General features: G+C 60.5%; 45 protein-coding genes and 3 pseudogenes. 23 read left to right on the forward strand and 25 right to left on the reverse strand.

Annotation, left to right across the window (positions count from 1 at the left end):
* Positions 1-188 precede the first annotated feature (188 nt).
* The gene (locus tag AB1E34_RS23720; protein ID WP_372574778.1) at positions 189-641 is read left to right on the forward strand and encodes an Lrp/AsnC family transcriptional regulator; all 453 of its coding nucleotides are present in this window, start codon (positions 189-191) and stop codon (positions 639-641) included.
* 117 nt (positions 642-758) lie between these two features.
* Complete coding sequence (locus tag AB1E34_RS23725) at positions 759-1,349, forward strand: PA14 domain-containing protein (RefSeq protein WP_372574779.1); 591 nt, start codon at positions 759-761, stop codon at positions 1,347-1,349.
* Between the two features lie 57 nt (positions 1,350-1,406).
* Here the strand turns inward: AB1E34_RS23725 and AB1E34_RS23730 are convergent, their stop codons facing one another.
* Positions 1,407-2,369 carry an L-malyl-CoA/beta-methylmalyl-CoA lyase gene (locus tag AB1E34_RS23730; protein ID WP_372574780.1) on the reverse strand — a complete coding sequence of 321 codons (963 nt, stop codon included), beginning with the start codon at positions 2,367-2,369 and terminating at the stop codon, positions 1,407-1,409.
* Positions 2,370-2,665: 296 nt separating this feature from the next.
* On the opposite strand from AB1E34_RS23730, the gene dgcN reads away from it, so the two are divergent.
* The 3 genes from dgcN (at position 2,666) to AB1E34_RS23745 (ending at position 5,571) form a co-directional block, all read left to right on the forward strand.
* Entirely contained in the window at positions 2,666-3,667 is a 1,002-nt protein-coding gene (dgcN, locus tag AB1E34_RS23735; RefSeq protein ID WP_372574781.1) for an N-acetyltransferase DgcN, read from the forward strand.
* Positions 3,668-3,737: 70 nt separating this feature from the next.
* Positions 3,738-4,703, forward strand: coding sequence for an N-acetyl-D-Glu racemase DgcA (gene dgcA, locus AB1E34_RS23740; RefSeq protein WP_372574782.1), 966 nt, complete (start codon positions 3,738-3,740; stop codon positions 4,701-4,703).
* Between the two features lie 7 nt (positions 4,704-4,710).
* Positions 4,711-5,571 (forward strand): D-amino-acid transaminase, encoded by an 861-nt coding sequence (locus AB1E34_RS23745; RefSeq protein WP_372574820.1) that lies wholly within the window; start codon positions 4,711-4,713, stop codon positions 5,569-5,571.
* A gap of 31 nt (positions 5,572-5,602) precedes the next feature.
* Here the strand turns inward: AB1E34_RS23745 and AB1E34_RS23750 are convergent, their stop codons facing one another.
* The 5 genes from AB1E34_RS23750 to AB1E34_RS23770 form a co-directional block, all read right to left on the reverse strand.
* Entirely contained in the window at positions 5,603-7,486 is a 1,884-nt protein-coding gene (locus tag AB1E34_RS23750; RefSeq protein WP_372574783.1) for an SLC13 family permease, read from the reverse strand.
* A 434-nt stretch (positions 7,487-7,920) separates the two neighbouring features.
* The gene (locus AB1E34_RS23755) at positions 7,921-8,574 is read right to left on the reverse strand and encodes an ABC-type transport auxiliary lipoprotein family protein (RefSeq protein ID WP_372574784.1); all 654 of its coding nucleotides are present in this window, start codon (positions 8,572-8,574) and stop codon (positions 7,921-7,923) included.
* Complete coding sequence (locus AB1E34_RS23760) at positions 8,571-9,965, reverse strand: MlaD family protein (protein ID WP_372574785.1); 1,395 nt, start codon at positions 9,963-9,965, stop codon at positions 8,571-8,573. The genes AB1E34_RS23755 and AB1E34_RS23760 overlap by 4 nt, the downstream gene beginning before the upstream one ends.
* Before the next feature lie 7 nt (positions 9,966-9,972).
* Positions 9,973-10,773, reverse strand: a complete 801-nt coding sequence (locus AB1E34_RS23765; RefSeq protein WP_372574821.1) for an ABC transporter ATP-binding protein — start codon at positions 10,771-10,773, stop codon at positions 9,973-9,975.
* A gap of 5 nt (positions 10,774-10,778) precedes the next feature.
* Positions 10,779-11,903, reverse strand: coding sequence for an MlaE family lipid ABC transporter permease subunit (locus AB1E34_RS23770; RefSeq protein ID WP_372574786.1), 1,125 nt, complete (start codon positions 11,901-11,903; stop codon positions 10,779-10,781).
* A 162-nt stretch (positions 11,904-12,065) separates the two neighbouring features.
* Between AB1E34_RS23770 and AB1E34_RS23775 the strand changes: the two genes are divergently transcribed.
* Positions 12,066-13,325 carry an Hsp70 family protein gene (locus AB1E34_RS23775; RefSeq protein ID WP_372574787.1) on the forward strand — a complete coding sequence of 420 codons (1,260 nt, stop codon included), beginning with the start codon at positions 12,066-12,068 and terminating at the stop codon, positions 13,323-13,325.
* Here the strand turns inward: AB1E34_RS23775 and AB1E34_RS23780 are convergent.
* On the reverse strand, positions 13,264-13,749 hold the full coding sequence (locus AB1E34_RS23780) for an Lrp/AsnC ligand binding domain-containing protein (RefSeq protein ID WP_372574788.1): 486 nt from the start codon (positions 13,747-13,749) through the stop codon (positions 13,264-13,266). The two genes, AB1E34_RS23775 and AB1E34_RS23780, sit on opposite strands and share 62 nt — an antisense overlap.
* A 192-nt stretch (positions 13,750-13,941) precedes the next feature.
* Here AB1E34_RS23780 and AB1E34_RS23785 point away from each other — a divergent pair, with 192 nt between their 5' ends.
* Positions 13,942-14,379 (forward strand): universal stress protein, encoded by a 438-nt coding sequence (locus AB1E34_RS23785; RefSeq protein WP_372574789.1) that lies wholly within the window; start codon positions 13,942-13,944, stop codon positions 14,377-14,379.
* An 11-nt stretch (positions 14,380-14,390) separates the two neighbouring features.
* Positions 14,391-15,941 (forward strand): alanine/glycine:cation symporter family protein, encoded by a 1,551-nt coding sequence (locus AB1E34_RS23790; protein WP_372574790.1) that lies wholly within the window; start codon positions 14,391-14,393, stop codon positions 15,939-15,941.
* 1,130 nt (positions 15,942-17,071) lie between these two features.
* Here AB1E34_RS23790 and AB1E34_RS23795 read toward each other — a convergent pair.
* The 7 genes from AB1E34_RS23795 to AB1E34_RS23825 all read right to left on the reverse strand — a co-directional run bounded on the left by AB1E34_RS23795 (position 17,072) and on the right by AB1E34_RS23825 (position 25,476).
* Positions 17,072-20,416, reverse strand: a complete 3,345-nt coding sequence (locus tag AB1E34_RS23795; RefSeq protein WP_372574791.1) for an error-prone DNA polymerase — start codon at positions 20,414-20,416, stop codon at positions 17,072-17,074.
* A complete protein-coding gene (locus AB1E34_RS23800; protein WP_372574792.1) occupies positions 20,413-21,891 on the reverse strand; it encodes a Y-family DNA polymerase in 1,479 nt (492 codons plus the stop codon). The genes AB1E34_RS23795 and AB1E34_RS23800 overlap by 4 nt, the downstream gene beginning before the upstream one ends.
* Positions 21,806-22,387 carry an ImuA family protein gene (locus AB1E34_RS23805; RefSeq protein ID WP_372574793.1) on the reverse strand — a complete coding sequence of 194 codons (582 nt, stop codon included), beginning with the start codon at positions 22,385-22,387 and terminating at the stop codon, positions 21,806-21,808. The genes AB1E34_RS23800 and AB1E34_RS23805 overlap by 86 nt, the downstream gene beginning before the upstream one ends.
* 72 nt (positions 22,388-22,459) lie before the next feature.
* Entirely contained in the window at positions 22,460-22,702 is a 243-nt protein-coding gene (locus AB1E34_RS23810; RefSeq protein ID WP_372574794.1) for a hypothetical protein, read from the reverse strand.
* A 201-nt stretch (positions 22,703-22,903) separates the two neighbouring features.
* Positions 22,904-24,286 (reverse strand): MATE family efflux transporter, encoded by a 1,383-nt coding sequence (locus AB1E34_RS23815; RefSeq protein WP_372574795.1) that lies wholly within the window; start codon positions 24,284-24,286, stop codon positions 22,904-22,906.
* Between the two features lie 12 nt (positions 24,287-24,298).
* Complete coding sequence (locus AB1E34_RS23820) at positions 24,299-24,886, reverse strand: helix-turn-helix domain-containing protein (RefSeq protein WP_372574796.1); 588 nt, start codon at positions 24,884-24,886, stop codon at positions 24,299-24,301.
* A gap of 11 nt (positions 24,887-24,897) precedes the next feature.
* Positions 24,898-25,476, reverse strand: coding sequence for a carboxymuconolactone decarboxylase family protein (locus AB1E34_RS23825; RefSeq protein WP_372574797.1), 579 nt, complete (start codon positions 25,474-25,476; stop codon positions 24,898-24,900).
* 272 nt (positions 25,477-25,748) lie between these two features.
* Here AB1E34_RS23825 and AB1E34_RS23830 point away from each other — a divergent pair, with 272 nt between their 5' ends.
* Genes AB1E34_RS23830 through AB1E34_RS23845 form a run of 4 tightly spaced genes read left to right on the forward strand, consistent with a single transcriptional unit; the run spans position 25,749 to position 29,148 of the window.
* On the forward strand, positions 25,749-26,495 hold the full coding sequence (locus AB1E34_RS23830; protein ID WP_372574798.1) for an amino acid ABC transporter ATP-binding protein: 747 nt from the start codon (positions 25,749-25,751) through the stop codon (positions 26,493-26,495).
* Between the two features lie 40 nt (positions 26,496-26,535).
* Positions 26,536-27,339 carry an amino acid ABC transporter permease gene (locus tag AB1E34_RS23835; RefSeq protein WP_372574799.1) on the forward strand — a complete coding sequence of 268 codons (804 nt, stop codon included), beginning with the start codon at positions 26,536-26,538 and terminating at the stop codon, positions 27,337-27,339.
* A 36-nt stretch (positions 27,340-27,375) separates the two neighbouring features.
* Positions 27,376-28,209 (forward strand): transporter substrate-binding domain-containing protein, encoded by an 834-nt coding sequence (locus AB1E34_RS23840; protein WP_372574800.1) that lies wholly within the window; start codon positions 27,376-27,378, stop codon positions 28,207-28,209.
* Positions 28,210-28,266: 57 nt separating this feature from the next.
* Entirely contained in the window at positions 28,267-29,148 is an 882-nt protein-coding gene (locus AB1E34_RS23845; RefSeq protein ID WP_372574801.1) for an amino acid ABC transporter permease, read from the forward strand.
* Positions 29,149-29,151: 3 nt separating this feature from the next.
* On the opposite strand, the gene AB1E34_RS23850 is transcribed toward AB1E34_RS23845, so the two are convergent.
* From AB1E34_RS23850 to AB1E34_RS23860, 3 genes are all read right to left on the reverse strand, one after another.
* Positions 29,152-29,469 carry a non-heme iron oxygenase ferredoxin subunit gene (locus AB1E34_RS23850; RefSeq protein WP_372574802.1) on the reverse strand — a complete coding sequence of 106 codons (318 nt, stop codon included), beginning with the start codon at positions 29,467-29,469 and terminating at the stop codon, positions 29,152-29,154.
* Between the two features lie 3 nt (positions 29,470-29,472).
* Complete coding sequence (locus AB1E34_RS23855) at positions 29,473-30,417, reverse strand: fatty acid desaturase family protein (RefSeq protein WP_372574803.1); 945 nt, start codon at positions 30,415-30,417, stop codon at positions 29,473-29,475.
* Between the two features lie 152 nt (positions 30,418-30,569).
* Positions 30,570-31,655 (reverse strand): hypothetical protein, encoded by a 1,086-nt coding sequence (locus tag AB1E34_RS23860; RefSeq protein WP_372574804.1) that lies wholly within the window; start codon positions 31,653-31,655, stop codon positions 30,570-30,572.
* A 94-nt stretch (positions 31,656-31,749) separates the two neighbouring features.
* Here AB1E34_RS23860 and AB1E34_RS23865 point away from each other — a divergent pair, with 94 nt between their 5' ends.
* The 6 genes from AB1E34_RS23865 (at position 31,750) to AB1E34_RS23890 (ending at position 38,873) form a co-directional block, all read left to right on the forward strand.
* Positions 31,750-32,679, forward strand: a complete 930-nt coding sequence (locus AB1E34_RS23865) for a LysR substrate-binding domain-containing protein (protein ID WP_372574805.1) — start codon at positions 31,750-31,752, stop codon at positions 32,677-32,679.
* A 97-nt stretch (positions 32,680-32,776) separates the two neighbouring features.
* The gene (locus tag AB1E34_RS23870; protein WP_372574806.1) at positions 32,777-33,826 is read left to right on the forward strand and encodes an aromatic ring-hydroxylating dioxygenase subunit alpha; all 1,050 of its coding nucleotides are present in this window, start codon (positions 32,777-32,779) and stop codon (positions 33,824-33,826) included.
* 187 nt (positions 33,827-34,013) lie between these two features.
* Positions 34,014-35,246 (forward strand): FAD-dependent oxidoreductase, encoded by a 1,233-nt coding sequence (locus AB1E34_RS23875; protein ID WP_372574807.1) that lies wholly within the window; start codon positions 34,014-34,016, stop codon positions 35,244-35,246.
* 13 nt (positions 35,247-35,259) lie between these two features.
* On the forward strand, positions 35,260-35,517 hold the full coding sequence (locus AB1E34_RS23880) for a sarcosine oxidase subunit delta (RefSeq protein WP_372574808.1): 258 nt from the start codon (positions 35,260-35,262) through the stop codon (positions 35,515-35,517).
* A complete protein-coding gene (locus AB1E34_RS23885; RefSeq protein ID WP_372574809.1) occupies positions 35,504-38,374 on the forward strand; it encodes a 2Fe-2S iron-sulfur cluster-binding protein in 2,871 nt (956 codons plus the stop codon). Before AB1E34_RS23880 ends, AB1E34_RS23885 begins: the two co-directional genes overlap by 14 nt.
* Position 38,375: 1 nt before the next feature.
* Positions 38,376-38,873 (forward strand): sarcosine oxidase subunit gamma, encoded by a 498-nt coding sequence (locus AB1E34_RS23890; protein ID WP_372574810.1) that lies wholly within the window; start codon positions 38,376-38,378, stop codon positions 38,871-38,873.
* Positions 38,874-38,951: 78 nt separating this feature from the next.
* Here AB1E34_RS23890 and AB1E34_RS23895 read toward each other — a convergent pair whose 3' ends face one another.
* The 5 genes and pseudogenes from AB1E34_RS23895 to AB1E34_RS23915 all read right to left on the reverse strand — a co-directional run bounded on the left by AB1E34_RS23895 (position 38,952) and on the right by AB1E34_RS23915 (position 41,861).
* Positions 38,952-39,530, reverse strand: coding sequence for a helix-turn-helix domain-containing protein (locus AB1E34_RS23895; RefSeq protein ID WP_372574811.1), 579 nt, complete (start codon positions 39,528-39,530; stop codon positions 38,952-38,954).
* A gap of 230 nt (positions 39,531-39,760) precedes the next feature.
* Positions 39,761-40,021, reverse strand: coding sequence for a hypothetical protein (locus tag AB1E34_RS23900; protein ID WP_372574812.1), 261 nt, complete (start codon positions 40,019-40,021; stop codon positions 39,761-39,763).
* A 432-nt stretch (positions 40,022-40,453) separates the two neighbouring features.
* The gene (locus AB1E34_RS23905; protein WP_372574813.1) at positions 40,454-40,651 is read right to left on the reverse strand and encodes a hypothetical protein; all 198 of its coding nucleotides are present in this window, start codon (positions 40,649-40,651) and stop codon (positions 40,454-40,456) included.
* Positions 40,652-41,198: 547 nt separating this feature from the next.
* Positions 41,199-41,297: pseudogene (locus AB1E34_RS23910) on the reverse strand (IS5/IS1182 family transposase); the annotation flags it as partial.
* Between the two features lie 366 nt (positions 41,298-41,663).
* Positions 41,664-41,861, reverse strand: a complete 198-nt coding sequence (locus AB1E34_RS23915; protein ID WP_372574814.1) for a hypothetical protein — start codon at positions 41,859-41,861, stop codon at positions 41,664-41,666.
* Between the two features lie 251 nt (positions 41,862-42,112).
* Between AB1E34_RS23915 and AB1E34_RS23920 the strand changes: the two genes are divergently transcribed.
* Both AB1E34_RS23920 and tnpA read left to right on the forward strand, forming a co-directional pair.
* The gene (locus AB1E34_RS23920; protein ID WP_372574815.1) at positions 42,113-43,030 is read left to right on the forward strand and encodes a class I SAM-dependent methyltransferase; all 918 of its coding nucleotides are present in this window, start codon (positions 42,113-42,115) and stop codon (positions 43,028-43,030) included.
* A 367-nt stretch (positions 43,031-43,397) separates the two neighbouring features.
* Positions 43,398-43,814, forward strand: coding sequence for an IS200/IS605 family transposase (gene tnpA / locus AB1E34_RS23925; RefSeq protein WP_372572594.1), 417 nt, complete (start codon positions 43,398-43,400; stop codon positions 43,812-43,814).
* 55 nt (positions 43,815-43,869) lie between these two features.
* Here the strand turns inward: tnpA and AB1E34_RS23930 are convergent, their stop codons facing one another.
* A complete protein-coding gene (locus tag AB1E34_RS23930; RefSeq protein ID WP_372574816.1) occupies positions 43,870-45,726 on the reverse strand; it encodes an SLC13 family permease in 1,857 nt (618 codons plus the stop codon).
* 214 nt (positions 45,727-45,940) lie between these two features.
* On the opposite strand from AB1E34_RS23930, the gene AB1E34_RS23935 reads away from it, so the two are divergent.
* From AB1E34_RS23935 to AB1E34_RS23945, 3 genes are all read left to right on the forward strand, one after another.
* Positions 45,941-46,171 (forward strand): hypothetical protein, encoded by a 231-nt coding sequence (locus AB1E34_RS23935; protein ID WP_372574817.1) that lies wholly within the window; start codon positions 45,941-45,943, stop codon positions 46,169-46,171.
* 229 nt (positions 46,172-46,400) lie between these two features.
* Entirely contained in the window at positions 46,401-46,586 is a 186-nt protein-coding gene (locus tag AB1E34_RS23940) for a hypothetical protein (protein WP_372574818.1), read from the forward strand.
* 18 nt (positions 46,587-46,604) lie between these two features.
* Positions 46,605-47,111, forward strand: a complete 507-nt coding sequence (locus AB1E34_RS23945; protein ID WP_372574819.1) for a hypothetical protein — start codon at positions 46,605-46,607, stop codon at positions 47,109-47,111.
* Positions 47,112-47,133: 22 nt separating this feature from the next.
* Here the strand turns inward: AB1E34_RS23945 and AB1E34_RS26155 are convergent.
* A pseudogene (locus AB1E34_RS26155) lies at positions 47,134-47,307 on the reverse strand (ParB N-terminal domain-containing protein); the annotation flags it as partial.
* A 255-nt stretch (positions 47,308-47,562) separates the two neighbouring features.
* Positions 47,563-47,673, reverse strand: a pseudogene (locus AB1E34_RS23955) (IS481 family transposase); the annotation flags it as partial.
* Positions 47,674-47,815 lie beyond the last annotated feature (142 nt).

Genomic DNA, 47,815 nt, shown 5'->3' on the forward strand with positions numbered 1-47,815 from the left:
GCTCTTTGGAAAGTAAGGCTGAAGCCGCGCCATCTGCTCATCGGTCAGCCAGAATAGATTGCTCATGTTATACCCCTGAAACTCACGGGCATGAATCACGCAGGCGGGATGACGGCAACAAAATTAATAGGTCCAGAACCTAGTTTGAAATTGCAAAGATTGGGCCTGATGTCCTATGTCTGCAATCTATGACGCAGATAGACGAGATAAACCGCAGGATATTGCGAGAGTTGCAGCGGAATGGCCGAATCTCGAACCTGGAGCTGGCCGATCGCGTGGGCCTCAGCCCCTCGGCCTGCCTGCGCCGGGTGCAGGAGCTTGAGCGGCGTGGCATCATCACCGGCTATCGCGCAGTGCTGGACCCGGTGGCGCTGGGCCATGGCTTTGTGGCCTATATCGGCGTCGGGTTGGGCGAGCATACAAAGGCGGCGCAGGAAGGCTTCGAGCGTGCCATAGCCGATGCGCCCGAGGTGGTCGAATGCCACAACATCACCGGCACGATCGAATACCTGCTGCGGGTCGAATGCGCCGACCTTCCCAGCTACAAGAGCTTCCACACCGATGTGCTGGGTACGCTGCCCCACGTGACCGCAATCACCTCCTATGTGGTGATGGGATCGCCCAAAGATGAACGGGCGTAAGGGGAAAAGTCGAGCGCCCAAGACTTGCCGGGGGTGATCTTCCTGCCTAGGCTCGCCGTAATTCTGTCGTGAAACCCGGCGCAGACCGGGGCGGCACTGACCTTCAGGGAGACTATCATGACGTTCTTATCTCGGGCATGCGCCGTTCTGGCTTGTGTGTTTGTGGCCTCTGCCGCAGGGGCGGATGCCAAGAAATTGCAGCCTGCCAATCCGCAACCCTCCGGGCTGAAAACCGGCCTTGCAGTCGCTTATGCCTGGGCGGGAGATATACCGGCCAAGATCGACTATCTGGGTCAGGCAAAGGACCTTCTGAAGAAGGGTGCCAAATCGGGCAAACCCCTGCGCGGGCTGGATTATCGCGATACCGACGAGGGCGATCCGGTGCTGACCTTCGATCAGGCTTTCAACGTGGCTGCCGCAGTGAGGGGTTATATCCGCTTTGACGAACCGGGAACCTATGAGGTCGAAACCTGGTCCAATGACGGGATCGAAGCCTTTGTCGGGGGGCAGAAGGTGGGGATCATCACCGGTCGTCAGACCTGTTCGCCGAACCAGCGCACCACCGTCGAAGTGCCGCAGGCGGGCTGGTATGATCTGAACATGGTCTACTTCCAAAAGTGGTCGACATCCTGCCTGATGATGAAATGGGGCAAGGAAGGTGATGAAGATCTGAAATGGGTTCCCAACGATGTGTTCGGGTACAAATAGCGGCCTGCGGGGTCGGGCACGCAATGGGGCACCACGCGGGTGCCCCTTCTTGTTTGATCAGCCGTTTGCCGCGATCAGCTCGGCCTGGGCCACGATCACCTCGGCTTGTTTGATCGACGCGATGTCGACCAGACGGCCTTTGTAGACGGTGGCACCCTCGCCGTTAGCCTTGGCCTGTTCCATCGCGGCGAGGATTTCGCGGGCTTCGGTGACCGCCTCGTCCGATGGCGTAAAGACCTGATTGGCCAGCGCGATCTGCTTGGGGTGGATCGCCCATTTGCCCACCATGCCCAGCGTGGCCGAGCGTTTGGCCTGCGCGATATAGCCCTCGTCATCCGAGAAATCGCCGAACGGGCCGTCCACAGGCAGCACGCCATGGGTGCGGCAGGCGGCGACGATGGCGGCCTGCGCCCAGTGCCAGGGGTCGGACCAGTGTTTCTCGCCCTCGCGCAGCATGTAGTAATTCTCCTGCGTGCCGCCGATGCCGGTGGTTTGCATACCCATCGAGGCGGCGAAATCCGCCGCACCAAGGCTCATTGCTTGCAGGCGGGGAGAGGACGCGGCGATGGCCTCGACATGGGCGATACCGGCAGAGGATTCGATGATCACCTCGAACGAGATCGGCTTGGTGCGGCCCTTGGCGCGTTCGATGGCGGTGACCAGCGCATCCACCGCATAGACATCCTCGGCGCAGCCCACCTTGGGGATCATGATCTGATCCAGCCGGTCGCCCGCCTGTTCCAGCAGATCGACCACGTCGCGATACCAATAGGGCGTGTCGAGCCCGTTGATCCGCACGGACATGTATTTGCTGCCCCAATCGACGCTGTTCAGCGCTTCGATCACGTTGGCGCGGGCGACGTCCTTGTCGCTGGGTGCCACCGAATCCTCTAGATCGAGGTTGATGACATCCGCCGCCGAGGCCGCCATCTTGGGGAACAGCTTGATGTTCGACCCGGGGCCGAACAACTGGCAGCGGTTGGGGCGTGCCGGGGCGGCGGGTTGAATGCGAAAGCTCATTGGTCGCCTCGTGTTGGTAAGGAAATTGCGATTTTGTCAGGTTGGGGGATATTAAATTGCGGGGATGCCTGCAAGCGCTATTGTGCGGGCGCAGCAATGGCGGCGCAGCATCTTTGGTGACGGGCAGCAATGATCGTAGAGTTGTCGCAAACCGGGCGCATGGTTGGGAGTATTTCCGTCAAAATCCAGATATGATGGAAGAATCTTGCGCCATGTGGGGGGATTTTGGGCGCAAAAACGAAACGCTTGCGGCTCTGCGCCCGTAATCTGCGCCGGAATCAGAGGAGTGAACCGCAATGATCGAGACGCCGTATCTTTTGTTCCTTGGGGATGCGCCCGACCAACTGGCCGCCAAGGTGGCGATCGGGATCCGTGACTGGCGGCCCGAGAATGCTGTGGGCCAGATCCGTCTGCCCGGCTGCGGTGCCGATCTGGGCCTGACCGATATGACGTTGGCCGAGGCGAAAGAGGCCGGGGCCAAGACGCTGGTCATCGGTGTTGCCAACCGCGGCGGTTACATCAGTGACGCGTGGAAAGAGGTTCTGATCGCGGCGCTTGAGATGGGCTATGACCTGGCCTCAGGCTTGCACAACCTGTTGCGGGATGAAGGCGATCTGGTTGCCGCCGCGCAGACCCATGGCGGCACGCTGCATGATGTGCGGGTGCCGACGGTTGGCTATCCCATCGCCAACGGCAAGAAACGCTCCGGCAAGCGCTGTCTGGCCGTGGGTACTGATTGTTCGGCGGGCAAGATGTACACCGCGATGTCGATGGATGCCGAGATGCGCAAGCGCGGGCAGAAATCCACCTTCCGCGCCACCGGTCAGACCGGCATCCTGATTACCGGTCAGGGCGTGCCTCTGGACGCGGTCATTGCCGATTTCATGGCGGGTGCCGTTGAATATCTGACCCCCGAAAACGACGAGGATCACTGGGATCATATCGAGGGGCAGGGCTCGCTCTACCATGTCTCTTACTCCGGTGTGACCATGGCGCTGATCCATGGTGGTCAGCCCGATGCGCTGATCCTGTGCCATGAGCCCACCCGCACCCATATGCGCGGGCTGCCTGAATATTCCCTGCCGACGCTGGCGCAGCTGCGTGATGCAGCGCTGCCCATGGCGCGGATCGCCAACCCGGCCTGTCAGGTGGTTGGTGTCTCGATCAACACCCAGCATCTGAGCGAGGATGAGGCGCGCGCCTATATCGCGGAGGTCGAGGCAGAGATCGGCATCCCCGCCACCGATCCTTACCGCTTTGGTGCGGGCAAGCTGGTGGATGCGCTGGCCGAGCTGTGATTTAAGCAGCGTGCCGGGGGTGGGGTGATCCGCTCCCGGCGGTTTTTGAACAAGAAGAAGAGGTGGGCGCGTGCAGATAGAGGTCTCTCGCGATGTGTTCCGGCTGGCGCAGGCTTTCACTATTTCGCGCGGGTCGCGGACCGAGGCGAAGGTGCTGACGGTGCGGATCAGCGACGGGGCGCATCAGGGCTGGGGCGAATGCGTGCCTTATGCGCGATATGACGAGACGCTGGACTCGGTTGAGGCTGAGATAGCTGGTCTGCCACAGGCGTTCACCCGCGACGATCTGATGGACCTGCTGCCCGCAGGTGCGGCCCGCAATGCGGTGGATTGCGCGCTTTGGGATCTGGAGGCCAAGCAGGCGGGCAAGAGGGTCTGGGAGCTGGCAGGCCTGCCTGCGCCGGGGCCAGAGATCACCGCCTATACCCTGTCACTGGACACGCCTGATGCGATGCGGGATCAGGCTGCGCAGAACGCCCATCGCCCACTCTTGAAAATCAAACTGGGCACCCCCGATGACATGCCTCGCCTGGAAGCGGTGCGCGCCGGTGCGCCCGAGGCCAGGATCATTATCGACGCCAATGAAGGCTGGTCGGCGCAAGTCTATGCCGATCTGGCCCCGCATCTGGTTCGCCTTGGCGTGGCACTGGTCGAACAGCCTTTGCCCGCCGGAGAGGATGACGCGCTGCTGGGCATGGAGCGTCCCGTCCCCGTCTGCGCCGATGAAAGCTGCCATGATCGCGCCAGCCTGCCCAAGCTGAAGGGCAAGTATGACGTTGCCAATATCAAGCTGGACAAGGCCGGCGGTCTGACCGAGGCGCTGAAATTGCGCGCGGCGGCGGTGGCTGAGGGCTATGACGTGATGGTCGGTTGCATGGTCGGCTCGTCGCTGGCGATGGCCCCTGCGACCCTGTTGGCGCAGGGTGCGATGGTAACGGACCTTGACGGCCCGCTTCTTCTGGCCGAAGACCGCGACAACGCTTTGACATTTGACGACAGGGGGGTGCATCCGCCGGATGCGGCTCTCTGGGGATAGGAGACAGATCATGCGCACTGTTTACGTGAATGGCGAGTATTTGCCCGAGGATGAGGCCAAGATCTCGATCTTCGACCGCGGCTTCCTGATGGCGGATGCGGTCTATGAGGTGACCAGCGTGCTGGACGGCAAGCTGATCGATTTCGAGGGCCACGCGGTGCGGCTGGAACGCTCGTTGCGGGAACTGGACATGGCCGCGCCCTGCAGCAAGGACGAATTGCTCGCCATCCACCGCAAGCTGGTCGAGGAGAACGGGATCGTCGAAGGTCTGGTCTATCTTCAGGTCACGCGCGGCTCGGACGGGGATCGTGATTTCGTGTTCCCGGACCCCGACACCACGCCGGGCATCGTGCTGTTTACCCAGAACAAGCCGGGTCTGGCCAATAGCCCCGCATCCCAAAAGGGGGCCAAGGTGATCTCGATCGACGATATCCGCTGGGGGCGTCGCGACATCAAGACCACGCAGTTACTCTACCCGTCGATGGGCAAGATGATGGCCAAGAAGGCAGGTGCCGATGATGCCTGGATGGTCGAGGACGGCTATGTGACCGAAGGCACCTCGAACAATGCCTATTTCATCAAGAACGGCACCATCGTGACCCGCCCGCTGAGCACTGACATCCTGCACGGCATCACCCGCAAGGCGGTGCTGCGGTTGGCGGAAGAGGCGCAGATGAAGATCGAAGAGCGGCTCTTCACCATCGACGAGGCGAAAGAGGCCGACGAGGCCTTTACCACTTCGGCCAGCGCTTTTGTGATGCCGGTGATCGAGATCGACGGCGTGCAATTGGGCGACGGCACACCCGGCCCCATCGCCAAGCGCCTGCGCGAGATCTATCTGGACGAAAGCCGCAAGACGGCGATCTGAGCGGTTGGCCGGGCTTGCGCGCCCGGCCCCCTCAGAAGATCAGGTTGAGCATCAAGAGCGAGACGATCCAGAAGAGCAGCGTCATGATGCCGCCGCTCTTGACGAAATCCATCACCTTGTAACCCGCGGGCCCCATGATCAGCGCATTGACCTGATGGGTGGGGATTATGAACGAGTTCGAGGTCGATATCGCCACGGTCAGGGCAAACACCGCCGGATTCGCGCCAGCCGCGGCAGCGATGGAGACCGCTAGCGGCACCAGCAGCACGGTCGCGCCCACATTGGACATGACCAGCGAGAAAACCGTCGCCAGCAGTGCCACACCGGCTTGCAGCGCCCAGATCGGCCAGCCATCCAGCACCAGCAGGATCTGCTGCGCGATCCATGCGGCGGTGCCGGTGTTCTGCACCGCATGGCCCAGCGGGATCAGGCTGGCGAGCAGAAAGACCGTGTTCCAGCCCACCGCGCGATAGGCCTCGTCGATGCTCAGCACGCGGCTGAGCATCATGCCGACCGCGCCGACCAGCAAGCAGAGCGACAGGCGCACATCGGTGAACAGAATCAGCGAGAGCGAGATCGCGAAGAAGAACAGCGCCCAGCCCACTTTATGGGGGCGCAGCTCGTCCTGCGGGAAATCGGCGGTCACCACCACGAAATCGGGATCGCGTTTCAGCCGCATCAGGTTGTCCCAACGGGTATGACCGACCAGCATGTCACCCGCCTGAAACGGGACCAGCCCGATCTGGGTCGGCACGTGGTCTTCGGTTTTGACGTGGCTCAACGTGTCTTCGCCCCGATGGATCGCCAGCAGGCTCAGCCCATAGGTTTTGCGCAGCAGCAGGTCACGGGGGCTTTTGCCGATCAGCTTGGAATCGGGCGGGATGACCAGTTCGGCAACCCCCGCATTGGTTTGGGCGAACTCCTCGGAGAAGATGTCCAGCTCAGGGCGCACGGTCAGGCCGAACCGCTCGGCAAAGCGCCTGACATCACCGCCCTGTCCGATCACCGCCAAGCGGCACGGGGCTGCGATCTCGGCGGTGAGGATCTGCACCATCGAGGATTTGCCGCGATAGAAAGTTGATATGATGTAGATGCTGTTTTCATTGTTGATATCGGCCAGAATCTGGCCGACCAGCGGGCTGTCCTTGGGCACTTCCACCTCGAACACGCTCGCATCCAGCCCATAGACCCGCTGCAGGTATTCCGAAGTGCCCTGGGCCGAGGCCACTTCGCTGTCCTCGGCCGCGCCAGGCAGCACCCAGCGGCCCAACAGCAGGAAATAGAGGATGCCGGTCAGGATCAGCACCGCCCCGATCGGGGTGACCGAGAACAGGCCGAAAGGCTGCATCTTTTGGCCCTCGGGCAGGCTGGCATTGGCGCTCTGGATCAGGTCATTCAGCAGGATCAGCGGCGAGGACCCGACCATCGTCATGGTGCCGCCCAGAATGGCGCAGAACCCCATCGGCATCAGCAACCGGCTGAGCGGAATGCCCGAGCGGACCGAGATGCGGCTGACCACCGGCAGGAACAGGGCCGCCGCCCCGACATTCTGCAGAAAGCTGGAAATGAAGCCGACTGTTCCGGAAACGATGGGCAGGATGCGCGCCTCGGTCGTGCCGCCGAGCTTCAAAATCTTGGCGGCGACCTTGTTCATGATCCCGGTCCGGTCCAGCCCGGCGCCCACGATCATGACCGCGATGATCGAGATCACCGCGTTGGAGGCAAACCCATCAAACAGCTGGGCCGGATCGGCCAGATTGTCGAGCCCGGGCAGGTAGCTGAAGATGCCCAGCAGAACCAGCACCAGGATGGCGGCAAGGTCGATGCGGATGATTTCGGAAACAAAGAGAAAGACCGTAAACGCGAGCATCGCCGCAACGACGCCCATCTCGAATGTAAAAGCTAATGGTTCCAAATCTGTACTCTCCGCGACGCGTGGAATGGTCTGTGTGAATGGCGCGGGCGAAATCTCCCGCGCAGCGGAGCGTCATCGGAGGCGGTGGCTGCGGTCGCCTGCTTCGGGCCGGGCTCGACCCTGCGGTCTTGTGTTCTGCGCGTCTGGCATTGCTGTCCCTTGGGTTTTCCATTTGTGCACAAAAACCCGGCAGTTGGAAAGAAAAACGCCCGCCGGGTCGGAATCGGCGGTCTGGTGTAATCGGTTGGGTGGGTTTAGGCCCGTCGTCAGTAACGCGGGCTTTGGGAGCACAAGAGGTTTTCAGTTCGACATGACAGCCACGGGCGTCGCGCGCATTCTGAAAGCCGCGCCGCCCAGGTTCGCAATCAGGGGCCCGGGCTAACATAAGGGCTGTCAGTTCAGTCGGGTCCCTTCATTTGATGGCGCGCAAACTGCTAGAATGAACTTGGGTTGTTGCGGGCATAGGAGTGGATGGTTCGGATGCTCCATTCCACCGAATCCTTCATCGCGTTCCCAAGCGCCTGATCAAAGGCGGTGACCAGCGTCAGCGGGTCGTCATCTGCCGAGATCGCGACCTCTTCGAAGGATCGTGAGGCGATGATGTTATCCTCGACCGCATCGACAAGCTTGATATTGAGGCGCACCACCACACGCAGCGTATCGTCACCCGGTTCGTCCGACACCTGAAAGGCCTGAAACTCACGCAGGTCGGTTATGACGTTGTAGTCGGACCGAAGGCCGACCGCAGACCGACCCACGGCGGCAACCTTGCCGGTGTTTTCGTAACTTTCGATCATCAGCGCCTGGATGATCAGCGGCGCCCGGTCGACCCAGCGCGAGCGCGGCAGGTATTGCACCTCGAAAACGTTGGGTTGCACGGCGATGCGGTCGGTGTTCACCGCCGCCGTGGCGGTGGGTTCCTCGACCACGATCTGCTGGCTCAGCCGCGGCAGGTTCTTGCTGAAGGTGCTTTTGGGCGTCAGCGCATAAAGGTTATTGGGCTTGGTGGCCTGGCTCAGACCGGTCAGGCCCGCGCAGCCGCTCAGGGCGGTAACAAGCAAAAGGGCGAGGGCAAAGGGCCGTGTCATCGACGATACTCCGAGCCTTGGGTTCCGAAAAAGAAGCGGGCGGGGTCGCTTTCGAGCTTGTCGCTCAGACGTTCAAGATTGACCACCAACCGGCGCGCCTCTTCGATGAAGCGCTGGAATTGGGGCAGGCCGACCCGCAAAAAGGCCGAGACCTGCACGCGGTTCTCCTGAATGATGCCGTCAATCGTGGCCATCAGGTTCGAGGCCGATTTCGACGCGCTCAGCACCTCCTGCGAGATCTGGTCGACATTCTTGGTCACTGTCTGCACGGTGGTGCTGATCTCGCCCACCGCCTTGCGGACATCGCTGACCACCACATCGACATCCTCGTCGATTACCTTGTTGACCTTGGTAAAGGTCTGATCGGCGGTATCAAGCGTGGTTTTGGCGGCATCCATCGCGCCGGAGATATCCGACAGCGTCTTGTTGGCGTTCTCGATGGTGACCGTGGCCGCCGACAGCGCCACGCTACCTTCGCTGGAAAGCACGTCGATCCGGTCGGCCACGCGTGAAACATCAAGGCCGACGGTTTCGATCACGGTATTGGCGTTTTTCACCACGCCGCGCACATCCTCGACCAGCCCGGGCAGGTCGTTTTTGACGGTGTCGTTGATGGTTGCGATGGTTTCGCGCGCCTCGCTGACCATCGCCTTGCCATCTTCTTTGATGATCGTGTCTATGTTGTCCGAGGTATCCTTGATCGAGTCGAGCGTGCCTTGTGCGGTTTTCAGGGTGCTCTCGGCGGTATCGGACAACTCCCCGAGCCGTCCCGAAAACTTCGAGATATCACCTGCCGTCTTGCGGATATCGCCCGACAGCCCCTCGACATCCGACAACACATCGTTGAGCCGCCCCGAAGCGCTTTCGAGATTGGCCAGCGTCTTGGTGACCGCCTCGCGATTTGGCTGATCGACCAGCTTTTTGATTTCTTCCAGCAGGTCGATGGCATTGTCCATCAGCTCTGGCGCGCCCTGAAAGATGCTTTGTAACGCGCTGCGCTTGCTTGTGATCACACCGTCTTGCTCAAGCGCTTTCGCGGTGGCCGACCCACCACGCAGATCGATATAGCTGACCCCGGTGACACCTTGTGATTCAAGTGTCGCGGTGGTGTCGGTCTTGACCGGCGTGTCGGCATCTACCTGGATCTTGACCCGGACCTTGGAGGGGTCATCCTCGTCCAGGCTCAGCGCGGTGACCTGTCCCACCGGCAAGCCGTTGTAGCGCACGTCGCCCGCAGTGCTCAGCCCCGAGACATCGTCAAAGAGGATGTCGTAATAGTCGTATTGCTTGTCCACATTCACCTTGGCCAGCCACAGCACGAAGATGAATGCGCCCAGAATACCGGCCAGTGTGAAGGCCCCGATCAGCAGATAGTTCGCTTTGGTTTCCATCGAACGCCTATCTTTCCTTGGTCTTGTGCTGCGCCGCGCGGGCACGTGGACCTGTGAAATATTCCTGCACCCAGGGGTGATCGACCTCTGGCATTATCTCGATCGGGCCTTCGGCATAGACGCGCTTTTCCGCCAGAACCGCAACCCTGTCGCAGATCGCGTATAGACTGTCGAGGTCATGGGTCACCATGAAGACGGTCAGCCCCAGCGCATGCTGCAACTCGCCGATCAGCTCGTCATAAGCCGCCGCACCGATCGGGTCGAGCCCGGCGGTGGGCTCGTCCAGAAACACGATCTCGGGGTCAAGCGCCAGCGCGCGGGCCAGGGCCGCACGTTTGCGCATGCCGCCCGAAAGCTCGGAGGGCATCTTGCCACAGGCCAGCGGCTGCAGGCCCACAAGGCTGATCTTGAGCTGCCCCAGCGCGCTCATCAGGTGTTCGCTGAGCTTCAGGTGCTCACGCATCGGCGCTTCGACATTCTGCAGCACCGTCAGCGAGGAAAACAGCGCGCCGTCCTGAAACGCCACGCCCCAGCGCTTTTCGACGCTCTGACGGTCTTCGTCCGTGCCGTTCACCACGTCGACGCCCAGCACCTTGATGCTGCCTGCGGCCGGGGCGTTGAGGCCCACGATGGTACGCAGCAACACAGATTTGCCGGTGCCCGAGCCGCCGACAATGCCCAGCACCTCGCCACGCCAGACATCGAGGTTCAGGTTCTCATGCACCACCTGGCTGCCGAACTGATTGCGCAAGCCACGGACCTCGATCACTGCTTCGCGGGCAGCGGTGGTGGTCTGGGGCGCTTGCATCTGCATCACACCCCCAACTCGGAAAAGAAGATCGAGAACATTGCGTCGATGGCAATCACCATGAAGATCGACTGCACCACCGAGGCGGTGGTGTGTTGCCCGACGCTTTCAGCCGATCCGCGCACCTGCATGGCCTGCCAGCACGCCACCACGCCGATCATCAGGGCAAAGAACGGCGCCTTGATCATTCCGATCAGCAGGTTCCAGACATCGGTGGTTTCTTTGAGCCGGGTGATGAACATGCCCGGCGTCACGCCCAGATCGATCCAGCTCATCAACGCGCCGCCAAACAGCCCGGCCATGTTGGCGATGAACCCCAGGATCGGCATCATGATGATCAGCGCTAGCACACGGGGAACCACCAGCGCCTCGATCGGGTTCAACCCGATGGTGCGCATGGCGTCGATTTCCTCCTGCACTTTCATCGAGCCGACCGACGCGGTGAAGGCCGAGCCCGAGCGGCCCGCCACGATGATCGCCGTCAGCAGGATGCCGAGTTCGCGCAGGACCGAGATGGCGATCAGTTCGACCACGAATACCTCGGCCCCGAATTGTTTCAACTGTGCCGCGCCCTGAAAGGCCAGCACCACACCGATCAGAAAGCCCATGAGCGCAACGATTGGTACGGCCTTGAGGCCTGCGCTTTCCATCTGGCTGAACAGCGCCGCCCGGCGCAGGCGCCAGGGCTGAAGCAGGGTCAGGACAAGGGCGGCAAGGGTCTCGCCAAAGAATGTCAGTGCCGACAGGAAGCTGCGCCAGCCTGAAACGGTGTATTTCCCCAGCGCGATCAGCAGCGGCGCGACGCCGCGTTCGCGCGTTTCATCTTCCAGCCGTTCGGGCAGGTGCTGCGTGACCGTTTCCAGCAACGCGGCATGTGCAGGTTTTGCACCGGTGATGCGTACGGTTGCGCCGCCTGCTTCAAGGCGGTGCTGCATATTTGCGATCAGCCACGCGCCACCGGTATCGAAACTTTCAACGCCGGCTAGGTCCAGTTCGACATCGGACATGCCCGACGGAATGCGCTCGAACGCAGCCTGCACGTCGCCCACATACCGGGTAAGCAGCTCACCCAGAATCCTGATCATTGCACTGTTTGACGACTGCTCGATCGTCAGTGACGGTTCTGCCATGGCCAAGTCATAACGGCGGACGTGCCCCGCGCAAAGAGGCCGTCGCGCAATGCGGGAAAAAACGTGTTCTTTGCGTCTCTTGGAAAGGGTGCTCGCGAGGGGCCGGTTGCACCCGATTTCGAACTTGGATAGTGGGGGCGTCTTTTTTGATCGGAGGGCGCAATGCAGACGGATATTCTGGCAATCGATTTCGGCACCTCCAACTCTGCCGCTGCCATCGTGACAGAGCAGGGCGTGAGGCGGATACCAGTGGAGCAGGGGGGCGAGACCTTGCCCACCGCCGTATTCTTTCCGGCCGATGAAAGCCCGATGCAGATCGGCGCACGGGCGGCGGAGGCGCTGATCGCGGGTGAAGAGGGGCGCTATATGCGGGCGCTGAAAAGCGTGCTGGGCCTGCCCCTGCTGCAGGAAAAGCGCCTGATAGCTGGGCGGCGGCGGACGCTGTCGGGGATCATCACCGAATTCCTGAGCGAAATGCGCCAGCGTTGCGAAGCGGCGACTGGCTTGCAGTTCCGCCATGCGTTGTCGGGACGGCCCGTACATTTCCACACGGGCGATCCGGCGCTGGATGCGCAGGCCGAGACGGATCTGCGCGCCTGCTATCTGGCGGCGGGCTTTGAGGAGGTCGCCTTTCTGGCCGAACCCGAGGCGGCGGCCCTTGCCAGCCATGGGATGGGAGATGCGGAAGAGATCGGGCTGGTGGTCGATATCGGCGGCGGTACCTCGGACTTTTCGGTGTTCCGCAGCACGGCTGCGGGGCCTGAGATACTCGCCAGCAATGGTATCCGGCTGGGCGGCACCGATTTCGACCATGCAGTCTCGATGGCCCATGCCATGCCGCAGCTTGGTCTGGGCGGGCAATTGCGGCGGCAGATGGGAGCGGGCCTGCTGCCTGTGCCGCGCGCGCCTTATGTCGATCTGGCCACATGGGCGAAAATCCCGTTTCTCTATACGGGCGAGACCCGGCGCGCGGTGGCCGGTATGGTCCGGCTGGCCGTGGACCCGACGCGGATGGAGCGGTTCGCGACCGTGCTTGAGATGGAACTGGGCCATGAACTGGCCTTTGCGGTGGAGCGTGGCAAGATCGCGGCCAATTCCGGTGCGGGCAATGGTCGGATCGAGATGGGGTTCATCGAACCGGGGCTTGCGGCACCGCTCACGCGCGACGCGCTTGATGCCGCTCTGGCCGAGAATCGCTCGCTTCTGCGCGCGGCCATGTCCGAGACACTGGCATATGCCGGTGTCATGCCGGACCGGATCGGGCGGGTCATCCTGGTGGGCGGATCCAGCCTGATGCAGTTTGTGGCCGATGAGATCGCAGCGCTCTGCCCGCGGGCGGAGTTGCTTTACTCTGACGCGTTCACGGCGGTGGTCGATGGTCTTGCGCTGGCCGCACATCGGGATGCCGGACGGTTTCCATGACGGCAAAGGAATTGGTCTGGTGGATGCCGGGCAGCCGATTGATCCGATCACCCAGAACATCGCGGAAATGTGCAATATCGCGGGTGCGCACGGTCAACAGATAGTCAAAGGACCCCGCCACCATCAGGCAGGTCTCGATCTCGGGGATATCCCGGACCGCGCGGTTGAAATCCTCCAGCGAGGTATCAGCGGTGGCGGCGAGCGAGACCTGCACCACGGTCAGATGCCCCAACCCCAGCCGATCCTTGTCCAGCACCGCGCGGTAGCCGTTGATATAGCCACCGCGTTCAAGGCGTTTGACACGCTCTGAACAGGGCGTATTGGTCAGATTCACGCGTGCGGCCAGTTCGACAATGGGCAGGCGGCCATTCGCCTCCAGCTCGGCCAGAATGCGCTGGTCGATGCGGTCCAAATCTCTGCTCATCAGGGATATTTCCTCTGAAATACACGCTTGATGAGAATTTTTGCTGAATTTTCCCTAAGAATAAACCCTATTCCTAGTGATTATTCCTGATACTGCGCGCGGGCTGATCTTAAAGTGACACCTTGTCGCAGCGGCCTTTTTGGGGCCTGATGGCCAAACCAAAGAAAACAAAAAACTAAACGGAGGACAGAAATGACCGTCAAAATAGTCATTGGACTGGACGGGACGGAAACCGGAGATCGCGCGATTGCCTTTGCCAAGGATCAGGCCACCCGGCTGGATGCTTGTGAATTGCTCTGCGCCTATGTGATCGAGTGGTCTCCTTTCACGTTCCAGACACCCGAGGAAAACGCAACGCGACACAAGCGGCGCGAAGAGGAAATCGCAACTGCGACCGACCGTGTGGTGGATCCCGCTGTAAATGCATTGAAAGAGGCCGGTTTCAACGCCAGCGGAGTTGTGCGCCATGGTGACGTGGCCGAAACGCTCAACAAGATCGCAGTGGATAGCGGTGCAGTTCAGATCGTTGTCGCCCGTGCGTCGGGCCATGGCTTTACCAACCGTGTATTCGGCAGTTCGACCCAAAATCTGGTCATGCATGCCGACGTACCGGTCACGGTCGTGAAGTAGGAGGGACAGGAATGAGAACGATTAAAACACTGGGACTGGCCGGTGCAACTGCCCTTCTCGCCAATCCGGCGATTGCGCAGGAAGCTGCGGGGCTGGATGACAGGATCAATCAGGCCTTTGCCGATTTTACCGGACCTTTCGTAAGCTTTATCTTTGCGCCGTTTCCCGGCACCGGATTCCCCTGGATTGTGGGTTGGCTGGTTGTCGCGGCGACGGTTTTCACGCTGTATTTTGCCTTTGTGCAGCTGCGGTTCTTCAGCCATGCGATCAGCTTGGTCAAAGGTGACTATTCCGACCCCAACGATGCGGGTGAGGTCAGCCACTTCCAGGCGCTTGCGACTGCGCTTTCGGGCACGGTCGGTCTGGGGAATATCGCCGGTGTGGCGGTTGCCGTCGGAATCGGCGGGCCGGGCGCGACCTTCTGGATGATCGTTGCCGGCCTGCTGGGCATGGCGTCGAAATTCACGGAATGTACCCTGGGTGTGAAATACCGCAACGAATACGAAGACGGCACCGTGTCCGGTGGCCCGATGTATTACATGTCCAAGGGCTTTGACGAGCTTGGCTTGCCGGGCGGCAAGATCCTGGCGGTGCTGTTCTCGATCTTCTGTATCCTTGGCGCGCTGGGTGGGGGCAACATGTTCCAGGCCAACCAGGCGCATCAGCAGATCGCGGGTATCACCGGCGACTATCCCGGCTGGATCACAGGGATCGTTTTTGCGATCATCGTGTTTCTCGTCATCGTCGGCGGTCTGAAATCCATCGCGCGGGTGACCGAAAAGGTCGTGCCGTTCATGGGTGTCATGTATGTGGCTGCTGCATTGGTGATCATCATCATGAACGCGGATCAGATCGGTTGGGCCTTTGGCCAAATCTTCGCGGGTGCCTTCACCGGTCTCGGCGTGGCTGGCGGTATGGTCGGCGCGCTGATCCAGGGCTTCCGCCGTGCGGCGTTCTCGAACGAAGCGGGCGTGGGGTCGGCGGCGATCGCACACTCGGCGGTTCGTACCAAAGAGCCGATCACCGAAGGCTTTGTGTCGCTGCTTGAGCCGTTCATCGATACGGTCGTGATCTGTACCATGACCGCGCTGGTGATCATCATCACCCAGCAACTGATCGTTGATCCGGAAACCGGCAACTACATGCTGAACGAAGCGGGCAATGCGATTGCCACCGTCGATGGAAATTCGGGCGTTAGCCTGACCTCGGCCGCCTTTGGCAGCGCGTTTAGCTGGTTCCCCTATCTGCTGGCGATCGCGGTGGTTCTGTTCGCCTTCTCGACCATGATCAGCTGGTCCTATTACGGGCTCAAGGCCTGGACCTATCTGTTCGGCGAAGGCCACACCAAGGAGCTGATCTTCAAGGTCATCTTCTGCATCTTCGTTGTTATCGGTGCGGCGGCCAATCTCGGCCCGGTCATCGACTTCTCGGATGCGGCGATCTTTGCGATGGCGGTTGTGAACGTCTTTGCGCTCTACTTCCTGATGAAGAAGGTGCGGGAAGAGCTTGAATCCTATTCCTCGCGTCTCAAGAGCGGCGAGATTCGCAAGTTCGAACACTGATAAAACGGAACCGGGGCGCGCTATGTGCCCCGGTTCACCCCTGCTTCCTTGTTGAATGTCAGATAACTTTGACCATCGCGTCAAAAACTGACTCAACCGGCCTCGGCTGAACTCTCCGACTTCCACCACCCAACGTCAGGTAGCTTTGGCCTAACAACGCGCCACCGGATCTGAGACAAGCGGACGCTTATGCCACGCTTAGCGAATTCGAGCAAAGGGCCCCCAATGTGACGAATGCCGCATTTTTTACGAAGGTCAGCGAACGGCGGGTAACGTGCCACTTATTATCGCAAGGATGTAAATGCTGGTTGCGGGACAAGTGGTACCTGTTTTTAACGTAGCGCATCTTCAGAGGGGTTCTCGGGGTATGAAGCTTCCAAATCTTATTTTATTGCTGGCTGCGCTGCTTATCGTAGGCTGTGGAAGTTCGGGCAAGCGGAACACTGTGGAAACTGGCGGGCAGACGATAAACTATGGGCCAGTTGCAGGCTCAAGCAGTTTGGCCCCTGACGGGTTTACCCCACTATTATTTACGTTCAGTCAGAGCGAAAGACTTCGACTGAACGGGGCCACTGAGGCCGACTTCCAAAGGGAAGCTGATCTGCGCGGAATAAGCGTGCAAACAGCAAAGTTGGTTTTTGGAAATGACCCCTATTTTGGCCCTGATGGTCGTATGCGATCATGTATAATATTAGCCATCGAAAAAGGCCTGTGCAAAGGTCCAAGGACACTGCCAATCAGTGAGCGAGTAAGGCTCGTGCAGCAGATCGTGAACCAAGACCCTAATTGTAGTTGGAGAGGTTTTGATCCCGTTTTCAATCGCCAGATGTCTATTGGGGCTGGTGCACCCAGCTATACTTTGTGGATCGCTGCAGCCTGCTAAACCACAACGGGGCAAACTCAGTTCCGACTGAATACGGACCCGCTTAAGCCGACATTCATCACGTAGAATTGGATGGTAACCTCGTCCGCACTGTGTAGATCGGCAGCGACATCTTGAACGCCCGGTCTGGGTCAGGAATGCTTGACGTTTGGATCAGCATTGCGTGACGCGGCCCATTGAGCGGATTCAGAAAAATCGCCGAATTGAGTCAAAGATGCGCAACGTTCCACACTCCTTCCGATATATCTCAGTGAAAATCCCGGCTGGGGAACAGCCGCTTGGCCTGTTCGCGCGGATGCATGGCGCGGGGGGGCTGGCGCTGCGGGCGGGGGGCGTCGTCGGCTTGTGGCTGGGTGATGCCGATGGCCTCATCCATCGGGTGGCCCAGTTCGGTCAGGCGATGGGACATGTCCTGGATGTCCTGCGCGATCAGATGCACCACGATACCTTCGCGTTGCAGGTAGCCGGTGACGCGCAGAAGTCGTCCGCCCATCACGACGCGCCGGAACCTCTCATAGACCTTGGGCCAGACCACCACATTGCTGACCCCGGTTTCATCCTCCAGCGTCAGAAAGATCACGCCCGAGGCGGTGCCGGGGCGCTGGCGGGTGATGACCAGGCCACAGACATGGGTGCGTTGCAGCGGCGCGGTGGCCAGTTGGTCATGCGGTGTCAGGCCGGGCATTGAGGGGCGCAGCAGCTCCATCGGATGGGCGCGCAGGGTCAGCCGCATCGAGACGTAATCCTCCACCACCTCCTCGCCCAGATGCATGCTGGGCAGATCGATCTGCGGCTCGCGAATGCTTTCGCCGTCGATGGGGTCATTGAAGAGCGGCAGTGGCTGCTGCCCCCTTATCGCCTTCACCTGCCAGAGCGCGTCGCGGCGGGTCAGCCCCATATCGGTGAAGGCATCCGCCTCGGCCAGCCGTTCCAGCACGGCCGGTCTGATACCAGCGCGCAGCCAGAGGCTTTCGGGGTCGCGATAGCCATTGCCGCGCGCGCCGGTGATCCACTCCGCATCCTCTTCCTTGAACCCCTTGATCTGGCGGAACCCCAGCCGCAGCGCCAGCGCCCCGTCGGCGCGGCGTTCCAGCGTATTGTCCCAGGTTGAGGCATTGACGCAGATGGGCCGCACCTCGACGCTGTGTTCGCGCGCGTCGCGCACGATCTGGGCCGGAGCGTAAAACCCCATCGGCTGCGAATTGAGCAGCGCGCAGGCAAACACCGCCGGATGGTGGCATTTCAGCCAGGCCGAGACATAGACCAGCATGGCGAAGGCGGCGGCATGGCTTTCGGGGAAACCGTAATCGGCGAAGCCCTCGATCTGGCTGAAACACCGTTTGGCGAACTCCAACTCGTAGCCGTTGTTCAGCATGCCCCCGATGAAGCGATCTCGAAACGCGCCGATGGTGCCCATACGTCGGAACGAGGCGAGCGAGCGGCGCAGGCGGTCGGCCTCTTCCGGGGTGAACCCGGCGGCGACCACGGCGATCTGCATGGCGTGTTCCTGAAACAGGGGCACGCCGAGCGTCTTTTCCATGACCTTGTCCAGCTTGGGACACATCGACGCGGGTTCTTCCAACCCCTGCCGCCGCCGGATGTAAGGCTGCACCATGCCACCCTGAATGGGGCCGGGGCGGACGATGGCGACCTCGATCACCAGATCATAGAACTCACGGGGGCGCATTCGGGGAAGGAAGTTCATCTGCGCCCGGCTTTCCACCTGAAACACCCCCACCGCATCCGCCTTGCAGAGCATGTCATAGGTGGCGGTGTCGCCCTGTTTGATGGTGTCAATGGTCAGGTCTTCCCGCTCATGTTCGCGCATCAGGTCGAACGCCTTGCGGATACAGCTGAGCATGCCCAGCCCCAGCACATCGACCTTGAGGATGTTCAGCGCATCGATATCGTCCTTGTCCCATTCGATGACCGTGCGGTCCTCCATCGCCGCGTTTTCGATGGGGCACAGCTCGTCAAGCCGCCCCTTGGTGATCACGAACCCGCCCACATGCTGGGAAAGATGCCGGGGAAAGCCGATGATCTCGCCGATCAGGCGGATGGTTTGCGCCAGCCGCCGGTCATCCGGGTCGAGGCCCAGTTCCCTGATCCGCTCGGGATCGGCCCCGCCATTGGACATGCCCCAGATCTGGCCCGAGAGGCTGGCGGTGACGTCCTGGCTGAGCCCCATCACCTTGCCCACCTCGCGGATCGCGGCGCGCGAGCGGAAATGGATCACCGTGGCGCAGAGCCCGGCGCGGTGACGGCCGTATTTGTCGTAAATCCATTGGATCACCTCCTCGCGGCGTTCATGTTCGAAATCCACGTCGATATCCGGTGGTTCACCCCGGTGTTTGGAGACGAAGCGTTCGAACACCATGGCGATCAGGTCGGGGTTCACATCGGTGATGCCCAGCAGATAGCACAGCACCGAATTCGCCGCTGACCCGCGGCCCTGGCACAGAATGCCGATGGAGCGTGCATATTGAACGATGTCGTGCACAGTCAGGAAATAAGCCGGATAGCCAAGCTCGGCGACCAGTTTCAGTTCCTTTTCCATGAGGTCATGCACCCGTTCGGGGGCGCCGTTCGGATAGCGACGGTGCAGCCCTTCGCGGGTCAGCCGTTCCAACCGGGTTTGCGGGGTTTCGCCATCGCTGATCTCGTCGGGATATTCATAGCTGAGCTCGCTCAGGTCAAAGCTGCATTTGGCCGCAATATCCAGCGTCCGGCGCAGGGCGGCGGGGTGATGGCGGAAGAGGCGGGCCATATCAGCCGCGCCTTTCAGGCGGCGCTCGGCATTGGGCTGGGCGCGGGTGCCGATCTGGTCGATGGTGACATGCTCGCGCATGCAGGTCAGCACATCGGCCAACTGCCTGCGGCTGCCCCGGTGCATCAGTACATCGCCAACCGCCACCATCGGGGTGGCGCAGCGTTGCGCCAGTGTGGCGCAGGTGTCAAACCACGCCTGATCAGAGCCGTCATAGCGTGGTGCCGCACCCAGAAAGACATGGCCGGGAAAGCGGCGCTGAACCTGCCGGATCGCGCCGATATTGGGGTTCAGCGGGCCTTGCGGCAGGGCGATCAGGATCATGCCTTGCCCGGCCTCCAGCAGGTCGCGCAGATCGAGATGGCACTCGCCTTTCTCGGCGCGGCGCTTGCCCAGCGTCAGCAGCCGGGTCAGCCGCTGATAGGCGGTGCGGTCGCGGGGCAGGGCGAGCCAATGGGCGGGGCTGTCGCGCAGCACCAGACGGCAGCCCGTGATCAGCTTGGGCAGATGCGTTGTTTCGGGTCGGGGAATGTCGCTCGGGGTGCCGATTTCCTGCCGTGAGCAGCTATCGGTGCGGTGTTGCGAATGTATCCGGATCTTCTCATCGATCCCACGCTTCAGTTCTTTCAATGCCCGGAACGCCCGCACCACGCCCGCCAGTGAATTGCGGTCGGTGATGGCGATGGCGCTCAGGCCCAGTTCAGTGGCGCGAGTCACCATTTCCTCGGGGTGCGAGGCCCCGGTGAGGAAGGTGAAATTGCTGGTCACGCAGAGCTCGGCATAGGTCGGTGCGGGTGGCAGGATCTGGGGCTCGGACGTGGTCATGCGAACTCTCCCTGCACGAACCAGCCGGGGTTTTGCGGCGTGTGGAACAGCCACAGCCTGCGGCCCTGCCGGGTTTCCACCTGCCAGTAATCGCGCAGGCCCGACCGCCAGTTCTCATCACTCAGCCACCATTCCGGTGCGATACGTTCCGGTCCGGTTGCGCGTCCGGTGGTCAGCGACATGCGCCGCCAGCGAAACTGGCGCGGCGGATGCGGCCCGGTGCCCGCGATGGGCTCGGGCGGAAAGAGGGTGAGAGGGCGGGGGCGCGGTGCGCTCCACCCGCTGTCCGGTTGGGAATAGGCGGCAGGCGCGATCAGGAAGCTGCGTTCGGGGATATGGCTGTCGGCGGGCAGGAAACGCTGCACATTCTCCAGCCCGATCCGTGTGCCGATCCGGGTGATGAGGTCATCCAGTTTGTCCTGCCGCCCGACCGAGACATGGCTGACCTGCTGAACCGGCAGTGGTTCGACCTGCGTGGCCTCAAGCCGCAACTGGTCGATGCCGAACCCTGCATCCACCGCGTCCACGCCGCGTTGAAACAGCGGCAGGATACGGTGCGGGTCGCGCAGGGGGCGGGCCAGCCGCAACTCCACCTGCTGGCTGTCCTGATCGACCCGGCGCAGGGTCAGGGTCAGCACCCGCGCGCCGGCCTCCTGCGCTTTCAGCTTGGTACAAAGCTGGTCCAGCAGGCGCGCGGCGCCCGCCATCACATCCGATGTCAGGCCAATGGGTTCGGGCAGGGTCATGCGGGTGCCGTAATGGGGCGGATCGGCGAGCGGAGAGATATCCTCGGGCTGGGTCCCCAGCGCCTGATCCAGCCGCATCATCAGCCCCGCCCCGAACCGGCGCGCCAGCGGGGCGCGGGGGGCATGGGACAGATCGGCAATGGTGCGCAGGCCCAGCCGTTGCAAGGCGACGGAGATGTCCTCCTCCAGCCGCAGTGCTACCACCGGGAGTTTGCCGATGGCCGCCAGCATATCGCCCGCAGCAGCCACGCCGCCGCCATGACGGGCCAGCGCCCAGGCGGCCCCGCGGGTATCCCCCATGCCGACCCGAACCGCGATCCCGGCTCGTGCGAAGCGCTGGCGGATATCGTCGAGCAGGGCCACCTCGCCGCCCAACAGATGCGTGGCCCCGGTGACGTCCAGCACCAGCCCGTCGCGCCCCTCCAGCCCGACCCAGGGGCAATAGCGCGTGGCCCAGCGGCGCAGGGCGATCAAAAACCGCTCATCGGCCTGCGGATGGGCGGGCTGGCTGATCAGGTCAGGGCAGAAGGCGCGGGCGTCCGCATAAGACATGCCCCGGTTCAGGCCCTGATCCTCGGCCGCGCGGTTCAGGCAATAGAGACGGTTGGCATTGCTCTGGATCAGGGTCAGGGCAAAGGGCCCTTCAGTCGGGCGCGCCCGCAGAACCCGGTCGCTTGCCAACCGGGGGAACCACAGCGATACGACGCGCCGAGTGATCCCATCGAACATCCCAGACCCCCAATGTTCCTGATTTGTTCTTAATAAGCTCCCAATGGTGGTGAGTCGAGTCTTCCGGGTGAAATTGAGGGGCGCAGGACCATCGCGTTTCAGCCGCGTTGCTGCCCATGCCTTCGGGGATCAGTGCCAGCGCGGTGGCCTTGCCGTCGCGTGCGGCCAGTTGCAGTCGTCGCCCGGCAGTCAGGTCGAGCGGCTTGCTCAGCTCGGTCACCACCAGCGACACTGCGCCCGAGCGCAGCGCCTCTTCGGTCACCGCCAGAGCGTCGGTCTGGTCCCTGGCCGAGGCAATCAGCAGATGGGCCGGGTCAAGGATCGGGTGAAACCCCGACGGGGTCAGCTGCGCCGCCTGCCAGGCTTCGCGCACCCAGATCACCGGCCCGCCCAGCCGCGCGGCCAGAACGAGCGCGAAAAACACCGCCCCCGCACCGCAGACCTCATGGGTGCGGTGTTTTTTGGGCGGGTAATACGGGATCGCAGCGTCAGTCATCAGCGTTGAGTATAGGCAATCGGGGCAGAGATGCGAGAGCGTCTCTACCACGGATGCCATGTTCACACAGGGTCAGTGGGTCACTTTCGGCGCGACCGGCTCAAGCGCTATTTCGGGATTAGCCGCTTGCGCCCAGTCTTCCGCTTTCCAGCCCTTGTCCCACATGAACATGAAGGGGCGTTCGGTCAGGATGCAGTAGGGGTTGTCGTCCAGCGTCAATCCCTTCAGGCGGGCATCCTGCCCGGCTTTCACGATATCCAGCAGGTCATGCGTCCGCTTCTGCACGGCGTCCGCAACTTTGTTATTCCACAACATCCATTGGTCCTTTCACGGGTTGGGTCCTCTTCACGGGAGACTGAGGTCATCAGGTCGCGAACCCTCGCTCAGCCCTGTCCCGTGAAGAACAATCCGCAGGTAAGCAGTGGAAAAGGCCCATCAAGAGCGTGGCCGGAACGCGGTACGCTTTGGCCGGTTTTCGAACAAGGTGACCCTAACAGAGCGCATCCCGGCGGGGGTTCAGGCCCGGCGCAGCGGGCTCCACAGGCCACCGATCTCGCGTCGGGCCACATGCGTCGTCATCAGCAAGGCAATCATCCATCCGGTGACAACGGCGGCAGCGGTTCCGAACCAGACGCCGATTTCGTCAAACCCCCAGACGCCGATAAACAACCAGACAAAAAATGCCACCCCAAAGGCCTGTCGATAGAGGCTGATCCAGACTGTCCAGATGGGCCTTTTAAGTGCCTGTAGCAAAGAGTTGATCGAGAACAGCATCATGTAGACCGGCAGGATCACACTATCGACGCGCAGATAACTCAGCCCGACGCGGATGACCTCGGGGTCGTCGGTGAACAGCCCCAGCAGGGACCGGCCGAATATCCAAAGCGCGGGCCCCGCGATGGCAGTCATTACGAATCCCACCTTCCAGCAATAGAACACCGCCATACGGACTCGGTCGTAATCCCGCGCGCCGAAATTCTGCGAGGCGATCGGCAACAGCGCCCCGGTGACGCCCAGAACGGGCAGCAGCAGGATCTGTTCCAGCCGGATGGCGATCCCGAACCCGGCAATGGCGTGCTCGCCGAACAGCTTCAGCGCGAACTGCATGACGAACCCCGACAGCAGCATCACCATGAAGGAAACGGCGATGGGCAGGGTCTGCACCGAAATCTCGGCGAAAGCGGTCAGGCGCGGGACAAGGTTTGCCAGCCTGAGCCGCCGCATGCGCCGCCGCCTGAGAACCTGCCGGATCATGAACAGCATCACTCCGGTCTGGCTCAATACAGTCGATACCGCCAGCCCGTCGAAACCGATACCCGGGATCAGGCCGGGAATGCCATAGATCAGCAGTGGATTGAGGCCGATATTGGCAAAGAAAGCGACCATGAGCGCGCGCTGCATCGACACCGCGTCGCCATGCGCCTGCAGGATGCCATTGCACCCGAAAGCCAGCAGGAATCCCGGTAGCGCCAGCAAAAGCCAGTGAAAATAGCGCAGCCCCGCATCGCGATATTCGCCCGGTTCCGAGACCAGCCGGATCAGTGCCGGTCCGTACCAGAGCCCTGCCAGCGCCAGCAGCCCGGCCGCCACCAGCCCATAGCTCAGGCCCTGCGCCGCCAATCGCCGGGCCTTGCGGGTCTCTCCGGCGCCGAGCGCGTTGCCGACAAGCGCGCTCATTGCGGCGCCCAGGCCGATGCCGACCGAGATGGCCAGGAAGAAGGCCTGAAACCCCAGCGCCAGCCCGGCCTGGGCACTGGTCGACAACAGCCCGGCAAAGAACATGTCCACGATGTTGTAGAGCGTGTTGAACACCATCCCGATCGCACCGGGTATGGCCAGGGCACGAAAATGCCCCGAGATCGGCCCTCGCGTCAGGTCAAGCTCGACAGGAGCGGCCATGTCAGCGGCCCATCACGGGCGTTCGGCCTGGACGGTCAGGAAGACAAACTCGGGCGTCAGCACCTCGACGAAGCCATGGTTCAACTCGGCATCGACGCTGATGCTGTCGCCTGCGATCAGCGTGAACCGCGCCTCGCCGTAGCGATAGATCGCCTCGCCTTCAAGCGCCTGCACAAAGACCACCCCGTGGCCCACATAAGTGGGGGGCTGCCCCCCCTCACGCAGGAGCGTCACGCGGCGGGCCTGAAACCGGAGGTCCTTGCGGGCATGCATCGCCAGATTGACATATTCGTGGCTATGTCCCCCGGCGATCCGGGTCGATTTCAACCCCTCGCCATGGCGCACCAGCGTGTAGTCGGTGTGATCGGTGCGGGCTTTGCGGAACAGCGAGACAATGGGAACCTCGAGCGCTTCGGCCAGCGCGGCCAGCGTGTCGATCGACGGCGAGACCAGCCCGTTTTCGATGCGACTGACCATGGCGGCGGAAATCCCCGACAGTTCGGCCAGTCGGCGCGCCGATTGCTTGCGGGTCAGGCGCAATTCCTTCAGCGAGGCGCCGATGGCACGGTCGATCTGTCTTCCCGGTGCGTCGCCTTGCATGATCTGTCCTGTCACTCGCTGCCATAATAGCCGACAACATCGCCCTGGGTGGTCACGCCCAGCCCATTCAACAACCGGTTGGCATAGTTGAAATACCCCACGATCTGGTTGATTTCGAGGATCTCTCCATCCTGCCAGCCAGCGGATTTCAGCGCGGTCACATCCGCCTCTTCCATGCTCCCGGGCGACTGGGTCAGTTTCTCGGCATAGGTCAGTGCGGCAAGCTCTGCCCCGTCAAAAGCGTCGCTAGGGCTGCGCGCCTGCAGCGCCGCCTCTATCCGGTCGGCGCGGCCATTGTCGCCGATCAGATGCCGGGCGTTTGCCCAGTGGTTGGCATAGGAGTAGGGGCAGTCATTCAGCGTCGAGACATAAGAGCTGATCACCTCTTGCAGCCACATCGGCACGGTATTGGCGGGGTCGTGCAGACAGGCCCGGTAGAGAACCACATGGCCCTTCATCGTGTTGGGCCGCAGTGAATGGACCCGCATCACATTGTCCACCGTCCCGTGCGGCGTGCGCGCAAGATCCAGCATGGCCCTCAACTGGTCGTCGGCCTCTTCGTCTTGTATCATCCTGATCCAGGCAGACATTTGCGGCTCCTCCCTTGGGTTCAGCACAAATCTTGGGCAACGTCACACGGGTCGCTGAGTTTTTTATTGACGAGTATTGCATATTAAGCAACCATATTGATTAGAGCGCAACTATTTGGGGGTTCTGAGGCCTTGCCCGATTGCTCCACCCGTTCGCATCGCCAGCCCGGGGTCCGCCATGCGACCGGTCCCTGTCTGCTTGGGGACTGCGCGACAGGCGCTCTGGATCACTGGCAGGAGACTACGTTTTCCCCGAAGATGACAGGCCCGGCATGACCCGGCCCGCCCCGATGATCGAAGTCAGCAATCTGGACAAGTTCTATGGCACGTTTCAAGCGCTGAAGAATATCGATCTGACCGTTCATCAGGGCGAGAAAGTGGTGATCTGCGGCCCCTCGGGCTCGGGCAAATCCACGTTGATCCGCTGCTTCAACGGGCTGGAATGGCACAATTCCGGGCGTCTGGTGATCGACGGGATCGAGGTCTATGAGGGCGCCAAGGATATCCGAGAGCTGCGTCAGGAAGTGGGCATGGTGTTCCAGCAGTTCAATCTGTTCCCGCATCTGACCGTTCTGGAAAACCTGATGATCGGCCCGATGAAAGTGCGCAAGATTCCAAAGGCACAGGCCGAAGAGACCGCGCGCAGCTATCTCGACCGGGTGCATATTCCCGAACAGGCCGACAAATACCCGGCCCAGCTGTCCGGCGGCCAGCAGCAGCGCGTGGCGATCGCGCGCTCGCTCTGCATGGAAACCCGGATCATGTTGTTTGACGAGCCGACCTCGGCGCTTGATCCCGAGATGATCAACGAGGTGCTGGACGTGATGGTCGAACTGGCCGAGACCGGCATGACCATGGTCGTCGTTACTCACGAGATGGGATTCGCCCGCAAGGTGGCCGACACGATGGTCTTCATGGAGGCGGGCCAGATCGTCGAAATCTCGCCGCCCGAGCAGTTCTTCATCCAACCCTCCAGCGAGCGCTGCCGCCTGTTCCTGGATCAGATCCTGGCCCATTGACGTGAGCGATCTGGGCATATCTCGGTCCCGGGGGCAGGAGTTGCCCAAACCTCCATTTCGCAAGCGGTTTTTCGGATCGATTCCGGTCTCAGTCACCATCTACGCGATCATCGTCGGGCTGATCGCCTATGGCGCTTATACCGGGGCGCAGGGGATGGGATATAACTGGCAATGGTACCGGGTGCCACAATTCCTCTATCGCAACACGGAGGTCGGGTTCGAATGGGGCGAGATTCCCATCGGGCTGGTGGCAACGATCAAACTGTCCGTCACCGCCTTTCTACTGGCCACGGCGATCGGCCTGCTGGTGGCGTTGCTGCGCTTGTCCGGTCTGGTGATCGGCTCTGCGGTTGCGGTCGGATATCTGGAACTGATCCGTAACATCCCGCTGCTGGTGCTGCTGTATCTGTTCTATTACGTGCTGGGGCCGATCTTTGGCTTTGATCGCTATTTCGCCAGCATCCTGACGCTCGCGGTGTTCCATTCGGCGCTGATCTCGGAAATCCTGCGCGCCGGGATCAACGCCATCCCGGCGGGCCAGTGGGAGGCCGCAAAGTCGATCGGGATGAGCCCCTATCAGACCTATCTCTATATCATCTTGCCGCAATCGGTGCGGTTCATGCTGCCGCCGATGACGGGTGAGGTTGTGCATCTGATCAAATCCTCGGCCATTGTCAGCGTGATCGCGGTGGCCGAACTGACTACGTTCGGACGCAACATCATTTCCGATACCTACATGAGTTTCGAAATCTGGTTCACCATCGCGCTGGTCTATCTGGTGGTGACCCTGATCCTGTCGATCGGCGTTTCCCATCTGGAGAAGAAATATGCCGTCGACCAATAAATCTGAAAAATTGACCGGACAACAAGGAGAACCAAGATGAAGCTTACTCGCAGAATGCTCGGGGCCGCATTGGGCGCTGTTGTGGCAACTGGAATGGCATCCTCGGCCTGGGCGCAGAGCGCGACACAGGGCCTGTCCAGCGAAAGCGCGATTGAAACCATCAAGCAGGATGGGGTGATCCGGATCGGTCTGTCGCTGTTCGTGCCCTGGTCGATGCGTGACAAGAACGGCGATCTGATCGGGTTCGAACTGGATGTCGGGCGCAAACTGGCCGAGGATATGGGCGTCGAGGTCGAGTTCGTGCCAACCGCCTGGGACGGGATCATTCCGGCGCTGGTCTCGGGCAATTTTGATGTGATCATCTCGGGCATGTCGGTGACCGCGCAGCGCAATCTGACCATCAATTTCACCGACCCCTATGCCTATTCCGGTCTCGCCATCCTGGCCAACAAGTCGATGACCGAAGGTATGACGCTGGAGGATTTCAACAGCCCCGATGTCACCTTCGCCGCCCGTCGCGGGGCAACGCCCGCAGCGGTGATCGCGCAGAACTTTCCCGAAGCCACGCTGTTGCTGTTTGACGAGGACGGTGCCTCGACCCAGGAGGTACTGAACGGCAATGCCCATGCCTCGATGGCGGCGCAGCCGACGCCGAACCGCGAGGCGGGCCGCAACCCCGAGACGCTGATCGTTCCGTTCGAAAACCTCTATGACCCGCGCGGCGAAGCCTTTGGCGTGCGCAAGGGGGACCCGGATGCGATGAACTTCTTTAACAACTGGATCGCCCAGCAATGGCGTTCGGGCTGGCTGGAACAGCGTCACGCCTACTGGTTCGGCACCGAAGAGTGGGCCGATCAGGTCGCCCAGTAACCGAAATCACCCGGGGGCGGCTATGCGGCCCCCGGACCCTGATGCGGAGCTTGCCCGGTGCAATCCTTCCTGAAGAAGCTCAGATGGCCCGACTATGTGATCGTGGCGGTTCTGATGGCGTTTTTCGGGTATATCTGGCTCTCGATTGAGGGCACGCTCAACTATAAATGGCGATGGGAGCTGATCCCCGGCTACATCGTCGGCTGGCACACGGGTCGCGAGGAGTATTTCGCCAACCTGCTGTTGCAGGGTTTGGTCGCGACGATCCGTATCAGCATCTATTCCGGTATATTGGCGCTGATTATGGGCACCATTCTGGGTGTCGCACGCTGTTCCGCCAACCTGACCATTCGGATGCTGGCGCGAACCTATCTTGAGTTTCTGCGTAACGTGCCGCCGGTGGTTGTGGTCTTCATCTTCTTTTTCTTCCTGTCGCAACAACTGATCGACGCGCTGAACCTTGAGCGCTGGGCGCGCGGGATCGCGCGGCAGGAGGACAACCAGATCTGGACCTTCTTCTTTGGCGAGATGCGGCGGTTCCCGTCGCTGGTGTCGGGTGTGATCGTTCTGGCCCTGTTCGAAAGCGCCTTTGTGGGCGAGATCGTGCGGGCGGGTATCCAGTCGATCCCCAAGGGCCAGCACGAGGCGGCGCGCTCCATCGGGATGAGCCATCTGCAGGAGCTGCGCTATGTGGTGCTGCCACAGGCGATGAAGAAGGTGGTGCCGCCGCTGGCCAACCAATTCATCTCGTTGATCAAGGACAGCTCGATCCTGTCGCTGATCTCGGTGCAGGAACTGACCTACAAGACGGTCGAGCTTGTGGCCTCGTCCCGGATGATCTTCGAGGCATGGATCACCACGGCGGCGTTCTATTTCATCGTCTGCTTTGGTCTCAGCCGCATCTTTGCGCGGCTGGAGAAGAAGTCGGAAAAGCACTGACCGTCACATCCTGATCTGCACCATGCCGTTTTCCACCCGCGCCTCGAATATCCGCATCGCCCTGGTGGCCGGGGCCGAGACCGGCGTGCCATCGCGCACATCGAACGCGCCCTGATGCAGCGGGCATTCGATCACATGCCCATCGAAATAACCGTCGCACAGGTCTGCGCCCCCATGATTGCAGAGCGCCTGCGAGGCATAGATCCCGCTGGGCGTATCATAGAGCGCGATGATGCGTGATCCGATCTCGACCCGCGTGACCCAGTTCTTTTCAAGCCGGGTGACCTCGATCACGTCCCGCCAGGGTTTTTTCGTCGCCATGGCTTAGTGCTCGGGGTTCTGACGCAGGATCTGTCGCAGGATGTCGCGATGAGCAGCAAGATAGCCGCCGGGTTCGACAAAGATGTGATCCTTGAGTTTGTCATGCAGGCGCGGCAATGCGTGAAACGGGACCGAGGCGACATAGTGATGCTCGGCGTGGTAGTTCATGTTCCAGCACAGAAACCGCATAGGGGCCGAGACCAGATTGGTGCGGGTGTTTTCGGACATTTGGGCGACGTTGGGGCGCCCCACATGTTCGGTCATCCGTACGAACCGCATCACCGGCTCGCCCAGAAACAGCGGGATGATCCAGTACCAGATCAGGCCCCACCAGCCGGTCAGCGCCATGGCCAAAAACAGCGCCGCATAGATCGCCAGCATCCGTCGCGCATCGCGATAGACTGCCTTGTATTCGACCTTGGGGATGAAGCGCAGCTCTGCCGCGCTGAGGTTTCCGCAAGCATGACGGAATAGCTCGGTGAACTTGCCACGCCAATAGGGCAGGGCCGAAAGGTACAGCAGGTACTGACCGATCGTCCGGGGCAGGGGGATCAGTTCGGGGTCTTCGCCGGTGAGCTGGGTGTAGGTGTGGTGGTCGCAATGCTCGTAGCGGAAAAACCGATGCGGCAGGACGATGATCAGCCCGCAAATCTGCCCGACCAGATCATTGAGCCAGCGGGTCCGGAACACGGTGTAATGCACGCATTCATGCTGTAGCGAGAAGTGATGCACCAGAACGACGCCCTGCGCGAACATGGCGGGCCAGATCAGCCAGGAGTTCCAGGCCAGTGTGATCAGGGTGGTGGTGATACCCAGCAGCAGCAGCCAAAGCGCCAGATGACGCAGCCCCGGCCCGTTTGAACGCTGCATGAATCCCTTGAGCTCTTCGCGTGTCAATTTCCCTTCGGCCAGGGCCTGGGTCAGCGGCGTGACGATTGCGTTGGACATGTGAGTTCCACGATTTGCCGGTGCGGGGGCGGACCCTCGACGCATGGACCGGCACCGGAGACGGGAGTGCTCCGCACCATAGGACCACCTCGAACCGGCCCTATTAACAAGAGATTATCCCGGCGCGGCGCGATTCGATCAAGCCCGGCGGCTCAGATCGCCACGCGCAGGCCGATATCGGGATCGGGATCGGCAAAGAGAGCCGCCGCGCAGGAATGCCGGGCCAGAATCGACGGTCCCTCGGGCAGGCGTTCGGCATGGAACACGCCAGCATCCCAATAAGTCACTCCGTCGATCACTATGGTGGGGTCGATCACGTTCCAGCTGATCTCGCCGGGCGCATAGGCGCCGCAGGTGTGAAAGTGCAGCAGGCGCGGATTACCGAAGGCCGCCCCACCCCAACGCTCGAAATTCTCGCGCATGTCCCAGGGGTATCCGCATCCGGGATGGATGCCTGCATGCCAGGAATGCACGTAATCACGGTCGATGCCGAACTGCCCGGCTACCCGGTCATATTGGGCCTCGGCCCGTGCTGCGTTGGCGGGATCGCCTGTAAACTGCGTCAGACGCCCCTGTTCCATATGGGCAAAGACCGGGCGGTCAAATTCGATCGTGTAATTGTCATAATATTTTGAGCCGGTGCCGGTCAGGAACCCGACCGCCACGCGCCCCGAAAAGCTGTGTGCAGGCACCGGGGTGAAGACCGACATTGGAAACCGCAGTATTGAAGTGTCGCCCGAGGGGGTAAGATCCATCACCGGGCGGCCACGCACATCAGTGCCGAGCGGGCAGGTGATCCGAACCTCTTCTGCGGCGTCCAGCACCGCGTTGATCCCGGATTTGATCTCCATGAAGGCATCGTGGTGGCCATTGGAAAACCCCGACCCGAACAGCTCGCGCGTCAGGGCAAAGCTGACGATGATCTTCTTGCCCTGCGGCATGTCCGAGAACCGCAGCTGATCGCCAAGCCGGGCCAGGAACAGAATGATGTCGGCCGCCTCGAACCGTGCCAGAAGGTCGGTGGGCAGATGCGGATTATCTGGGTTGAAGCCGACATCCACCGCATCGACCGACAGGCCCAGCGACCGGGCGGTGCGGTTGACGATTTCAACGCTGTCTGCATCAAAATAGCCGAACTCGGGCGGTTCATAGGCAATCAGCAGCCGGTCACCGGCCCGCGCGTGGGCACAGTTCACCAGCAGATTGCACGCACCCCGTTCGGGCGTCATCTCCGACATCAACCACTCCTTGTATGAAGTGTTTGTAAAATACTGCCCGGTACGGGCTCTGATCCATTTGAAAGTGATAATGGCAAGCATTAGGGTGACTAATATGATCCTGAACCTCCCCTATTCTGCCCTGCGCGCCTTTGAGGCCGTTGTGCGTCATGCGGGGTTTTCCTCGGCCGCGGCAGAGCTGGGGGTCAGCCAGAGCGCGGTCAGCCAGCATGTACGTACTCTGGAAGAGTGGCTTGGCCGCGATTTGCTGGTGCGTGGCGCGCGGCAGTCGCGCCCGACCCGCGAGGGTGAGCAACTGGCGCTTGCCATATCCGAGGGGCTTGGACGGATCTCGGATGTCTGCACGCAGCTGCGCGACAAGACCCGCACCGACCGTACGATCGTGATCTCCTGCCTGCCCGGCTTTGCCTTCACCTGGTTGTTTCCGCGGCTCATTCACTTCGATCTGGCGCATCCCGACCTGTCGATCTCGATCGCGACCGATACCGGCCAGCAGCCGTTTTCCGGCGCCGATGCGGATATCGGCATTCGTTATGGGCTGGGCGAGTTTCCCGGCTATCAGGTTGACCTGCTGATGGCCGAACGGCTGTTTCCGGTCTGCGCCCCAAGCCTGTTGCCAGAGTTGCGCGGGATCGACGACCTGACCCGCCACAGTTTGCTGGTGGACGAAAACCTGCATCACGGCGCTGCCAGTCCCACTTGGGAGTTCTGGGCAAAGCAATGCGGCCTGACCCTGCCATCGCCCTTGCGTACGCGGCGGTTGGGGCAGTCGAACATGGTGGTGCAGGCCGCCATCGAAGGGTTGGGTGTCGCACTTGGACGCGAACCTCTGGTCATCGACGCGCTGAGCGATGGGCGGCTGGTCCGGCCTTTTGCGCAGTTGACGCAATCGCCGCTGTCCTACTGGCTGGTGCGGCGGCATGAAAGCAAGGACAGCCAGAAGGTGGGCGAGTTTCTGAGCTGGATTCGCTCTGAGGCCGATGCGCAGCCCGATATTCCGCCACCTGCGGGTCGGTTGGATTAGTGTTCCTTATATGTGTCATTACCAATCGGGCATGGCGCAAGGGGCTGGGGCTGCGCCATACTGTCCCCAGCCATCTGATCGGACGGAGAGCGCTTTCATGTTTCTGAGAAACTGCTGGTATGTCGCGGCCTGGAGCGCGGATATCAGTCGCGCACTGCGCGCCGAAACCTTTCTGGGTGAGAATATCGTGCTCTATCGGCAGCAAGACGGCAGCCCGGTTGCGCTGGAAAATGCCTGCCCGCACCGCAAATTGCCGCTGTCGGAGGGCAACTTGAAGGGGGACAACGTGGAATGCGGCTATCACGGGCTGACATTCGACTGTTCCGGAACCTGCATCGACAGCCCCACCCAGCGTGGCATGACCCCGCGCCGGGCGGTGGTCAAATCCTACCCGGTGGTAGACCGCTATCGCCTGTTGTGGATCTGGATGGGCGATCCGGCGCTGGCCGATCCCGACAAGATATTCCCGGTCGAGAATTATGACGATGCCAGTTGGGGCCTGACTGATGGCGGGGTGATGGATATCGACTGCCACTACCTGTGGGTCTGCGACAACCTGCTTGATCCCAGCCACGTGGCCTGGGTCCATGTCACCTCGTTTGCCGGGGCCGGGACTGATGAGGAACCGCTGAATGTAGAAAAGACCAATCGCGGTGTCATCGTCTCGCGCTGGATCGAGAACAAGCCGCCCTCACCTTATTACGCCAAGCTGGTGGCGTTTGAGGGCGATTGCGACCGTTTGCAGCATTACGAAATGTGCCTGCCCGCGATCGCGCTGAACAAGTCGATCTATACCCCCGTGGGCACGGGCGGCTATGACAAGGCGCCGGTTGAGGAGACATTCATCAATATCTCCTACAATTTCATGACCCCGATCGATGCGGACCGGACCCGGTATTTCTGGTTTCAGCACCGCAATTCTGATCCCGACAATGCGGATGTGTCGACTTTCATGAATGACGGCGCGCGGATGGCGTTTCTGGAGGACAAGGATGTGCTGGAAAAGGTGCATCTGGGCATGAAACACGCCAAAACGCCCCATATCGACCTGGGGCTGGATGCGGGGGCCAAGCAGTTCCGCCGGGTGCTGGACCGCGCCATCAAGGCCGAAGCCAGTGATCCCGACAACGTCCTGAAGCAGGCCTGAGCGAAGCAGCGCGTGACCCTGCCGCTTGGCACCAAACACTCGAAAAGTCATCAAAAACCCGCCTCTGAGGACAGGCCCGCGGGCACCAAGCCGCTTGGATGTTGCAGCAGGTGCTTCAGCACTCAAATCCGTTGACGCAATGTGACCTGTGGTCAATATTATTACCAATATGCAAAAATATTCCCTCTTGTCACTTGCGCGTAATGCGCTTTCGGGACATCGGAACTGGCCCTTGGCCTGGCGCAGCCCACCCTTGAAGGATCGCTATGACGTGGTGGTGATCGGGGCGGGGGGGCACGGGCTGGCGACGGCCTATTATCTGGCAAAGGAGTTCGGCGTTACCGATATCGCCGTGCTGGAGCGTGGCTGGCTGGGTGGTGGCAACATCGCGCGCAATACGGTGACTATCCGGTCGAACTACATGCGGGACGCCTCAATCCCGTTTTATGTCAAATCCGTCGCCATGTACGAAGGGCTCACCCGTGAGCTGAACTTCAACATGATGCATTCCAAGCGCACCATGGTGGATGTGGTCCAGACCTGGCCCAAGCTGCGCGAGTTGCGGCGGCGGCAACTGGTGATGGATATCTACGGCTCCACCTATGAACAGATTACGACCGCAGAGCTGCGCCGCCGTATTCCGGCGCTGACGGGGGGCGGGCCGGAGGCGCGCCTGCCGGTGATCTGCGGCATGGTCCATACCGATGCGGGCGTGAACCGCCATGATGCGGTGGCCTGGGGCTATGCCCGCGCGGCGGATGCGATGGGGGTCGAGATCCACCAGCAGACTGCGGTGTACTGCCTGCTGCGCGGTGCGCAAGGCGCGATCAAAGGGGTCGCGACCAGCCGTGGAACGGTGTGCGCCAACAAGGTGGTTGTGGCGGTCTCGGGCCATACCACGACGCTGACCGAAACGGCGGGCTTGCGGCTGCCGTTGCGCACGATGAACCTGACGGCGTTTGTGTCCGAGCCGGTGCAGCCGCTGGTCGACGTGATCGTGAACTGCCCCGACAGCGGGTTCTATTTCAGTCAGTCCGACAAGGGCGAAATGGTGATCGGCGGCGCGCCGGACATGGGGCAGAGCTTTCGCCGCGACATCAAGCAGCATGTGTTCGAGGATACGGTCAGCGCGATGCTGTCGCTGTTCCCGCGCTTCAAGAAGCTCAAGCTATTGCGGCAATGGGGCGGGCATCTGGATATCGCCCATGACGCCTCGCCGATCATGGATCAGACTGAAGTTCCGGGTCTGTTCGTCACCGCCGGGTGGTGGGGCGGCTACAAGGCGATCCCGGCCGGCGGTCTGACCCTGGCGCATCTGGTGGCCAAGGGAGAGCCGCACCCGCTGATGGCCTCCTTTACCCTTGACCGGTTCCGGCATCTGGATTTCGTGATGGAAGCCGGCACCACCACGGCGCGGTAGAAGGGACCCGACCATGTTGCTCATTCCCTGTCCGTTCTGCGGCACGCGCAACGAAAGCGAGTTCATCTATGGTGGCCCGGCGCGCGCGGCTCGACCCGACCCCAATGCGGTCAGTGATGCGGAATGGGTGGACTATCTGACCGTGGCGCCAAACCCGCTGGGGCCGGTGCAGGAACACTGGTGGCACGCGCGCGGTTGCGGCGAATGGCTCACGATCTGGCGCGACACGCGAACCCATGGCATCGTGGAGGCACCCGATGGGACTGAGTAGCCGCCTGACCACCGGCGGCCGTATCAACCGCGACCGGCCGCTGCGGTTCCGTTTCAATGGCAAGGATTACCAGGGTTTTGACGGCGATACGCTGGCCTCGGCCCTGATGGCTAACGGCGTGCGCGTCACCGCCCGCAGTTTCAAGTATCACCGCCCGCGCGGCATCGTCGGGCACGGCCCCGAGGAGCCGGCGACGCTGGTGCAGCTGGAGGGTGAGGATGCCTCGAGCAATTGCCCTGCCACCACGGTGCTGCTGCGCGAGGGGCTGAGCGCGCGCTCGGTCAATTGCTGGCCGTCGCCCGGTTTCGATCTGGGTGGCGTGGCGCAGGTGCTGGCCCGGTTCCTGCCTGCCGGGTTTTATTACAAGACGTTCAAATGGCCCGGCTGGCACCTGTTCGAGCCGTCGATCCGCAAGGCGGCCGGTCTGGCTCCGGCCCCGGCGCAGCCGCCGTCGTCGGGCCATTTCGAGGCGCGCCATGCCCATGCAGATGTATTGATCGCAGGCGCAGGCCCCGCCGGGCTGCAGGCCGCGCTTGACGCTGGGCGCGCGGGCAAGCGCGTATTCCTGGCCGATGAGGGGAGCGAAGCCGGGGGCAGCCTGCTGAACCGCAACCTGACCATCGGGGGACGACCGGCACTGGACTGGGTGGGTGACGCGGTGGCCGAGCTGCGCGGGATGGAGAGCGTCACACATCTGCAAAACGCCACTGTCTGGGCCTATCGCGAGCATAACCTGCTGATGGTGAATGAGCGCTCCCCCGAACAGGGCAACATTCTGGAGCGCAGCTGGCGGGTGCGCGCGGGCGAGGTGGTGATTGCCACCGGGGCCACCGAACGCGCCATGGTGTTTGGCGGCAATGACCGGCCCGGCGTGATGCTGGCCGCCTCGGTACAGGCTTATGTCAATCGCTGGGGGGTCGCCCCCGGCAAACGGGTGGCGCTGTTTACCAACAATAACAGCGCCTATGCGGTGGCGGCTGATCTGGCGGCGGCGGGGATCATCGTGACGGCCATCCTCGACAGCCGCAAACATGTCCCACAAGCGGCGCTGGATCTGGTCCCCGACCTGCAAGTGCATCCCGCGACAGTGGCGGCGGGCATCTTTGGTCACAAGCGGGTGCGTGCGGTACTGGCCGCGCCGCCGTCAGGCGACATACCCAAATGGATCAGATGCGATGTGCTTGCCCATTCCGGCGGCTGGAATCCGACGGTGCATCTGTGGTCGCAGTCCCGCAGTTCGCTGCGCTATGACGAGGGTTTGGCCGCGTTCCTGCCAGACGGGGCCGTGCAGAATTGCCGTGCCGTGGGAGCTGCGGCGGGCCAGATGACGCTGGACCGGATCGTCGCGGGTGGTGCGGATCTGCCTTATGCGATTGAACCGCTCTGGCGCGTGGATGTGCCGGTGCAGCGCGGCAGGGCGTTTCTGGATATTCAGAACGATGTCTCGGTCAGCGACGTGCATCTGGCCCTGCGCGAGGGCTACTCCAATATCGAACATGTCAAACGCTACACCACCGGTGGCATGGGGTTGGATCAGGGAAAGACAAGCAATATCAACATTATCGGCACAGTTGCGATGCAGCAGGGCGAGCCCATTGAGCAGATCGGCACAACCACTTTCCGGTCGCCCTATACACCGGTGTCATTTGGCGCAATTGCAGGGCTGCGAGAGGACAGCGTTCTGTTTCCTTATCGACACACGCCGGTGACGCAATGGAACAAGGACAATGGCGCGGTGATGTACGAGGCGGGTGCCCGCTGGCAGCGCCCGGGCTACTTCCCCAAGCCCGGCGAGAGCCTGCAGGAGGCGGTGAACCGTGAATGCCGTGCTGTGCGCGAGGCTGTTGGCGTCTATGACGGCTCGCCCCTTGGCACATTTGAGTTGAAGGGTCGGGATGTGCCGCGCTTCCTCGACTTCATCTACTCCAACGTCATGTCCAGCCTGAAACCCGGCGATGGGCGCTATGGGCTGATGCTGACGGATGACGGGTTGATCCTGGATGACGGGGTGGTGTTTCGGCTGGACGATCACCGCTGGCTGCTCTCGACCTCGACCGGGCATGCGGATGCGGTGAACCAGCATATGGAAAAGCTGTTGCAGACTGAATTTGCCGAATGGCAGGTGATGATCACCACCGTCACCAGCCAATGGAACAACGCCACTATCTGCGGGCCCCATGCGCGCGACGTGATGCAGGCGCTGGGCACCGATATCGATCTGTCGCCACAGTCTTTTCCCTTCATGTCCATTCGCGACGGTATGGTCGCCGGGTTTCCGGCGCGTGTCGCACGGGTCAGCTTTACCGGAGAGCTGTCCTATGAGGTCAACGTTGCCCCGCGCCATTTGAGGACCCTCTGGGATAAGGTGATGGAAGCCGGTGCGCCCTTCGGCATCCTGCCTGTGGGCTCGGAATCGAGCCACGTGCTGCGGGTCGAGAAGGGGTTTTTGTCGATGGGTCATGAAGTGGACGGCACCGTCGATGCCTATGATCTGGGGATGGGATGGGTCATGTCGAAGACAAAGCCTGATTATCTGGGCAAACGCTCGGTGATGCTGCGCCGCGCGGGTCGGGCCACCCGGCGCGAATTGGTGGGCATCCTGCCGCAGGACCCCAACCGGCAAATCCCTGAAGGCGCGCCGCTGACACCCGCTGGCCGCAAAGAGGCAACTGAGGGGCTGGTCACGGCCTGCGTCTGGAGCGTTGTGAACCAGTGCTGGGTCGGTTTGGCCTTGCTGGACAACGGCCACGCAAGGCAAGGCGAAACCGCCTATGTCCGGCTACAGGATGAGGTGATCCCGGTCCTTGTCACGAAACCGGTCTTTCATGACCCCGACGGCACACGGTTGAGGTCCTGACATGCGCTATGATGTGACCCTCCAGCGCTGTGGCCTGAACGCTGTTTTCGATCTCAAAGGCGCGGCAGATGCACTGCGCAATTGGGTCGGTGGCACGTTGCCCCCTTTCCCGGAATATCCCAACACCCGTACAGCCAGGGGAGGGGTGGAGCTCTACCATATCGGGCGCGATCACTGGTTCGCCCGTGCGCCGCTGGCGCAGGAAGAGGTGTTGGAGGCGCAGCTACAGCCCGCTTCTTGTCCGGCAGAGATCAGCATCGTGCGCGTCTCGGACACGCTGAGCTTCTTTCGCGTCACTGGGCCGGACGCGTCCCAGGTGATGGCCATCGCCTGTCCGCTGGACCTGCATGAGAGCGTGTTCGGCGCGGATGCGGTCACCTATTCCGAACTGTTCGGCCTCAAGGCCTTGGTGCTGCGCTGCGCGGGCGGGTTCGAATGTGCTGTCGAGCAGAGCTTTGGCGATATGGTCGAAGATTATCTGACCCGGTCTTGCCGATAGAAATCGATCCGATGCATCCCGTTCAAGCGCCTATGTACGAGCATTGGGCCGACCCCGAAGGGCGATATGGGGAAGCGATCATTGCGGGCGCGTCGATACCGTGATGATCTCGATCATGTCGCTCAGAATCTCGCGGAAACCATGCTGCAGCTTGGCATCGAAACTCAGCGTGTCACCTGCCGACATGGCGAAGTCTTCGGTGCCACAGCGATAGGTCGCGTCTCCGGCTATCATGTAGATAAAGACATGCCCTTCGTGCTGATAACGCGGCAGATTTTCCGAGTCCTCGCGAAAGATGCAAATGCGCGCGGACTGAAAGCTGCCGCCGGGTCCACCATGCTTGCCAAGCAGCATATAATCATGCGCATGGCCTTGCGTGATACGCCGGGACCGCAACCCTTCCCCGGCCTTGACGTGATGCACATCGGCCGTGTGCTCGGAATGGGTAAACAACGCCATCAGCGAAACATCCAATGCATCCGCCAGCGATTGCAGCGTACCAAGCGAGGGCGAGACGTGACCGTTTTCGATCCGGCTGATCATCGCGGTCGAAAGCTGCGCCTGTCCGGCCAGATCAGCGAGCGTCAGGTCGCGCTCCAGACGTAGCCGCTGAAGCGTCTGGCCGACCTCGCTTTCGGTATCCGTCTTTTTAGCCAATGCCTGTGTTGCCGATCATGAAGCCATGGACGTTTGTGTAGCAGGAAGGCGTTGCGGCCCTGCGGGTTCAATCAGTGCCAGTATCGAAAAAATCGTCAAGGGCCATCTCAAAACACTGCCCGGATCGGTCCCGGTCAAATCTGGATTCGCGGATTGCACGGGCGCGGATGGCGTCGGAGCGTGCCTGAACCTAAGACCGGATCAGCGTCGGCGGCAAGATGTGCAAGCCCTTATCCGTGGGCGTTGCCGTTTGAGGCCATGGACAGGCAGATATGCAGGTCCAGTGCCAGTTCGTCGTCGCGCACGAGCCTCTCTACCGTTTCTGAGAGCCATTCGGCCACGTCCCGTGGAATGGGGGATGCTGAAAGCAAATGCACCGCGTCGGCACATCTGGCTTGAGTGTCCAGCGCATTAAGGGACTTGGATAAGATCTGTGGAAAAGGTGTCTGCATGAATGCCTTGGTTCTCTCTCTCGTGTCCTTGTTGGCCACATGTATTTCGCTTGGTCAATATCGTTCCAGTATTCTGGCCGGTTTCTGCAAATCCCCGCCAATAAGGTGTTCAATCATGCCAAATAATGGTCATTGTCGCAACCAAAGGTCGCAGCGGGACCTTCCGCGGGTGCCGAGGCAAGTTCATATAGCAGAAATCAGAGCGGTTGCGGCCCCAACGAACCCCGAGGCGGCTACCCCGCTCGCAAAAAACAAGCAAATGGCTTCCAGAGCGCTGAGTTTCATGGTGACCTTCCCGAGCAGTTCCACAATGGTTAACGAGCTAGCAGGAACACCGGGGCGGGCGCAGTGAACAATTTCACATAAGCCAAGCATTCACAGAAGGCAGATGTGCCCCGTTTCGCGTGCGAGGCCGCGCGACAATCTTAAAGTGGAGTGCTCATTTTATCCTTGGCGCGCAAAATACTTCCGCTATCCGCCGATATAAACGCCACTTTTGGGCCGGTAAAAGATCTTCTGGTTATGCAAACGACCCAGTAGATCGTGGATCTTGCGTTCTGTTTCCTCTCGCCCTTCTGAGGGCAAAGCCTCAGGAAGGCTGCGCAACGACCTTTCGATCAGGTCCATGTCTTCCACCGTCAACTCGAACATATCGTTGTATTGGGGCATTCTGAACTCCTTGGATGGCCTTAAGTCTTGATACCAGACTTCCGACGCATCTCAAAAATTGGGTGTCGGGTCGCGCTGACGAGAGCCTATTGTGCTCGAAGCTGAGGCAGGCACAGAAAACCGGTCATCTGTCAAAACGTCGGAGAAACCAGGAGGCGAGGAAAATTTCGTGGCAGATCGTCGCGAAATCGGGCCTGCTAAGAGGCCTGCGACCCGGTCCAAGTCACCGAACAGGACAAGGGCGTAACGCTGGTTTGGTTCGCATCACTGGAGCGCGTAACACTTCTCGGAGTCTCCGCCGGGTCTGGGGCCACTCATGCACTTATAGAAGGCTTCGCGCTTGGCCTTCTGTTGTGCGTCCCAATCGGCCTGTGACACACCCGGGGGCGCGGTGCCAAATCCATTCGGTCCGGTATCACAGGCTGCCAGCAACGTTGCGCCGCAAATCAGCAAACCTAGTCTGAAGAACTGCCTCATGCTTCTTGCTTCCTCATTTAATGCCACTCCTTGCCCCGCAGCAGCTAGGCCGTGGTATTAAGATTATCGCCGGATCAAACCAGATCATCAGTGATCCGCGCTGCTTAAACGCCTCGTTGTACGCCGACCAGTTTGTACTCGTGTACTTCGTGGGTACCCAACGGCTCATACCCTCCAGCGATTATGCTGTATTCACACAGTTAATCCCTTACCCGATTTGCGCAAAAAAGCCTTGCGCGCAGGAAGGACCGAATCAGCAGGGCCTGATCCACTAGAACAGATATGCCACCATGTCTGCCTAGGGTCCGCTCGAAGAATTTCTATTACTTTTAGCGTAACTTATCCATGCAAAACAGCGATCAGTTAGCAGCACAATCGACTGGCAAGCGTGTTTCGAGTTATGGTCGCTTCGGGATTGCGAGGATTGCGCTGCCACTTGCCTTGGCTCACTCAATGAGCTTCAGTTTGGCAAACGCTCAAAACGAAACAAGCAGTTTCAACACAGGCGTACTGACCTTGAATTGCTGGCGAATCTTCAATCAAGGTCCGCGACATTGTTTCTTGGTGGCGCGCTGACAAACAAACGAGAACCGAACGACGACTCTTGGTCCTTGAGCCAGCCCTGGGTAGCCTTTGACGCGAATTCCGGACCTTTGCCGCTTCGAACGACCTCGGGCTTTCCGTGGCGCAGGAATAGCCTGTAGAGGATTTCCAGCACATCTTCAGAACCCATGCGGGACTGGGCTTCCACTGCAAGTGTCTGGCGGGTGAGCGGGTAGGGCGGAGCCTGTGGAGCCAGAACGCCGATTGTGCACCCCGCCACAACCGCTGCTGGCGGTCGAAATCAAAGACTCCCGCCGCAGCGAGAGTGGAGTGGTATGGGATTTCCCAGCAAAACCGCACGCCCCCAAAAAAACGGCAAATGAGCCTTTCGCACGTATCTAATTGCGGGTATCGGTGAGGCACCTACCCACGGAGGACCGCGTGCCGGATATTAGCCCTAAGGTTGCTGAGTTTTTGAATACCCATTGGAACCCAGGCATGGGCGCTATCGATGGGCACGACTTGCGCTTCATTCATTCGATCCTCTGTGAGACCGAGCCAAAGGCGGTGGTTGAAATCGGATGCGCCAGCGGGGTTTCAACCTCGCTTCTTGCGATGATGCTCCCCGACGCAAAGGTGCACAGCTTCGACAAGGGTGAACGGTTTTATGCGGATAAGACCAAGGAAGTTGGATATCTCGCAAAGGCGCTGTCTCCGGAGGGCCGGGCGGCGATAGAAATATCTTCCGGCTGCACCAGCCTGAACGTTCAAGACCACTACGAGCCAAATAGCATAGACTTCTGCTTTATTGATGCGGCTCACAAACACCCGTGGCCAGCCATTGACACATTGGCCGTGCTCCCTCTGATGAAGCCCGGAAGCTACATCGTCCATCATGACTTGAACATGTTCCGTGGGAAGGGCATGCAGTACGCGACCGGTCCCAAAGCTATTTTCGAACTAACCCCTGGAAACCTAAGGTCAACCTTCGCCTCGCGCGTTGATAAGTCTGAGACGGTCGGGCTGAAGACGAGGCATATCACCAACAACATATTTGCCATTCGAGTGCCAAAGCATAAGGCGCGCCTCGCCGAGCGGATTAGCGAAGCATTTCTGCTCAATTGGGACCCGATGCGCGCTGGGAAGCTGGTGCCAGACGAACATGCAGATGAGTTTCAGAAGTTCCTTGATCGCACTCACAATCCAATTGTTGGAAGCAACTTTAGGCTGGGCAGAGCGCGCATGGATATTTTTGCGCGCCCCGCGCGGCAGAAGAACAAGGTCGTAGCAAAGCAGCCCTCAGCAAATGGCGTGATAGCTAAGGCGATGCGGATTGTTGGGCTAAGATCATCAACCTGACACAAGCTCAACCACTCAACTTGCACCTTCTTTCCCGCTTACGGTATCGTGAGGCGGAGTGCGCAAATGCCCTAACTAAGGGCAAGACGGCCAAAAAAGCATCTCCAATGCAGCAGGGGTTGGGGCCGAAACTGAGTTTTTCGCGGACTGCCGAGAAACCCCGCCATGAAGATTTGTTCCCGGTCATTACGTGCGCAAGGGTCGGCCCTCATACATGAGAGTTGGCCCGGTTTAGTATCCACGCTCTGGAGCAAACCCTCCGACTTCCAGTCGGACCCGCTTCAGCGTAAAGAATCGTGTAATGATCTTACCCTCTGGAAAATGAGCCGCAGCCGGGTCGAAGGCTCATTTTCCAGAGGGTAAGATCATGCAATATGACAGCGGCAAGCACTGCGTTTTCTATCATCGCTATCATATCGTCTGGTCGACGAAGTATCGCTACAAGGTGTTGACCGGGGCGTTGCGCTTGCGGGTGCGCGACATCCTTCGGCAGGTCTGTCGGGAGAACGAGGTCGACATCTTGCGCGGTGTGCTGTCGAGTGACCACGTCCACATGTTCGTGTCCGCGCCGCCGAAGATTGCCATTTCCGATCTGGTGCGCAAGATGAAGGGCCGTTCGTCCCACAAGGTGCAACGGGAATTCCCCGCGATCCGCAAGCGCTATTGGGGACGCCGGTTCTGGGGGCGAGGGTATTTCTCAACGACCAACGGCGCCATCACCGAAGACGTCGTGTTGCAATACCTCGAAAACCACATCGCCGATCCTACCGACGTCAGTCGGTAGTCGTTCAGTTGCCTGAGCGACAGTCAGCGAGCGAAGTTGTAGGCGAGGTCGCGGGTCAAAAAACAACGCCCATCACAACCAGTGAAACGATCAGGAACAGGATCGTCATGACCCCGCCACTCTTTACAAAGTCAATCACTTTATAGCCCGCTGGTCCCATGATCAGTGCGTTCACCTGATGGGTTGGAATGAGAAAGGAATTTGATGTGGAGATCGCCACCGTCAGCGCAAAGATCGCCGGGTCGCCTCCGGCGGCGAAGGCGATCGAGACCGCCAGGGGCACGAGCAATACCGTGGCGCCGACATTGGACATGATCAGCGTGAAGATGGTCGCAAGAACCGCAACGCCAGCCTGAAGCGACCAGATTGGCCAGCCCTCCAGAAGGGAGAGGATTTGCTGGGCAATCCACGCGGCAGTGCCTGTAGATTGTACGGCCTGTCCCAGCGGGATCAGGCTGGCAAGGAGAAATACGGTGCTCCAACTGACGGCATTGTAAGCATCGTCGATATCCAGAACCTTCGTCAGAATCATCCCCACCGCCCCGGTCAACAGGCACAGGGAAAGGCGCAGGTCGGAAAACAGGATCAGCCCAAGTGCGACCAAGAAGAAAAGAAGCGCCCAGATCACCTTTTTGGGGCGCAGTTCTTCCTGCGGGAAATCAGTGGTCACCACGACAAAATTGCGGTCGCGCGTCAGCCGCGTGAGAGCTTCCCAGGTGCTGTGGATGACCAGCGTATCGCCGGCGTGAAAGGGCACCTCGCCGACCGGCGTGGGCGCGTGGTCTTCGGTTTCCACATAGCTCATGGTTTCTTCATCGCGGTGGATCGCGAGTAGGCTGGCCCCATAGGTTTTGCGAAAGACCAGATCATGGGCGCATTTTCCGATCACCGCTGACCCCGGCGGGATGACCATTTCGGCGACCCCTGATTTTGTCGGTGCATAGTCTTCGGCAAAGACATCTAGGTCATTATGCAGGATGAAGCCGCCTTCGTTCACCATTTGATGGATGACCTTTTGGCGGCCGAGGATCGCAAGGCGGCAGGGTGCCGTGATCTCGGTCTGAATGACGGGCGCAAACCAGCGCTGCCCGTGATAGGCGCTGCCGATCACGTAGACATGATAGCGCTGCATCAGATCATCAAAGGTCTCGCCGACGCAGGGATGCCCGGCAGGGATCGTGACCTCGAAGATATCGGTCTTCAGACCGTAGATGTTCTTAAGATAATCCTTCAACGATTGCGCGCTGGTTCCGTCGCCGGTCTTGTTGCCCTTTGGCAGAACCCAACGGCCCAGGAAGGTGAAATAGAGAATACCTGTCGCGACCAGACATATGCCGATGGGCGTGACGGAGAACAACCCGAAGGGGGCCATTTGCTGATCCGCCGGTAACGACTGGTTTGCACTGTTCAACAGATCGTTCAGCAGGATCAGCGGCGACGAACCCACCATCGTCATGGTGCCGCCGAGAATGGCGCAAAACCCCATCGGCATCAGCAATCGGCTCAACGGCAGTTCAGTGCGCACCGAAATCCGGCTGACCACCGGCAGAAACAATGCGGCGGCCCCGACATTTTGCATGAATGACGATATGATCCCGACCGTGCCGGAAACGATGGGGATGATTCTGGTTTCAGTCTTGCCGCCCCGCCTGAGGATCAAAGCCGCCACGTTGCTCATCAGTCCGGTTTTGTCCAGGCCGGCCCCGATGATCATGACGGCAATGATCGAAACGACAGCGTTCGAGGCAAGACCATCAAATAGCTGGCTGACATCGGCAAGTGAGCCGAGGCCCGGCAACTGGCTGAGAAGGCCCAGCAGCACCATGACCATGATCGCCGCAAAATCAATGCGGACGATCTCCGAGACAAACAGGAAGACGGTAAGTGCCAGCAGGCCGAGCACCACTGACATTTCCAATGTAAGACTGATCGGTTCCAATTCGCGCGCCCTTTTGCCTCTTTGTTACTATTCGCAGGCGGCTTGGCGCAACAAAATGTCGAACCGTCTGCTTTCGGTATCGGGGCCGAACCGGTGATGACTGTTCGAGATGAACGATTGTTGAATTTTCGCTTGGAGCGCAACCGTGCCCTGTGATACCCGGGCCTCTTTTTTGAAGGAGGTTCATATGTCCGACTATGCCGCCCACGAGGCCCTGCAAACTGCATACGTCCTGATGGACAGCTACGGTTCTTACGTTGGTGAACATCCGTGCGTCGAAGCGAACCCGGATATCGCTGCCAAGGTGGAGAAGGTGATGGTGGCCATGATGGACGTGTATCAGTCCATTGGCCGAGTACATTTGGTCGAGGACCAGGAAGTCGGATTTGGCGAACCGGTCGGGAAGGAAGTGCTGTAGTAACCTGAATGCATTGAGTTGCACTCGTGAGGCCGCGCGGACTGGCAGACAACCCGCCGGGGGGACGGGCGATAATCTATGAAAAGGGGGCACGCAGCCTCGCCACATGTTTTCGAATGCTCTAGAGGACCACTACCCTCGACTAGGAGCAAGGTTGCGCTAATGGTTCGGATGGCTACGACCAAGGGCATACTGTCCACAACGGGCATGAACATGCCATACTGCCAACATGACCCCAGAGGACGAGATAAAGCAGGCGCTGGACAGCATCAGTTCAGAGGCAAAGGCTTGTTCGCGCGGCCCAAACGTATCGGCCTTTGTTGCTGGCGCGGTTGAACTGGAGGGCAAAGAACTGGCCGAGTTCGTGCGTGTCGTCGCTCAGTTGGCATGTGACGAAGGTAGGCGGTTGAGGTAGCAAGTGCGAGGATCAGTCATGCACGTAGGTTGGCGCTGGGTTTTCTGGGCAGTCGTCTTGCTTTGTGGTGCTTCCTACTGGGCAACAGGTCCCAAAGCCGATCAAGTTGTTGCCTACAGTGCACATTGCCGAAACGGAAATATTATCGCACCGATGGTGCTTCACCGAAATACTGGAATGACGAAGGAACAACTAAGACAAAGCATTGACGATTGTGATGCCGCTGCCGGTCGCAAAACTCTATACTCAGTCAACGCATTGGCGGGAACTGTTACATTCAGGGTCGACAACCAACCCTTCTTAGCTCAGCGAGCAGATTGCACAATTTTAGATGCAAACAACTGGGATTGCGAAGACTCAGAGGACACTGCACCGGTCGGTTTTCTTGGCGGGTTCCCGTCCAAGTTTTCTGAGACGGCCAATTCGCGAAACTTCTTTGTAAATCGCTGGCAGTTCATCATTCTCAGATGGATAGGCCCTTCAAGCTTGGGTTTTCTGAAGCCTGAACAGCAAGTGCAGATGTAGCAGGGTGCGGAAGCTGAATGTCTCAGTGCAGCCTTGCGCGGACAAGAACGCCTTCGACCATTTCTTCACCCAGCGCTCGAATTGCCTCAAGCCGATGCAGCCCCTCGATCAACACAAACCTTTCGCCATCAGCACGCAACTGTATCGGTGTAGTTTGACTGTTTTCCATGATGTCACATGCAATCGCTTCGACCTTCTCAGGATCTAGAGCGTTTCAGTATGTACTTGATTCATGAGGGATCGCCGCTGAGATGTACAGGGTGGGGCAACACTCGCATGTGTCTCGGTAATTACGGTTGTTACGGTCATATCGTCCGCTATATCCATCCCATTGACCAAGGATACTTAAGGGTAGGGGCACTATTGGCCGCACTTGAGCAAACGCTGACAATCGGTCCCGTACCGGTTACGCACGGTGCGGGTGCCTTTCTGATTAGCAGGATTAGCGGGATTAGGTGTTCAGTCCCATGCTGCGATGGGTTGGATTGACGTTGAAGCGATCAGGTTCGTTTGTCCAGATTTTGCAGATGTATTCGAACGGCGTTAGGCCTTGCAGGGTCTGACCTGAGCCCCAAGTTTCCTCCATCTGTCTGAGAGTCCTTGGGGTTTGGTTTGATGACCTTAGGCGGCCAGTTTGTCCATCATTGTTTTCTCAGCAAATTCTCTCGGCGTCAGATTTCCGAGCGCCGAATGTGGTCTGTTGG

This window comes from Ruegeria jejuensis (genome assembly GCF_041537905.1).
Taxonomy (GTDB): Bacteria; Pseudomonadota; Alphaproteobacteria; order Rhodobacterales; family Rhodobacteraceae; genus Ruegeria_C.

Excerpts from the sequence above, each read along its gene's own strand:
- AB1E34_RS23720 (WP_372574778.1), top strand. The coding sequence starts at position 189 with ATGACGCAGATAGACGAGATAAACCGCAGGATATTGCGAGAGTTGCAG.
- AB1E34_RS23725 (WP_372574779.1), top strand. The coding sequence starts at position 759 with ATGACGTTCTTATCTCGGGCATGCGCCGTTCTGGCTTGTGTGTTTGTG.
- AB1E34_RS23730 (WP_372574780.1), bottom strand. The coding sequence starts at position 2,369 with ATGAGCTTTCGCATTCAACCCGCCGCCCCGGCACGCCCCAACCGCTGC.
- dgcN (WP_372574781.1), top strand. The coding sequence starts at position 2,666 with ATGATCGAGACGCCGTATCTTTTGTTCCTTGGGGATGCGCCCGACCAA.
- AB1E34_RS23755 (WP_372574784.1), bottom strand. The coding sequence starts at position 8,574 with ATGACACGGCCCTTTGCCCTCGCCCTTTTGCTTGTTACCGCCCTGAGC.
- AB1E34_RS23760 (WP_372574785.1), bottom strand. The coding sequence starts at position 9,965 with ATGGAAACCAAAGCGAACTATCTGCTGATCGGGGCCTTCACACTGGCC.
- AB1E34_RS23765 (WP_372574821.1), bottom strand. The coding sequence starts at position 10,773 with ATGCAAGCGCCCCAGACCACCACCGCTGCCCGCGAAGCAGTGATCGAG.
- AB1E34_RS23770 (WP_372574786.1), bottom strand. The coding sequence starts at position 11,903 with ATGGCAGAACCGTCACTGACGATCGAGCAGTCGTCAAACAGTGCAATG.
- AB1E34_RS23775 (WP_372574787.1), top strand. The coding sequence starts at position 12,066 with ATGCAGACGGATATTCTGGCAATCGATTTCGGCACCTCCAACTCTGCC.
- AB1E34_RS23780 (WP_372574788.1), bottom strand. The coding sequence starts at position 13,749 with ATGAGCAGAGATTTGGACCGCATCGACCAGCGCATTCTGGCCGAGCTG.
- AB1E34_RS23785 (WP_372574789.1), top strand. The coding sequence starts at position 13,942 with ATGACCGTCAAAATAGTCATTGGACTGGACGGGACGGAAACCGGAGAT.
- AB1E34_RS23790 (WP_372574790.1), top strand. The coding sequence starts at position 14,391 with ATGAGAACGATTAAAACACTGGGACTGGCCGGTGCAACTGCCCTTCTC.
- AB1E34_RS23795 (WP_372574791.1), bottom strand. The coding sequence starts at position 20,416 with ATGACCACGTCCGAGCCCCAGATCCTGCCACCCGCACCGACCTATGCC.
- AB1E34_RS23800 (WP_372574792.1), bottom strand. The coding sequence starts at position 21,891 with ATGTTCGATGGGATCACTCGGCGCGTCGTATCGCTGTGGTTCCCCCGG.
- AB1E34_RS23805 (WP_372574793.1), bottom strand. The coding sequence starts at position 22,387 with ATGACTGACGCTGCGATCCCGTATTACCCGCCCAAAAAACACCGCACC.
- AB1E34_RS23810 (WP_372574794.1), bottom strand. The coding sequence starts at position 22,702 with ATGTTGTGGAATAACAAAGTTGCGGACGCCGTGCAGAAGCGGACGCAT.
- AB1E34_RS23815 (WP_372574795.1), bottom strand. The coding sequence starts at position 24,286 with ATGGCCGCTCCTGTCGAGCTTGACCTGACGCGAGGGCCGATCTCGGGG.
- AB1E34_RS23820 (WP_372574796.1), bottom strand. The coding sequence starts at position 24,886 with ATGCAAGGCGACGCACCGGGAAGACAGATCGACCGTGCCATCGGCGCC.
- AB1E34_RS23825 (WP_372574797.1), bottom strand. The coding sequence starts at position 25,476 with ATGTCTGCCTGGATCAGGATGATACAAGACGAAGAGGCCGACGACCAG.
- AB1E34_RS23830 (WP_372574798.1), top strand. The coding sequence starts at position 25,749 with ATGACCCGGCCCGCCCCGATGATCGAAGTCAGCAATCTGGACAAGTTC.
- AB1E34_RS23840 (WP_372574800.1), top strand. The coding sequence starts at position 27,376 with ATGAAGCTTACTCGCAGAATGCTCGGGGCCGCATTGGGCGCTGTTGTG.
- AB1E34_RS23850 (WP_372574802.1), bottom strand. The coding sequence starts at position 29,469 with ATGGCGACGAAAAAACCCTGGCGGGACGTGATCGAGGTCACCCGGCTT.
- AB1E34_RS23855 (WP_372574803.1), bottom strand. The coding sequence starts at position 30,417 with ATGTCCAACGCAATCGTCACGCCGCTGACCCAGGCCCTGGCCGAAGGG.
- AB1E34_RS23860 (WP_372574804.1), bottom strand. The coding sequence starts at position 31,655 with ATGTCGGAGATGACGCCCGAACGGGGTGCGTGCAATCTGCTGGTGAAC.
- AB1E34_RS23865 (WP_372574805.1), top strand. The coding sequence starts at position 31,750 with ATGATCCTGAACCTCCCCTATTCTGCCCTGCGCGCCTTTGAGGCCGTT.
- AB1E34_RS23870 (WP_372574806.1), top strand. The coding sequence starts at position 32,777 with ATGTTTCTGAGAAACTGCTGGTATGTCGCGGCCTGGAGCGCGGATATC.
- AB1E34_RS23880 (WP_372574808.1), top strand. The coding sequence starts at position 35,260 with ATGTTGCTCATTCCCTGTCCGTTCTGCGGCACGCGCAACGAAAGCGAG.
- AB1E34_RS23885 (WP_372574809.1), top strand. The coding sequence starts at position 35,504 with ATGGGACTGAGTAGCCGCCTGACCACCGGCGGCCGTATCAACCGCGAC.
- AB1E34_RS23890 (WP_372574810.1), top strand. The coding sequence starts at position 38,376 with ATGCGCTATGATGTGACCCTCCAGCGCTGTGGCCTGAACGCTGTTTTC.
- AB1E34_RS23905 (WP_372574813.1), bottom strand. The coding sequence starts at position 40,651 with ATGCCCCAATACAACGATATGTTCGAGTTGACGGTGGAAGACATGGAC.
- AB1E34_RS23915 (WP_372574814.1), bottom strand. The coding sequence starts at position 41,861 with ATGGGTTCTGAAGATGTGCTGGAAATCCTCTACAGGCTATTCCTGCGC.
- tnpA (WP_372572594.1), top strand. The coding sequence starts at position 43,398 with ATGCAATATGACAGCGGCAAGCACTGCGTTTTCTATCATCGCTATCAT.
- AB1E34_RS23930 (WP_372574816.1), bottom strand. The coding sequence starts at position 45,726 with ATGTCAGTGGTGCTCGGCCTGCTGGCACTTACCGTCTTCCTGTTTGTC.
- AB1E34_RS23935 (WP_372574817.1), top strand. The coding sequence starts at position 45,941 with ATGTCCGACTATGCCGCCCACGAGGCCCTGCAAACTGCATACGTCCTG.
- AB1E34_RS23940 (WP_372574818.1), top strand. The coding sequence starts at position 46,401 with ATGACCCCAGAGGACGAGATAAAGCAGGCGCTGGACAGCATCAGTTCA.
- AB1E34_RS23945 (WP_372574819.1), top strand. The coding sequence starts at position 46,605 with ATGCACGTAGGTTGGCGCTGGGTTTTCTGGGCAGTCGTCTTGCTTTGT.